The 57,671-nt window shown below is 68.4% G+C and carries 40 protein-coding genes and 3 pseudogenes (2 of these 43 running past the window's edge); 24 read left to right on the plus strand and 19 right to left on the minus strand.

The features are described 5' to 3' along the window. Together mnhG and AADR41_RS00435 are read left to right on the plus strand one after the other, a co-directional pair. Positions 1 to 290: the 3' portion of a monovalent cation/H(+) antiporter subunit G gene (gene mnhG, locus AADR41_RS00430; RefSeq protein ID WP_342279325.1), read on the plus strand. Its footprint begins 64 nt before the window's first position; the window shows 290 of its 354 coding nt (coding positions 65–354); the start codon falls outside the window, past its left edge; the stop codon is at positions 288 to 290. A gap of 91 nt (positions 291 to 381) precedes the next feature. Further along, positions 382 to 1,194 (plus strand): hypothetical protein, encoded by an 813-nt coding sequence (locus AADR41_RS00435; protein ID WP_342279326.1) that lies wholly within the window; start codon positions 382 to 384, stop codon positions 1,192 to 1,194. Positions 1,195 to 1,325: 131 nt separating this feature from the next. Here the strand turns inward: AADR41_RS00435 and AADR41_RS00440 are convergent, their stop codons facing one another. Continuing rightward, complete coding sequence (locus tag AADR41_RS00440) at positions 1,326 to 2,120, minus strand: AraC family transcriptional regulator (protein ID WP_342279327.1); 795 nt, start codon at positions 2,118 to 2,120, stop codon at positions 1,326 to 1,328. Between the two features lie 101 nt (positions 2,121 to 2,221). Between AADR41_RS00440 and AADR41_RS00445 the strand changes: the two genes are divergently transcribed. Then, a complete protein-coding gene (locus tag AADR41_RS00445; RefSeq protein ID WP_342279328.1) occupies positions 2,222 to 3,031 on the plus strand; it encodes a sulfite exporter TauE/SafE family protein in 810 nt (269 codons plus the stop codon). A gap of 39 nt (positions 3,032 to 3,070) precedes the next feature. On the opposite strand, the gene AADR41_RS00450 is transcribed toward AADR41_RS00445, so the two are convergent. The 9 genes and pseudogenes from AADR41_RS00450 to AADR41_RS42760 form a co-directional block, all read right to left on the minus strand. After that, positions 3,071 to 3,637 (minus strand): GNAT family N-acetyltransferase, encoded by a 567-nt coding sequence (locus tag AADR41_RS00450; RefSeq protein WP_342279329.1) that lies wholly within the window; start codon positions 3,635 to 3,637, stop codon positions 3,071 to 3,073. 645 nt (positions 3,638 to 4,282) lie between these two features. Then, positions 4,283 to 4,567, minus strand: coding sequence for a DUF7336 domain-containing protein (locus tag AADR41_RS00455; protein ID WP_342279330.1), 285 nt, complete (start codon positions 4,565 to 4,567; stop codon positions 4,283 to 4,285). A 315-nt stretch (positions 4,568 to 4,882) separates the two neighbouring features. After that, positions 4,883 to 5,332: pseudogene (locus tag AADR41_RS42755) on the minus strand (winged helix-turn-helix domain-containing protein); the annotation flags it as partial. Positions 5,333 to 5,449: 117 nt separating this feature from the next. After that, complete coding sequence (locus tag AADR41_RS00470) at positions 5,450 to 6,016, minus strand: polymorphic toxin type 28 domain-containing protein (protein ID WP_342279333.1); 567 nt, start codon at positions 6,014 to 6,016, stop codon at positions 5,450 to 5,452. Between the two features lie 189 nt (positions 6,017 to 6,205). Beyond that, entirely contained in the window at positions 6,206 to 6,592 is a 387-nt protein-coding gene (locus AADR41_RS00475) for a hypothetical protein (protein ID WP_342279334.1), read from the minus strand. A gap of 55 nt (positions 6,593 to 6,647) precedes the next feature. Further along, a complete protein-coding gene (locus tag AADR41_RS00480; RefSeq protein WP_342279373.1) occupies positions 6,648 to 13,085 on the minus strand; it encodes an RHS repeat-associated core domain-containing protein in 6,438 nt (2,145 codons plus the stop codon). Between the two features lie 251 nt (positions 13,086 to 13,336). Beyond that, complete coding sequence (locus AADR41_RS00485) at positions 13,337 to 16,867, minus strand: LamG domain-containing protein (RefSeq protein ID WP_342279335.1); 3,531 nt, start codon at positions 16,865 to 16,867, stop codon at positions 13,337 to 13,339. Positions 16,868 to 17,685: 818 nt separating this feature from the next. After that, a pseudogene (locus AADR41_RS00490) lies at positions 17,686 to 18,313 on the minus strand (IS5 family transposase); the annotation flags it as partial. Further along, positions 18,205 to 18,525: a type I restriction-modification system subunit M N-terminal domain-containing protein gene (locus tag AADR41_RS42760; protein ID WP_446750964.1), complete on the minus strand. Its 321-nt coding sequence runs from the start codon at positions 18,523 to 18,525 to the stop codon at positions 18,205 to 18,207. The gene AADR41_RS42760 and the pseudogene AADR41_RS00490, both read right to left, overlap by 109 nt. Here AADR41_RS42760 and AADR41_RS00500 point away from each other — a divergent pair. Beyond that, the gene (locus tag AADR41_RS00500) at positions 18,524 to 18,805 is read left to right on the plus strand and encodes a hypothetical protein (RefSeq protein WP_342279376.1); all 282 of its coding nucleotides are present in this window, start codon (positions 18,524 to 18,526) and stop codon (positions 18,803 to 18,805) included. The two genes, AADR41_RS42760 and AADR41_RS00500, sit on opposite strands and share 2 nt — an antisense overlap. Positions 18,806 to 19,031: 226 nt before the next feature. Here AADR41_RS00500 and AADR41_RS00505 read toward each other — a convergent pair whose 3' ends face one another. From AADR41_RS00505 to AADR41_RS00520, 4 genes are all read right to left on the minus strand, one after another. Continuing rightward, a complete protein-coding gene (locus tag AADR41_RS00505; protein ID WP_342279336.1) occupies positions 19,032 to 21,731 on the minus strand; it encodes an NACHT domain-containing protein in 2,700 nt (899 codons plus the stop codon). Positions 21,732 to 22,342: 611 nt separating this feature from the next. Next, on the minus strand, positions 22,343 to 23,872 hold the full coding sequence (locus AADR41_RS00510) for a helix-turn-helix domain-containing protein (protein ID WP_342279337.1): 1,530 nt from the start codon (positions 23,870 to 23,872) through the stop codon (positions 22,343 to 22,345). Between the two features lie 290 nt (positions 23,873 to 24,162). Then, on the minus strand, positions 24,163 to 24,867 hold the full coding sequence (locus AADR41_RS00515) for an RraA family protein (RefSeq protein ID WP_342279338.1): 705 nt from the start codon (positions 24,865 to 24,867) through the stop codon (positions 24,163 to 24,165). Between the two features lie 26 nt (positions 24,868 to 24,893). Beyond that, positions 24,894 to 25,412: a hypothetical protein gene (locus AADR41_RS00520; protein ID WP_342279339.1), complete on the minus strand. Its 519-nt coding sequence runs from the start codon at positions 25,410 to 25,412 to the stop codon at positions 24,894 to 24,896. Positions 25,413 to 25,517: 105 nt separating this feature from the next. Between AADR41_RS00520 and AADR41_RS00525 the strand changes: the two genes are divergently transcribed. The 5 genes from AADR41_RS00525 (at position 25,518) to acnA (ending at position 32,374) form a co-directional block, all read left to right on the plus strand. Then, on the plus strand, positions 25,518 to 26,444 hold the full coding sequence (locus AADR41_RS00525; RefSeq protein ID WP_342279340.1) for a hypothetical protein: 927 nt from the start codon (positions 25,518 to 25,520) through the stop codon (positions 26,442 to 26,444). 183 nt (positions 26,445 to 26,627) lie between these two features. Continuing rightward, positions 26,628 to 27,440 (plus strand): phytanoyl-CoA dioxygenase family protein, encoded by an 813-nt coding sequence (locus AADR41_RS00530; protein ID WP_342279341.1) that lies wholly within the window; start codon positions 26,628 to 26,630, stop codon positions 27,438 to 27,440. A 48-nt stretch (positions 27,441 to 27,488) separates the two neighbouring features. Next, positions 27,489 to 28,370 (plus strand): AraC family transcriptional regulator, encoded by an 882-nt coding sequence (locus tag AADR41_RS00535; protein ID WP_342279342.1) that lies wholly within the window; start codon positions 27,489 to 27,491, stop codon positions 28,368 to 28,370. A gap of 160 nt (positions 28,371 to 28,530) precedes the next feature. After that, entirely contained in the window at positions 28,531 to 29,421 is an 891-nt protein-coding gene (locus tag AADR41_RS00540; protein ID WP_342279343.1) for an aminoglycoside phosphotransferase family protein, read from the plus strand. A 238-nt stretch (positions 29,422 to 29,659) separates the two neighbouring features. Continuing rightward, positions 29,660 to 32,374 carry an aconitate hydratase AcnA gene (gene acnA / locus AADR41_RS00545; RefSeq protein WP_342279344.1) on the plus strand — a complete coding sequence of 905 codons (2,715 nt, stop codon included), beginning with the start codon at positions 29,660 to 29,662 and terminating at the stop codon, positions 32,372 to 32,374. 81 nt (positions 32,375 to 32,455) lie between these two features. On the opposite strand, the pseudogene AADR41_RS00550 reads toward acnA, so the two are convergent. The 3 genes and pseudogenes from AADR41_RS00550 to AADR41_RS00560 form a co-directional block, all read right to left on the minus strand. Beyond that, positions 32,456 to 32,557: pseudogene (locus AADR41_RS00550) on the minus strand (DUF397 domain-containing protein); the annotation flags it as partial. A gap of 124 nt (positions 32,558 to 32,681) precedes the next feature. Further along, positions 32,682 to 32,843: a Scr1 family TA system antitoxin-like transcriptional regulator gene (locus AADR41_RS00555; RefSeq protein WP_342279345.1), complete on the minus strand. Its 162-nt coding sequence runs from the start codon at positions 32,841 to 32,843 to the stop codon at positions 32,682 to 32,684. A 4-nt stretch (positions 32,844 to 32,847) separates the two neighbouring features. Further along, positions 32,848 to 33,114, minus strand: coding sequence for a helix-turn-helix domain-containing protein (locus AADR41_RS00560; protein ID WP_342279346.1), 267 nt, complete (start codon positions 33,112 to 33,114; stop codon positions 32,848 to 32,850). Positions 33,115 to 33,319: 205 nt separating this feature from the next. Between AADR41_RS00560 and AADR41_RS00565 the strand changes: the two genes are divergently transcribed. Continuing rightward, positions 33,320 to 33,964, plus strand: coding sequence for a histidine phosphatase family protein (locus AADR41_RS00565; protein ID WP_342279347.1), 645 nt, complete (start codon positions 33,320 to 33,322; stop codon positions 33,962 to 33,964). A gap of 106 nt (positions 33,965 to 34,070) precedes the next feature. Here the strand turns inward: AADR41_RS00565 and AADR41_RS00570 are convergent, their stop codons facing one another. Continuing rightward, positions 34,071 to 37,916 (minus strand): GH92 family glycosyl hydrolase, encoded by a 3,846-nt coding sequence (locus AADR41_RS00570; RefSeq protein ID WP_342279348.1) that lies wholly within the window; start codon positions 37,914 to 37,916, stop codon positions 34,071 to 34,073. A gap of 500 nt (positions 37,917 to 38,416) precedes the next feature. On the opposite strand from AADR41_RS00570, the gene ngcE reads away from it, so the two are divergent. The 9 genes from ngcE (at position 38,417) to AADR41_RS00615 (ending at position 50,737) form a co-directional block, all read left to right on the plus strand. After that, complete coding sequence (gene ngcE / locus AADR41_RS00575) at positions 38,417 to 39,865, plus strand: N-acetylglucosamine/diacetylchitobiose ABC transporter substrate-binding protein (RefSeq protein ID WP_342279349.1); 1,449 nt, start codon at positions 38,417 to 38,419, stop codon at positions 39,863 to 39,865. A gap of 50 nt (positions 39,866 to 39,915) precedes the next feature. Beyond that, positions 39,916 to 40,839: a carbohydrate ABC transporter permease gene (locus tag AADR41_RS00580; RefSeq protein ID WP_342279350.1), complete on the plus strand. Its 924-nt coding sequence runs from the start codon at positions 39,916 to 39,918 to the stop codon at positions 40,837 to 40,839. A 91-nt stretch (positions 40,840 to 40,930) separates the two neighbouring features. Continuing rightward, positions 40,931 to 41,848: a carbohydrate ABC transporter permease gene (locus AADR41_RS00585; protein WP_446750965.1), complete on the plus strand. Its 918-nt coding sequence runs from the start codon at positions 40,931 to 40,933 to the stop codon at positions 41,846 to 41,848. A gap of 195 nt (positions 41,849 to 42,043) precedes the next feature. After that, positions 42,044 to 43,243 carry an ROK family transcriptional regulator gene (locus AADR41_RS00590; RefSeq protein WP_342279351.1) on the plus strand — a complete coding sequence of 400 codons (1,200 nt, stop codon included), beginning with the start codon at positions 42,044 to 42,046 and terminating at the stop codon, positions 43,241 to 43,243. Positions 43,244 to 43,365: 122 nt separating this feature from the next. Continuing rightward, positions 43,366 to 44,463, plus strand: a complete 1,098-nt coding sequence (locus AADR41_RS00595) for a substrate-binding domain-containing protein (protein WP_342279352.1) — start codon at positions 43,366 to 43,368, stop codon at positions 44,461 to 44,463. 345 nt (positions 44,464 to 44,808) lie between these two features. Further along, the gene (locus AADR41_RS00600) at positions 44,809 to 45,603 is read left to right on the plus strand and encodes an ATP-binding cassette domain-containing protein (protein ID WP_342279375.1); all 795 of its coding nucleotides are present in this window, start codon (positions 44,809 to 44,811) and stop codon (positions 45,601 to 45,603) included. After that, positions 45,600 to 46,928: a sugar ABC transporter permease gene (locus tag AADR41_RS00605; RefSeq protein WP_342279353.1), complete on the plus strand. Its 1,329-nt coding sequence runs from the start codon at positions 45,600 to 45,602 to the stop codon at positions 46,926 to 46,928. Before AADR41_RS00600 ends, AADR41_RS00605 begins: the two co-directional genes overlap by 4 nt. Positions 46,929 to 47,148: 220 nt before the next feature. After that, positions 47,149 to 49,077 carry a 1-deoxy-D-xylulose-5-phosphate synthase gene (gene dxs, locus AADR41_RS00610; RefSeq protein WP_342279354.1) on the plus strand — a complete coding sequence of 643 codons (1,929 nt, stop codon included), beginning with the start codon at positions 47,149 to 47,151 and terminating at the stop codon, positions 49,075 to 49,077. Positions 49,078 to 49,222: 145 nt separating this feature from the next. Continuing rightward, complete coding sequence (locus AADR41_RS00615; protein ID WP_342279355.1) at positions 49,223 to 50,737, plus strand: amino acid permease; 1,515 nt, start codon at positions 49,223 to 49,225, stop codon at positions 50,735 to 50,737. Between the two features lie 49 nt (positions 50,738 to 50,786). Here the strand turns inward: AADR41_RS00615 and AADR41_RS00620 are convergent, their stop codons facing one another. Further along, positions 50,787 to 51,893 carry an LCP family protein gene (locus AADR41_RS00620; RefSeq protein ID WP_342279356.1) on the minus strand — a complete coding sequence of 369 codons (1,107 nt, stop codon included), beginning with the start codon at positions 51,891 to 51,893 and terminating at the stop codon, positions 50,787 to 50,789. Positions 51,894 to 52,073: 180 nt separating this feature from the next. On the opposite strand from AADR41_RS00620, the gene galE reads away from it, so the two are divergent. The 5 genes from galE to AADR41_RS00645 all read left to right on the plus strand — a co-directional run. Beyond that, positions 52,074 to 53,084 carry a UDP-glucose 4-epimerase GalE gene (gene galE / locus AADR41_RS00625; protein WP_342279357.1) on the plus strand — a complete coding sequence of 337 codons (1,011 nt, stop codon included), beginning with the start codon at positions 52,074 to 52,076 and terminating at the stop codon, positions 53,082 to 53,084. A gap of 83 nt (positions 53,085 to 53,167) precedes the next feature. Next, positions 53,168 to 54,274 carry a hypothetical protein gene (locus AADR41_RS00630; protein WP_342279358.1) on the plus strand — a complete coding sequence of 369 codons (1,107 nt, stop codon included), beginning with the start codon at positions 53,168 to 53,170 and terminating at the stop codon, positions 54,272 to 54,274. Continuing rightward, positions 54,271 to 55,806, plus strand: coding sequence for a hypothetical protein (locus tag AADR41_RS00635; protein ID WP_342279359.1), 1,536 nt, complete (start codon positions 54,271 to 54,273; stop codon positions 55,804 to 55,806). The genes AADR41_RS00630 and AADR41_RS00635 overlap by 4 nt, the downstream gene beginning before the upstream one ends. 181 nt (positions 55,807 to 55,987) lie before the next feature. Beyond that, positions 55,988 to 57,241 (plus strand): CDP-alcohol phosphatidyltransferase family protein, encoded by a 1,254-nt coding sequence (locus tag AADR41_RS00640; RefSeq protein WP_342279360.1) that lies wholly within the window; start codon positions 55,988 to 55,990, stop codon positions 57,239 to 57,241. Beyond that, positions 57,238 to 57,671, plus strand: partial view of a bifunctional glycosyltransferase/CDP-glycerol:glycerophosphate glycerophosphotransferase gene (locus AADR41_RS00645; protein WP_342279361.1) — the 5' portion only. The gene runs 4,120 nt beyond the window's last position; 434 of the gene's 4,554 nt are visible here — the first part of the coding sequence; the start codon lies at positions 57,238 to 57,240; its stop codon lies off the right edge, out of view. Before AADR41_RS00640 ends, AADR41_RS00645 begins: the two co-directional genes overlap by 4 nt.

Consider the following 57,671-nt stretch of genomic DNA (forward strand, 5'->3'; position numbering starts at 1 on the left):
TCTGCCTGCTCGGCGTGATCGGGATGCTGCGACTGCCGGACGTGCTCTCCCGCAGCCACGCCGCGACCAAACCGCAGACCCTCGGCATGCTCCTGGTCCTGGCCGGGGTCGCCCTGCGACTGCGCAGCGGCATGGACCTCGCCACCCTCGGACTGATCGGCTTCTTCCAGCTGATGACCGGCCCCGTCGCCGCCCACCTCGTGGCACGGTCCGCCTACCGGACCGGCCAGATCGACCACGGCGAGCTGCTCTTCGACGAACTGGACGAGCAGCTGACCGAGGAGAAGTGACGGCGACGGGGAAGGGCCGTGCGGGGCGGCCGTAAGAACGCCCCGGTCGGCTTCCCACTCACGGGCCGCTCCCGCGACTAGCCTCCGCACCATGCTGCGCATCGCCGACACCCGCACCGGTCACCTCGTGGAGATCCCCGCCGCACCGCGCCGCCTGCTGCGCAGCTGTGTCCACCTCCCGGCCCTCGGCGCCGGGACGGACGACGGCACCGGCATCGGCCCGCTGCACCTGCGCGTCCCGCTCATCGGTGACGTACTGGCCCGCACCGCGGAACTGAACGGCCTCCAGGTCGTCACCGTCCTCACCACCCCCGAGCTGACGCCCGACCGGGCCCGGGCACTGGACCGGGTCATGGCGGTGCTCGGCATCCATCCCCCGACCGTCATCGGCCCCCACCGCCCCGAAGCGGCCCTGGGCGGCCCCGCCGACGTCCACGTGACCACCGGGGACACCGATGCGGGCGACCTCGCGGACGGCGCCCGCATCGAAGTGGGCCGGGTCGACACGACCGTGCCGGAGCAGGACGCCCCCGCCCCCGCGGACGGCGTCCCCGACCCGCTGGCCGTGCGCCTGCTGCTGCTCGGCCGCCCCTACGGAACGCCGGTCACGGTCACCGGTGCCGCGCTCGCGGAGGCCCGGCGGACCCTGATCGAGTGGCGCCGCTCGGTCGCCGACTGGGCGCAGGAGGCGTCCAGGCCGATCCCCTCCGGCCTGCTGCGGCAGTCGCACGCGGCGCTCGCCGAGGACCTCGACGTGGCCGCCGTGCTGGAGCTGCTGGCCGAGGTGGCGGGACGGTCCGATGTGCCGGCCGGCGCCAAGTTCGAGACCTTCGCCCACCTGGACCGTGTCCTCGGCCTGGACCTCGCCCGCGACGTCGGCCACCAGCGCCCCACGGGCCCGTGAACCGGACGGCCGGGCGAACCGGACGGCCGGGCGAACCGGACGGCCGGGCGAACCGGACGGCCGGGCGAACCGGACGGCCGGGCGAACCGGACGGCCGGGCGAACCCGGTCCGCTGCGGGGCGGCCCGTCGCTCACCCCTCCCGGCCCCGGACGCCGGTGGCGTCGGGGCTCCGGTACGCCGTGGGCGGCCGGCCCAGGAGCTTCTTGAACGCGGCCGTGTAGGCGGCCGGGTTGTCGTAGCCGAGCCGGGTCGCGACGCGGGTGACGGGCGTGCCCGCCATGAGGTGCTGGAGGGAGTGCAGGACACAGGCGCGCTGACGCCACTGCGAGAAGGTCAGCCCGGTGCCGCGCAGGAACAGGCGGGCGAGGGTGCGTTCGCTGACGCTGAGGGCCGTGCACCAGCGCGCGGGCGGGTCGTGGATGTCCGGCTGCTGGAGGAACGCCTCGCACAGGCCACGCAGCCGGGGATCGGAGGGCAGCGGCACATCGAGGGGGAGCGGGGTGAGGTTCCTGAGCTCGTGGAGGATGAGCGCGGCGACCGCGGCGTCGCGGCTGTGCTCGGGGTAGCGCGGCGCCATCTCGACGGCCTCCAGGATCAGCTCCCGGAGCAGGGCGGAGACGTCGACGGCCTGGCAGCGGGACGGGAACCACGGCACGGCGGCGGGCTCGATGTAGAGGCTGCGGGTGCTGACGCCCGTCATCGCCACCTGGTGCCTGGTCATGGACGGGATCAGTACGGCGCGGGCGGTGGGGATCGTCCAGCTGCCGTCCGCCGTCTCGACCCGCATGATGCCGGTGGCCGCGTACAGGACCTGGGCGCGGCGGTGCTCGTGCCAGACGAGCAGGTGGTCAGGGGGGTAGTCGGTGCCGATGGCCAGCACCGCACGATCGAGCCCGTCCACCTCCGCGACCGGAATGTTCCGCATGCCGCGAGGCTACCCGGGACCAAGCGTCGTGTCTGCTGCGCGTAGACAGTGGGCAATTCATCGATTGCCCGCCAGGCCCGGCCGTCCCTAGTGTCGGACCAGTGCTCACCTCCTTCCTCACCCTCCTGTCCCTCGGCTGCCTGACCGGCATCACGACCGTGCTCTTCGGCTTCGGCGGCGGCTTCATCACGGTGCCCGTCGTCTACGGCGTACTGACCGTGACGGCCCGCCCCGGAGCGGACGCGGACGCCATGCACGTGGCCGTGGCGACCTCGGCGGCCGTCATGGTCGTCAACGCCTCGGCGGCGGCCCTGGCCCAGTGGCGCCAGGGCCGGCTGCGCCGCGAGTACGTCTGGCCGCTGGCGGCCTTCATCGCGGCGGGCGCCGTCGCCGGATCGTTCGCGACCACGCTGATCGGCGGCACGGCGCTGAGCCTGCTGTTCGCCGCCTATCTGCTGGTCACGATCGCCGACAGCCTGCTCAGGAAGGGCTTCCTCTCCGTGACGCAACGGACCAGCCCGCAGCCCCTGGAACGGCGAACCGTCACCTTCGGCGGCATCGGCATCGGCCTGGTGGCCGCCGGTCTGGGAGTGGGCGGCAGCGTCATGACCGTCCCGCTCCTGCGGCGCAGGGGCCTTCCGATGGCCGAGGCGACCGCGATGGCCAACCCCCTGAGCGTCCCGGTCGCCGTGGCCGGAACCCTTGTCTACGCTCTCGCCCCCGCGACCGCCGGCTCGGGCCGACTCGGCTACGTCGACCTCACCGCGGGCGCAGCCCTGCTCATCGGCTCGCTCCCCACCATCGCCGTGGCCAGACGTCTCGTCGGCCGCGTCCCGGACCGCGTCCACTCGATCGCGTACGTCGCGCTGCTCGTGATCGTGCTGATCGTGATGCTGGCGATAGGGCTCTGACGCTCCGTCATCGTCAAACCCGCCCAGGAACCGGGTGGTTCACGGCTCGGGATCGACAGATGCGGCAGGTGCGGCGGAATCGACGGGTGCGGTGTAGCAGTGCAGTGTCACCGTCTCCGTCTCCGTCGGGCTCCACCGGTGGTCGACGGTGGCCAGCAAGGTCCACCCCAGACGTCCGTACAGGGCCACGGCCGACGTGTCCGACGTCACGACGTCCAGGACCGGATGGCGCCCGCGCCGCCGGGCCTCACCCGTGGCCCGTTCCATCAGCAGGGCCCCGACCCCGTGGCCACGTGCTGCGGGGGAGACGAACAAACGGCTGACCACGGCCGCCTTCTCGACGGGCACACCCGCCCGGCGGGCCCACAGGGCCGGCGCCCGGTCTCCCGCCCCGCCCTCGGCCAGGCCGACATGACCGACGATCTGCCCGTCCACCTCGGCCACCCAGGCGGCGAACAGGGCGGGCGGGGCCAGCCAGTCACCGGGATGCTCGGGCCAGTTCCCCGGGTAGCCGTCCCGTTCGTGCACGTCGGCCAGCAGCTCCACACAGGCGTCGAGATCGGAATCCTCACGCCACCGGACGCGGCAGCCGGGAGTCTCTTCCACCGCAGGGTCCGCCTCTCGTTCCAGCGCAGCATGAAACCACGACCTGATCGCCCCCCCGCCCGGCACCACGGGACCGCGGCAGGCGACAGCCCTTCCGCTCGGGCACGAAGCCCCGAGGAAGCCCCGCAGACACCAACGCCCCCTCCGAAACCGGCGTTTCATCCGGTCACGGAGGGGGCGGCGGCATCCGTCGCTCAGATGTCCCGGAAGAAACCAGGCGGCCCCGTGACCTGCCGCGATGGGTGGTTGTGGGGTGCTGACCTGCGGGGATGGTATTTTGGCTGTTTCACGGTCATGCCCGTTGATGAGGCCGGAAGTCCCAGAAAAGTCCCAGGGAACTCCCGCTACCTTTGGTCATTCTTTCGACTCTGTACAGGGCGTGCGGGTGCGGTGTGGGCTGATGTTCGTGCATCGGCGATCTCTGCCTTGAGCGATCGGCAACGCGCATTTCTCGAACGGGTCGCCGCCGGTGAAGATCCCGCGGCCGGGATGCCGGGGAGAGGTGGTCGACCTATGCCCTGCGCGACCATGGCCTTCTGCATGTCAGGCGCGGTGGCGGGGGCACGCGGAGGCTACCGAGGCTGGCCGCACTGCGGTACCCGCGCCGACGGGTACCCCATGGATACGCCGCGTGTTCGAGATGGGCTACTCCCCGTGGGGGATGCGTGCGAAGCCGTCCTCCCAAGTGTCATCGTCCAGGAGGTAGGGGTCGATGATGAAGCACTTGAGCTCGTCCCGGAAGCCCGGTAGGAGGCGAGCGCGGACGATGCGTTCCTCGGCCTTCTCTTTCGCCGAGTAGATGCCCAGCAGCTTGACGTCGTCACTGTCCTGCTCATCGATGAAGACGCCGTCCTCGTCGATGTGTACGGTTACCCCGTCAGGCCCGGCTTCGTTCTGGCGGCCTACGTGCCACAGGGGATAGACGATCACGCGACCAGGCTAGCCAGAATGATCGGGTATCAGGCCCGCTCCGTCGACGCCAAGAGCTTGGAAGCGACGGCGCTTGGAAGGTCACGTCGCTGTTGACCTGCGCTATGTGACTTAGCGGCAGCCCGCGAAAGCGCGTTCGCACTGCTGTTGACTGTTGTTGTGCCCTTTTAAGGGCACGCTGTGGGCACGGCGCCGTCACGGAAGAGCAGGCAGCGGCGGGGTAGACCTCCAGGCCCGGGGTGCCGAGACCGAGCCGGCCGGGCCCGTAGCCCGACAGCCGGCACGCAACCAGCCGACCTCATCCAACCCCCCCCGCAACTCCACAGCTCCGTCGTCACGTTCGATCGCCCGGCGGGCCGGCTGCTGCCACGACCAGCCATGGCGCTTCAGCAGCCGCCATGTCCCCTCCGCCGTGTAGCCGACGTGGAACAGCCGTCCGATCAGAGTCTTCACCCGGGCCAGTGTCCACCGCTGGTCAGCCCAGCCATGAGCGAGAGGGCCGCGCTCCAACTCCCGCTCCAGTTAGGCAATTTGGTCAGCCGAAAGCCTCGGACGCCCTGGCGATCCCTTCGACCGGACACCCTCTTCACCCCGCTCACGCCACTGACGGCGCCAGCGCTCCACCGACCGCTCGCTTACCCGCAACGCGGCCGCGATCTCCCGGTTCTTCGCGCCGTTCTCGAAGCGACCGACCGCTTCCGGCCGGATCCGCTCTCTTGCAGCCCTCTTGGCATCGGTCAAACCGCCGCCCTGCGCGTATCTCACACCACACAGCTACCGACCCGACTCAGCCGATGTCAGGCGAACGGCCCGACATCGCCCAATCAAGTTCAGTATCATGCTCCACTCACTTGGTTCTGGGGACGAATTGCTCGGATAAATTCAGCATTCTGCTGGCGCGCCCAGGTCGGCGACGAAAAGGTTTCGCATGGCGGCATCCGTCCCAGGATGGGCAAGTTTCCTGTTGATGGCTGCGATTTGATTGAGTAGGAACCCCTGGGCGTTGTGAGCTTCGTCGACATGATCCCAGGGGACACCGCTCGCCTTCCGCTTAACTACCTCTCCCTTCAACTCCCGTGCCGCCCCAATGAGGTCCTTCATCGTCAAGCGCTCGGCGCAATTGTCGATCTTGGCGGAGAATGGCGAGGTGGGGATCTTGTTCGCGAGCTTGATTGCGTCGATTATGTTGTCGAGTTGCTTGGCCGCGTCGCCCGCGAGCGGAAGGCTGAGACAGAAACCGTCAAGTGTAGGCAGAGCGCAAAGAAAGAACCAACCTAGACCTGCGAAGGCCAGTGCCAGGATGACGGCAAGGATCCAGACGACAATTCCGATCCAGCCGTCGCGAGCGACTTGACGCCAGTCGGCCTTACATCCAGTGATGCCTCTATCTCGGAAGTAGCTCAGATATACGTGATCTAGCGTCCCGTATTTGGCTCTGTCTACGTTCACCGAAGCCTCATTTGATCACGGGGACACTTGGGTCTATCCCCTTATCTCCCTCGGTTAGTTCGTTGCAGCAGATTCGATATGCGTAGAGCCCCTTCCTCTCCGGGATTCACGCCAACCAAAAGTATGGCCCCTCCAAAATATTGGAGAGGCCATACTGTGCCTTACGGATTCCCGGTTACCGGAGATTCTCTATGGTGTCGTATTCGAGCGTGAATAGATCTCTTCTGATTTCGGGAATTCTACCGCCGGTGACAGGCGCAGTTCCCCGGAATCCTCGTAACAATAGAGACCGAATTCGCCCGGCCCAGAGAACCCGCACTGCCCGGCCGCGAAGTTGACGGAAACCCACTTGTCGCCCCCTGCAGGCACGGTGTCCATGCCCCAGGAGAACTCGCACACATCCTTGGTGTCGGCTTTCTCCATCAGTTCGCTCAGCTGAAGCTGCGCCCCTGCGGAGATGGTTCCCTTCCCGCCCTTCTTGAAGTTGATCCAGTCTCCTCCGGGGTTGCTCCAGGAGCCGACGACCTCACCTTCCTTCGGGACGGGATACCCTTCCTCCTTTTCGCAGGCGGACACGCCGGTGACGAGGACGGTGGAGACGACGGCGGCGAAGAGTGCCCGTCGGCTTCGCCTAGTACGGCACATAGACTTCCTCGATCCAGTTGATCCTCACAGTGATGTCCTTCTGGCCGTCGGGCCAGATCCGTTTGACGCCGTCAGAGCCTGCCTTCGCGATCGGGTTAGAGCTTCCGTTCTTGTACCCGTCGTCCGTCGGGTTGCGAAGAGCCGAGGCTACCGTCATGCGGTTGGACACCGATACCCGCACCTGGCCGACCCGTGCTCCGTGATCCCACTCCGAATCTGTCTTGGCCGGCTGGCAGGACACCCCGAGCAGTTCGTAGGAGAGGTTGTAGGAACCGAGCGCCATGCTCGCGGGGCTGCCGCCGTAGATTCCCTCGGTGAAAAACCCGGTAAAGTCCGTGAGCACCTCCCAGAGCTTCTCGCCGGTGGTCCGCTTCACGTGAGACTTGTCGAACCTCCCCTTTTGCGTGTAAACACCGTCTTTGATCAGGCCCCGAATCTTGCTGAGAAACGATCTGAAGTGGGTCTCCGTGCGAAGCTGCCTGACGAATTCGCCGTCCGGGGGAAGCGTGACCTCGGGCGGCCCGCCCATCGCCCAGAGCGTGACCAGTTCCTGGGCATTGAGGTCCAGGACCTTCTCCTTCCCCTCCTTGCGTTCCGGCTTGGGGTTTGGCCCCTTCTTGAAGGTGATCTTGGCCGTCGTGCTGTTCTGAGTCTGGGTGACTACCGCGGTGAAGGTGCCGCTTGAGCCCCCAGATGTGCCCTTGCTGGTGTAGGTCTGGGTGTAGCTCCAGTCCCAGCCCCCGTTGTCGTTGAGCGTCCAGGTTTCGGTGCCACCGCCGCAGGAGCTTGATGCGCCGCCACACGCTCCGTCTGGGCGGAGGCCGGTGGGGTCGGCCAGGGTGACGGGGGTGTTGTTGGCGTAGGCGTAGCCGTTGAGGGACTCATGGTCGTCGGGGGCAAGGACCGGGTCGACGGAGAGGAAACGTCCAGTGGCCGGGTCGTATTCGCGGGCGCCGACGTGGGTGAGTCCGGTGTCGGCGTCGGCGGGCTTGCCGAGGAATCCCTTGTCATCGGGCCAGGCCGACGGTGCGGTGCCACGGCTTTCGCCGAAGGGCTTGGTGTAGCGGCGGGTGACGGCCTGGGTGGTGGCGTCCACTGTCATCGAAGCGGTGCCGTGGTGGTCGTCGACCATCCAGGACAGGCTGGTCTCGGTGCGGACGGCGGTGGCATCACCGGCCGGGTAGTAACGCTGGGCGGTGAACTTCTTGGCGGCCGTGTCGTAGTGGAGTTCCTGACCTCCCAGATAGAGGACGGTCTTGACGGGGCCGCGGCGTATCAGGAGTTCGCCGTTGGCGTCGTAGAGGTAGTCGGTGCTCTTGGCGCCTTCGGTGAGTCGGGTGAGTTCTCCTTCGATGTCCCAGGTGAGACTCTGCGCGGTGCCAGTGGGGCCGTAGCGCTTTGTGGTGTTGCCCTGCTCGTCGTAGGTGTAGGTCTTGGCGGTGCCGCCGTTGACGGTGACGGAGGTCAGGGTGTGGGGCTGTCCGGTGCCGGAGGCGTTGACAGCGGGGTAGCCGTAGCCGGTATTGGTGTCGCCGGTGGCTTTGTGCTCGGTCTGGGTGTCGCGCAGGCCGCCGGGCTTGTAGGTCCAGCTGGTCCAGTACGGGGCCGGCCCGCCGAGGGCGGACGCCGCGCGGGCGGTGGTGCAGTCGTTGGAGGACGGCGTCCACGCTTCGGTCAGACGGCGGTAGCCGTCATAGGCGAAGCACTGGGTGTCCTTGCCGTTGGCGTTGTCGGTGATCGACTTGACGTTGCCAGAGGCGTCGTAGACGTAGTTGGCGTCGCTGGTGTAGCCGGTGTTGGTCTGGTCGACGGTGTGGGTGTTGGCCAGGCGGCGGGTGCCGTCCTCGTAGCGGTTGAGGATCTGGAGCTGCTTGGCATCGGTGGAGGTGCCCAGGCGGGTCTCCTCGATCTCGCCGTACGGGGAGTAGCCGATGTTCTGGACGTAGTCGGTCATGCCGTCGGTGCCGGTGAGCATGCCGAGGGCGTTGTAGCTGTTGGTCACGGTCTCGGCGGGAAGACCGGCTACCGCGGGGAGCGAGGTGGACTGGACGGTGCCGTCGATGTTGTAGGTGGTGGAGGTGGTGAACGTCTGTGGCGCGCCAGCAGTGTCCACCAGGGGGTCGGTGGCGGCGATGACGGTTTTGGTGCCCTTGGGGCGGCCGAGCGCGTCGTAGCCGGTTGCGACCTGGGAGTAGATCTTGCCGGTGGTGCCTCCGACGTAGCGGATCGACGCTGTCGGTTTGCCCTTGGCCAGGGAGTCGTAGGTGAACTTGGTCAGCTGGTGGGCGTTGTCCTTCACCCCGTCCCAGGTGCCGATCTTGCGGCCGAGCTCGTCGTAGTCGGTGATCAGGGTGCGGGGGACCTGGTTCAGGGTCGTGGTGGTGGTCACCGGCTGGTCGGCTTCGTTGTAGGTGGTGTAGACGGTGCCCTTGTCGGGGTCGGTGGAGGTGGTCTTGCGGCCGCGCAGGTCGTAGTCGTAGGACCAGACGGCGTTGTCCGGACCCGTCATCTTCGTCAGCCGGCTGGACGCGTCGTGCTCGAAGAGCGTGCGGGTGTAGTCGGTGCCGGTCGGGGCCGGGCCGCCGTACTCACGGCGCTCGATGAGCCGGCCGCGGGCGTCGGTGACATGCAGGGTGCCGGTGCCGCCCGCGGCGGCGGTGACGGCGGTGCGGTCGCCCTGGTACTCGGTCTTGGTGCGCCACTTCTCCTGGTCGTAGACCCGGAAGATCGATTCGGTGGCGCGGCCGGCGGCGTCGAAGACCGTCTCGGTGGAGGCCGGGGTGGAGCCGGGGTAGGTGTTGGCCAGGGTGCCTGAGGGGGCGTTGTTGTCGTGGATCTGGCTGTTGGAGATGTATGCCAGGCCGCGGTCGTCGTAGAGGGTTTCGGAAATCACCCGGCCGCCGTTGGGCGCGGGGACCTGCTTCTGGCGGGACCGCAGCAGGCTGTCGAGGATCTCGTAGGAGTTGTTGTAGGTCTTTCCGTCGGCCTTGAGGGCGTCGGTGCGGACCCAAGTCTCCTTGTCGTTGTTGATGCTGTAGGCGTAGACGATGCTGGCTGCGTCACCGAGCGCGTGGGAACGGTCCGGCTTCCAGACCGACCGCAGGCGGCCAAGCGCGTCGAAGGACCACTCGGTGACATTGAGGTTGGCGTCGGTGGTCTTGGTGGCCGTGCCCCAGGCCGGGTCCACCTCGGTGGTGGAGGTGTAGAGCTTGGGGTCGATGTCGGTCTTGGACGTCAGCGGGCCGTAACCGGTGTCATCGGGGACGTAGGTGGTTCTGACCGTGCGGTTGAGGGCGTTGGTCGCAGTGAGCGGGCGGCCCAGCTTGTCGTAGGTGGAGCCGGAGACCTGCTGGTAGACGGGCTTCTTGTCGACCGCACCGTAACTGGCCACGCGGTATGAGGCCGTGATCTCGCCCTTGGTGGGCGCCACACCGGCCGCCTGGTTGTCGTAGGCCGTGGTGACGTCGGAGATGACGTCCCCGGGGATCGCTGGAGTCTGCTCGCAGGAGGCGGAGTACACCTCGACGCGGCCGACAGCGGCCACCAGCCAGGCCGTCGTGTTGCGGGCGTAGTTGGTCCGCGTGCAAACCTCGTCGCCGGTCCTGGCGGTGTCGCCACTGTCCTCCACGGTAATCGGCATGCCGTACGTGGTGTCGTACGTGGTCTTCTGCTTGACCGTGCGGGTGCCGGTGGAGGTCTTGGTGCGGGTTGTGGTCTCGTCGGCCTGGACGATCCAGGAGTCGGTGGTGCCCCAGCTGTAGGCATGGCTGCCGGTCTTGTGGGACCAGGGGTTGTTGATGGTGCCGCTGACTTCTTCGGTGCCGTTGTAGGCGATGGTCTCGCGGACGAAGCCGGCGTACTGGCGGGAGTCGTCGATAGCGGTGCCGGTGGAGTCGGTGACCTTTTCCATGCGTGCGGTGCCGTCGAGTTTCTTCTCGCCGTTCAGGCCGCGCATGTAGAGCGTTACCTTCTTGCTGCGCGGGCCCTCGGAGTCGCCGGAGGTTTCCACGACCTTGCCATAGCCGCGCCACTGCGACCAGGTGCGGTTGGAGGCCTTCGTCAGGCCCTCGTCGTCGGCGTAGGCCCAGCCGGCGCCGCCCTGGTAGTCGTAGTACTTCTCGCCGGTGTCGCCGTGGCCGTATGGGTCGTCCCGGAAGACGGAGGTGACCACGTACTTGTGGAACCAGTCGGTGACCGGGGTTGCCCCGGACTGGGACCACTTGACCGGGAAGCAGCGGCGGATGTTCTTGTCGATGTCCGCTGGCATGCTCGAGCCCCAGATGCAGTCAGGGTCGGAGTAGTTGGCGGTGAGGGTGGAGCCGGTCTCGGACTTGATTTTGCGCACGCGCCATTTGATGTAGCGCAGGGTGTCCGGGCCGCTGCCCTCGACGTGGTTGGGCAGTTGCATGCCGTCGAAGGTGACCGGCGGCATGGCGGCTGCGGTGGTGTTGGCCTTGCCGGTGTTCTGGATGGACTTCAGCCACAGACTCGCCGAGGAGGCGTCGCCCGTGTCGGGAAAGTTTTGGTCCAGGTGCCAGGTGTCCACGTCCCGGCGGGTGGTGCCAGTGCCGGTCCACACGGAGGTGGTGATGTCGGTGAGGCGCTTGCGGGTGAAGAAGGCCGGGCCGATCTGGGTGGTGCACTTGGTGCCCGACGCGCAGATCATGTCAAATGGCACGTCGGGCCAGTTGGCCTTGGTGTCCGCCGTCAGGCTGGAGCAGCCACCCGAGGTGACGCAGCGTTCGGCGTAGGTGAAGCTGACCTGCTGGGCGGCGGGCTTGGAGTAGATCAGGTCGCTGCGCAGGCCGTAGTCGATGCGGTCGAGGTAGCCGCCTCGGGTGTAGCCGGTGCCGTTGACAGTGGTGTCGGCGTTCTTGGAGTAGTAGTTCGTCTCCTTGCTGTACCAGTAGGTGGAGGCGTTGTCGTGGGTGTCCACGACGTAGTCCAGGTTCCAGCGCCATGCCTGGTTGCAGGAGGAGTCGGCGAAGCCGGTGGACTTGTAGCAGGGCTCTCCGGAGTCGTCGCCGAAGACCGGGACGGTCCACACGGAGTTGGTGACGGGGTCGTCGTCGGTAGTGGCGGTGGTGCCCTTGTCGCTCCAGCCGGGCATCCGGTGCTTACCGAAGAAGTACTGGGTGCCGGACGCGTCCGTGACCTTCCAGTACTCGGTGTTGTCGTCGCCGTTACCGGTGGCGCCAGTCAGGTGCTCGACGCGGGTGCCGTCCTCGTTCTTCGCCTTCCAGGTGCCGCCGGACGCCTGGGACAGGGCTGCGGTGTCGCAGGACGCCTTGTCGGCGCAGGGGTTGACCAGTTCGACGGCCTTGCCGTTGAGGACCAGGGTGGCGTTGGCGTACTTCCAGCACAGGTCGCCCTTGCCAGCCTGGCCGTCGTCCTTGCAGGAGCCGTACTTGCGCTCAATGTAGGACTCGGTGATCGAGAAGCCCTCGCCGACCACCGAGGTCTGATTGTTCTCCCCGGCCGTGCGGCCGTCCACCGAGGCCGAGTTGTAAGAGATGGACAGGTTCGGGGACGGGCCGGCCGTCGCCGGGGGAACCCGCAGCGGGTAGTTCCAGGTGAAGTCACCCGTACTGCCACCGGCCTCCCAGGTCGCTGTCGGGGACAGCGGGGTGGAGGCGTAGTCGCCTCCGCCGCCCGAACTGTCTGCCGCCGCCGCCAGCAGCACCGGGGCGCCGACTGCGAGGGTGCGGGCGGAGACAGTGCCCGTCAGGGTCTGGGACTCTGCGTCGTTGTCCGCGTTTGCGACTGGGGTCTGGGTGCGGCAGGACTTCCTCTCCGGGGTGGTGAGCGCACACGCCGGGAGCTTCACCAGGCGTAGACGGGGGCCGTAGTTGCCGCCGTAGACGTCGTTGAAGATGGAGTAGTCCAGGGAGATCCGGAGATTGTCGGTGTCGCGGGCGGGGTCTCCGGATGCGGTTTCCGCCGGGTCGATGGTGAGCAGGACGCCGTTGACGCCCGCCTTCTTCGCGGCCGACTGGGAGTGGACGCTGAGCGCCACCTCGTCGGCCGGACCGGTGGCCTTCGCCTTCGTCTTGCTCTTCGCCAGTTTGGGTGCCGGGGCTGCGGGTTCCTGGGCCAGCTCCACGTCGAGCCCGCCGACGGTGACAGGGGCCTTGCCGGTCGCCTCGACCTCGGCAGTGGCTTTCCCGGCCTTCGGCCATGCGGTTTTCTTCAGCCGTTCACGGGTCTTGTCCGAGGCGGAGGCGGCCTTGTTCTTCGGGGCCTTGGACGCGCCGGGCTTGAACCTGCCTACCTTGTCGATCTTCGCCTTAGGCCGGTCCTCCAAATGCTTTCGGGCTGCCGCGGTCTGGGCCTGGGCGGCGAAGTCGTACCCCGAGGGAATCACAACTTGCGGAAGGACAGAGAGGGAGACGACGAGGGCACCGCGGCCGAGCCAGCGGCGTATGGCCGCCCCTGGCAAGCGCTTACGGAAGGGGGGCGAGGACACAGTTACTCTCCGTGTTCGATGATGGATGGGAAACGCTCCGGCAACGGCATCGGCCGCGAGCGCTGCCTTTGGCGCGCGCCCGTCAAGACGCGCGTGCTACGGGAGACTTGGAGAAGTACGAGACGGCCCGGGCGCCGGCATCAGCAGCACCCGGGCCTGAACAGGTCGGAGATCGCGCAGCAGCGCAAGCACTCCGACCGGCCTCGCTTCTACCGCTGCTCGATGTTGTGCCGGTTGGCGATGGTGTCGGTGGAGGTGGCTCCGGCCCAGACGCGGACGCTGTCGATCTTTCCGGGGAAGTAGCGCGCGGCGGCGCCGTTGATCTTCGCCCGGCCGATCTCGAACGTCCCGCCGCCTTGCCAGGAAGTGGAGTACGGCACGCCGTCCTCGTCGCCCATCAGGGCGCTGTCGACGTACAGCCTGAGCGCGCCGAGTTTGGAGGTGTCCTCGGGGTCGGCTGCCGCCTGGGCGTCGTAGACGACGCTCAGCATGACGGGCACTCCCAGCTGAGCGGTGGTGAATGCGGTGGATTCACTCTTGGTCCAGGCGGCTCCGGTGCCGTCCTTGTCGGGACGGCCGAACGTCCACCGTCCCTGGGTGCTGCCGGCCGGCTGTTCGTACCAGACACCCCAGGAGGACTGGCTCGTCCCCGACTGGCCGAATACCTGCACCGCGTAGGACTTGGTGGTGTCGGCGAGCTTGGCGGGGTCCAGCGTGACCCAGGCGGTTGCGGTGAACGAACCGGAGTCGTCGAGGAGTGGGCCGGTGGCGGTGGCGTAGGCGCTGGTGCCGTTCAGGGTCATCGACTGCGTGGTCGTGACCTCTTCGCCGATATCCGGGTCTCCGGTGGTGAACTGGGTGAGCGCGGCCCCGTTGAGTGTCAGGTTCCGGCCGAAGCCGCTGGTGTCCTTCACCGTGGTACCGGTGGCGTTGGCCATGTCGGTGGCGTCCCACTTGGCGACGAGTGCCGGGACCGGGTCGCCGGCGGTGCCGTCGCTGATGTCCTCGTCCTCCAGCCAGGCGTCATGGGCGACCTCGGTGTCCGCCAGCGTGCGAGACCAGACCTTGACCTCGTCGATGGTGCCGGCGAAGTTCTCCTTGCCACTCGCCGAGGCCCACAGGCGGCCGACCTGCAGTCCGCCGGACGCCTTCCACGGGGTCACCGTGAACGGCACCGGCTCGCCCTGCGGGACGCCGTTGACGTAGAGCTGGATCGTCTGCGACGCCGCGTTGTAGACACCGGCGAGATGGGTCCAGGCGTTCAGGACCGGAGGTTTCGCTCCGATTGAGCGAGTGATCTCCGGACCCGAGACGTCCGTCTGGTGCCGGTTGAAGACCCAGGCGTTGGCGGCCGTGGAGTAGTACAGCTGGAACCCGGAGGCGTTCGTTCCCGCCTGGGACAGAACGGTGTAGTTGACGTCCTTCTTCTCCAGGCGCGCCCAGGCCGAGACGGTGAAGGACTTGGTGGTGTCGAGCACCGCGCCGGAGGTGGAGAGGTAGGCGCTCGTGCCGTTGAGCTTCGCCGCGCCGGAGCCGCTGCGGGCCAGGGTGTCCCAGGTGGCCCCCGAGGAGGTCAGCGGGTGCTGGGTGGCGGTGGTGGAGTCGGTGAGGGCATTGTCCAGGTGCCAGATCCCCGAGGGCTTCTCGGCGCCCTTCACCAGGAAGCTGTAGTAGCCGGTGAGCGAGCTGTGCCCGGCCGCGTCGAAGCCCCAGACCTGGATGGTGTTCTCACCGGCCTGGTTCGGCGTGATCGTCTGAGTGGTGGCCGCGCCCTTGGCGACGGTGATCGGGGCGGAGACCACGCCGCTGTTCAGCTTCCACTTGTAGCTGACGACGTCCGACTGGATGCCGGGCGTGGTGGGGTTGGTGTCCGCGGGGGTGAAGGTGAACTTGCCGGACGTGCCTACCCCGCCGGCGGCCGGATCGGTCTCGGCCGGCTTGTAGACGCCGTCCGCGCTGGTCACCACCGGAGGTGGCGGCGAATCGGTGTCGACCCGGAAGTAGCACCAGGACGACCAGGTCGAGTCCAGGACACCGGTGGCTCCCCGGTCCGTCTTGTAGTACGCCTGCGTCTTGACCCGCATCCGGTAGTCCGTCTGTGCCGGCAGCGCGCTGGAGGTCGCGTCGCGGGGGGCGTTGTCGGCCACCCAGGCGCCGTCCGGCGAGGCCGCGTACCAGGCGCGGCTGGAGCCGTCGGCCTTCCATACCTCGAACAGGGCGCGCACCTGGGCGTTGGCGCCGTCCGCGGACTGCACCGTGGCCAGCATCTTCGGCGTGGTGTCGCTGGTGGCGAAGGGCAGCGTGGAGGCGTTGCAGGCCCGCCCGGTGGTGCCTTGCTGGACGCCGTACGAGGTCGGCTTGTCCGGGTAGGAGACGTAGGTCACCGACAGCTTCGCGTCGTTGCGGAACCGTGCCCAGGCGGCGGCGTCGGACTCGTCGTGTGCGGTCAGCGAGAAGGTGATCTGCGCCGACTTGTTGGCGGCGTGGGACGCGAGGGTCGTCGTCAGATTCTCGTTCGTCTCCTCGCCCACGTTGTCGCTGAAGCGTACCCAGTTCGCCGGCTGCGACGGATTGCACAGGCTGCCCCGGCCGTAGGCCACGTTCCGGTCGCCCATCAGGTCGTCCGCGGCAGGGCGGGTCGACCAGGTCGTGCTGGAGGAGATGCCCTTGTTGACGTGGCTCAGGTCGTACCAGTGCGGATCACAGGTGAACGTCCACAACTGATACACCTCCAGCGTCGCGTCCAGGATCTTCTTGCCGTGGATCGACGAGAGCGGGTACTCGAAGTACATGCGCTGGGTGTACGGGCTGCTGGAGCAGAGGTAGAGGGCGTAATTGGAGCAGCGCCCCACGCCCTTGTCCCCGTCGAACTCCCAGTACTTGGTGCCGTTGGAAGCCAGGGCCGTCCAGTCGCCCAGCGCGATGCCCTTGGTCGGCGGATCGATGTAGAGCGGGAAGACGGTGTCCTCGCCGCGGAGCAGGGCCGGATCAGGGGTGATCTCCAGAGTGGTGCCGACGACCTTGAGCGGGAGCTCGGCCGCCGCGTCACCGCTGCCGGGGCCCTCCGAAGGCCCAGGCTCACCCCCGGCGGCAGGCAATGGGCCTGCCTCCTTCGCCTGCGATTCGCCCTTGGGCTCTGCTGAAACGGTGCGGTCGAGTTGCGTGGTGATGCCCGCTGCCGGGGTGTCACCGGCCGAGTCCCACATCCGCCCTGCCGGGCTCTCGAAGACCGGGGAGCCATCGCCGTCGCGGGCGACGAAACCGCCATCGGCTGTCGGGGCGATGTCCAGACCAGTGCCGGAGACGCTCATCCTGATCGTCTCGAGCGCCGGATTCTTTGCAGCCTCCGCGGTCTTGACCACGAGCACCGAGGTGTAGCCGGAGCTCAGCGCAGTCAGTTTCAGATCGACGTCCGGGAGGACTCCGGCATACGTGACAGCGTCGCCGTCGAGTTGGGGCTCCGGGAGCGCAGTGGGCCAGCCGAGCCGCAGCTCGTGTCCCTTGTCCTTCAGCGTGGCCAGTCCATCCCCGCTGCCGCCGCCGGAGAAAGTGAGACCGGCTGTCGTGTTCTTCGCCCGCACAGAGCCGTTGGTCTCGCGAACGAGGGTGGTGTCGATGGGTGCCCAGGTACCGTCGTCCCTCCGGGCACGGACCGGAGCCGCGTTCATTTCCTGCGTGAAGGTGCCGTCCGGGTTGGCGAAGACCTGGGTCGATTCGGTAGTCGCCCCATCCACAGCCACTCGCTCACCGGTCTCCCCCGCGAGAACACTGGCCTTCGACTCAAGAGTCCCGTCGACCGCTGTCGGGGCCACTCCGTCATGGGCTGTTGCCGGAGTCGCTCCGACCCCGACCACCGGAATCGCACTCCCCAGAAGTGCAACGGCTACGGCCCAACTTCGCACCGCCTGACGCCAGCTGTGCCCCCGTTCCTGAGTAAACACGCCCCACCTATCCCCTTAGTTTTTCTTTAAAAGAAACTGTGTGGATCATGTGTTGATCAAGCGTGATGGTCAACTGTGCCGTGCATCACATTGATCTATTTCGGCCAGCAGGGGCCGCGATGAACTGGGCGAAACGTCCCCGGGCTTGGTGCGGGCAACGCGATCTGGGCCCTGACCCTGGCCTGGTGAGGCGTCTTGTGGCCGTATGCCGATTTCTTGAGCCGGTGCCGCTCGGCGGCGGTCAGGGTAACCGGGCGCGCAGCTATCGCAGGCATCAGGGTGGCGGCCGATCGCGATGAGTGGGTCACGGGCCATGACGGACCGTCAGTATCCCGTCGGGATCACACATTGTCGGCGCCCTGACGTCGAGGCAGCCGCTACGGAAGGGCGACGCGGACTACCGCGGTGGCCGGGGCCTGGACCGTGCAGTCGTGCAGGCTCCCGCTGCGGCGGTCTCAGGCGACGGTGATACCGCTGCGGGGGTGTATCGGGGCGTTGAGTGAGGGGTCGACCAGTACCGGTGCCTCGGCCCGGGACCTCGCCAGGACCTGCGGATCGAGATAGGCGGTGGCCAGACCGGGGTCGGCAGTGCCCGCGTTGACGAGTAAGACCGTGTCCTACATGGTCATTTTGAGGAGCCGTTTGTGGCAGCAGAGGGCGGCGGCAAGTCCGAGAAAGGCCAGGTAGTTTCCTGGTTTGCGCTCGTAGCGGTGGTTGAGGCGGTGGTATCCGGTCAGCCAGGACATGGTGCGTTCGATGACCCATCTGCGGCGACCGAGTCGTTCGCGGGATTCGATGCCCTTGCGGGCGATGCGGACGCCGATGCGTTTGCCCTAGAGCCATCGCCGCAGGTGGGGGACGTCGTACGCCTTGTCGGCGTGAAGGCGGCGAGGCTTGGATTCGGTCGCGTGGGATTCGTGTCCCATGTGGATATGGGACAGCATCGGCTTCAGGGCCTGGCTGTCGTGAGTGTTGGCGGCGGAGAGGTCAACGCGTAGGGGCAGTCCGTTCGCGTCGGACAGGATATGCATCTTGGAACCTGGCTTGCCCCAGTCCACGGGACTCGGACCTGCAAGTTCGCCCCCTTTTTTTAGCGCGGATGTGCGCGGAGTCCAGGACCGCCCGGGACAGGTCGATCAAGTCCTGTTCGTCCAGAAGCTGGAGAATCTTCTGATGCAGCTGGCCCCACACCCCGGCTCTCGACCAGATGACGAAGCGGCGGTGAACGGTCGACTTCGACAGTCCAGCCAGCGCAGCACCGTGAACGGCAGGATCACCCGCCCGTGCTCGGAAGATTTGAAGTCGCTGCGCAGCAGGTCGGCCACCGACCAGACGAGCTTGGACAGATGCCCGGTGCCGTCACTCAAGCTGTCCTCCGCAGACCGGTGCCCGCCATGGGCCTGATCATCCCATGGCGGTGGCCGGGCCGGCCCACGAGGAACACGGGACGCCGACATGCCGGTGACGGTACCTGCGGACCTGGGCGTCGCCACCGTCGTCGACTACGCGAAACGGCGCGGCCTGGAGCCAGCGGGCAAGCGCATCGAGAAGGTTCCGTGCGGTGGGCCGGGGCTGGAGCCGCTTCTTGCGGATGGCCCGCATCCCAACGCGTGTAGTCAACGGTCCAAAGGCAGCGAGGAGGTTCGAGGTGATCCCGTTCAGCAGGGAATCGAGGGCCTCGTGTTGGCGCCAGCCGTACGGGAAGGCGTCTCGCACTTGCTGGACAATGGTGGGTGACGATTGGCTAGCACACCCCAGGCGAACGAAGCGGGCTCATTACTCAGGACGACCGGAGCATCCGACTGGGTGCCGCGCCCGGTGGGGGCGCGAGCTGCCTCTTCACCCGAGGCGCGGGGGCCTTCTCTGTCCTGCTGTCGCAGCCATTCGCTTCGCGCTCATGTTCCCGTACCAACCGCCGTCGTGCCGGATGCCGAACGCACCCGCCGGGTAAGCGGTCGGGCGATTACTCTGCGTTGTGCCGCATACGAACAACCTCCATGTACGAGGGCAGAGAATCCATACCGGAGACCACGACTCCCCTCGGCAGCGTAATCGTACGAAGAGGCAGCACCAACGCCAGCGGTGCCACGTCCAGGTGGGGCAGTGAGGTCTCGATGGTCAGGGAGCGAAGGTGTGGAAATTCACGCAGCCACCTCCAGGAGTCACCGATGTCCGAGGTCAGCCACAGATGAGTGAGCTGCGCTTGGCGGCAGCCGTTGAGGAAGTCGACGGCAGTGAAATCACCGACGATCTTGATCCAGGCCCGCCCGCCGAAACTGCTGATCGCTTGCAGCTCGGCCGGGTTGGAGACCGGGAAGTATAGGCGCTCCTGGCCGAGATGGGCGATGACCTCCTGACCGTAGATGTTGGTGTCGAAGCGGTTCCAGGCTCGTACGAGTTCATTGCGCACCCGTAGGTCGTGGTAGCCGCGATAACGGGCGAGCACGTCGATCGCCGCATCGGTCGCGATACGGGTGGCAGCGAAGACCGTGAAGTACGCCTCGTCAGCAGCCCGCTGCTCTGCGGCCTTCTCCTCGTCCGACCGTTCGTCGACGATCCTCTCGTCGGTAGGCCACTTCTCCACCGGCGGAGCCTCCGGAGGATACGGAAGCAGGTCCAGGACCACCGGGCCGACCTCGATCAGTGCTCGGGCCTGATCCGCTGTGCGGGGCGGGATCAGGGCGCCTGCGCGCTGCTGCACTTCCGCCCGGACCTCGGGGTCGAGTTCCGTGGCGTGTTCCAGACACGCCGCCGCCAAGAGGTGCAGTCGGTTCAACCCGTGCGCCGTGACGTTGTCCCGCCGGATGATGCCGGTCAGAAGCCGGGTGCGCTCGGTCAGGCGGGAGTGGGCGACGGCCATCCTGATGACATCCTCCCACTGGTCCAGGTGCGCATTGGCGATGAGGAAGTCGAAGTCGAGCCCCTCCACGGCCGCCTTGGCCCCGAGGTAGTCCTGGAAGGTCCGGTGGATGAAGTCCATCGATTGAACGCTCGGTTCACGCAGCAGGCCACTACGGATAAGGAGGTGCCGGTAGATCTCCTCGGCCGTGCCCTGCTCCGCCACCTTCGGCATCGTGGGCAATGCCTGGGCAAGGAGGTTTATCGCGTCGGCACGGTCCATCTCCGAGCGGCCGTTGCGGATCATCCAGTAGGCCAGCTTCTGAATCAGCTGAATGTGGTGCGCCTCGCCGATGCGGATCGATCCCGGCTTGTACACACCGCGTTCGCGGTCGCGCCGGAAGAGAAGCATGGACAGCGCCGCGTCGTAGATCTCCTTGCGACCTTCGGGCAGATAGCCGTGGCGGTCCTCATGAAGTGCGCAGATCAGGCCACACATCAGAGGATTGGTGGCGAGTCTGCCGAGGTCCTGCTTGACGCGCACCGCGCGTAACAGCTCATGGGCGTACTGGTCGCTGATACCGGCTGCCTGGTGCCAGCGGATCACGAAATCGGCGATGTTGTCCCTACTCATGGGCGCGAGATCCGCCTCGACGAAGCCGTCTCCGCTCAGCCAGTGTTCCCGTACGGCGGAAGGCCGGGACGTGACGAGCCAGCGATTTACCGGATACGTGCTGATCAGTTCCTGGAGCCAGCGACGGGCGTCGTTGCGGTCGTCCTCCGGAATCTCATCGATTCCATCGATGAGGATCAGCCCGCGGCCCGCTCTCAGTACACGGTCGAACCAGCCCGCCGGCTGCAGCGCGGCGATCGGACAGTCCACCGCGGACAGAAACTCGTCGGGGGCCGGAAGCTTGGCCCCGCCCCTGGTGAGCGTGCGCAGCGGCAGCACGAACGGCACCAGGCCGAACAGGTCCAGCTGGTTCGGTCGGGTCGTGGAGACCGCCAGCCACTGTACGAGAGTGGTCTTGCCCGAGCCGGCCACGCCGCGCAGCAGGACCCGGTTGTGTGCGGCCAGTACCTGGTCGGCGGAGAGCCTGGTGGGAAGGACTCCGGTAGCGTCGCCCACCGCGTCGAGACTGAGATAGGCGACGTCCAGCAGCCAGTTCTCTGGGCCTTGGGACAGGTCGAGGCCGAAGATGCTCAGCTTTCCGTGCTTGTCGGTGATATAGCGCGCGTATCGCTTCTCGAAAGGGCCGTCGGCGGGGGACGGGGCCCTGGTGATGAGGGAGTCAATCTTGCGCGTCAGTTCCTCGAGGCTCCGGCTCTGTTCCACGAGGGTGCGCGGCACGAACGCCGATCGCTGGGTGAAGAAGTTCAGAATGTGCAGGCACGCGGTGTCCAGCACGCTCGAATGGAGTTCGACGGCATCGGCCGACAGTCCCAGCACGGCCGTGCGACTCATCGACCTCAGATGCCGGGCCAGACCCATGTGTCCGAGGTTCACCGCCTGTACGTCATCCATGTCGAGGGTGCCCATGACACGCAGAGACGAGGCGACCGCGTTGGTGACGGCTCGCACCTCGTAACTGGGTAATTGCTCCTCGCCTGTCGCCTGCACGGCGCGCGCGACCAGCTCCTCCGCTATTCTGCGCATCTCCTTGTCGGACAGGGTCCGCTGCTCGCCGCGGAAAGAGACGAGCCGGGACACGCGGACCGGCCTGTCGACAAGTCCCGCCCCGGGCACCCCGTTCAGAAAGAGCTTCCTGATCAGCGGGCTCACAACGCTGGACGCGAGGCGCGCCCCGATGACCGAGGGTTCCATCTGCTCTCCGAACGATGACGCGCGGCGCCATCGGCCGCCCTGGACAGCAGGATATGGCGATTCAGTGATCAGTAGTCGCGCTCTGTTAGATTTGGTCGTGGTATCCGGCGTGAACATCAGCGAGCCGGAGCGCACCCCGGTCGTCCACGGCCCCGGTGGTGCACCACCGGCTGCCACACCGAGGCACCCCCTCTGGGTGTGGACGGTACCCACACCCTCGCGCACGTTCAGCGCGCCGACCGCGGCGGCTGCAGGCTGACCCTCCCCAGCCTCGACGAAAACTGCCCCTCGTGTCGCACATCGCCAGGGGCGGCGCGCACGCGGTGACCTGGAATGCGTGGGAGGCCGTGACGCTCGTTTGACGCTCCAGGTACCCACGCGCAGGACGGCGAGCTGAGAAATGGCATCTGAACTGGTCTTTTCCGTGATGCGCTCAGGCCGACACCTTTCCGATGACTCAACATGTGAAGAGCGCGGTGCTCGGAAGCTCTCGCTCCTGGTTCAAAGTCCCAGAGAAGTCCCAGAGAAGTCCCAGAGACTGCGTCACGCCCCACCTCACCTCGTATTTGTGCAGGTCAGGAGGGGTGTGACGGTGTTTCTTCTGCAGGCTTTCAAATGTCGCGGAAGATCTCGATCTGCGCGCCCACCGAGTTGAGCCGCTCCGCCAGCTCCTCGTAACCGCGGTTGATGACATACACGTTGCGCAGGACCGACGTGCCCTCGGCCGCCATCATGGCGAGCAGTACCACCACGGCGGGCCGCAGGGCCGGCGGGCACATCATTTCGGCGGCGCGCCAGCGGGTCGGGCCCTCGACCAGTACCCGGTGCGGGTCCAGGAGTTGCAGCCGGCCGCCGAGGCGGTTCAGGTCGGTGAGGTAGATGGCCCGGTTGTCGTAGACCCAGTCGTGGATGAGGGTCTGGCCCTGGGCCGAGGCGGCGATCGCCGCGAAGAAGGGCACGTTGTCGATGTTGAGGCCCGGGAACGGCATGGGGTGGATCTTGTCGATCGGCGCCTCCAGCTTGGAGGGCCGGACCGTGAGGTCGACCAGGCGGGTACGGCCGTTGTCGGCGACGTACTCCGTCGTGCGGTCGCAGTCGACGCCCATCTCCTCCAGCACCGCGAGTTCGATCTCCAGGAACTCGATCGGCACCCGGCGGATCGTCAGTTCGGACTCCGTCACCACGGCGGCGGCGAGGAGGCTCATCGCCTCGACCGGGTCCTCGGACGGGGAGTAGTCGACGTCCACGTCTATGTGCGGGACGCCGTGCACGGTCAGTGTGGTCGTGCCGATGCCGTCCACGCGTATACCGAGCGCCTCCAGGAAGAAGCAGAGGTCCTGGACCATGTAGTTGGAGGAGGCGTTGCGGATGACGGTCGTGCCGTCGTGCCGGGCGGCGGCCAGCAGCGCGTTCTCGGTCACGGTGTCACCGCGCTCGGTCAGCACTATCGGGCGGGCGGGGGTCACCGAGTGGTCGACCTGGGCGTGGTAGATCCCCTCGGTCGCGGCGATCTCCAGGCCGAAGCGGCGCAGCGCGATCATGTGCGGCTCGATGGTCCGCGTTCCGAGGTCGCAGCCGCCGGCGTACGGGAGTTTGAACCGGTCCATGCGGTGCAGCAGCGGGCCGAGGAACATGATGATGGAGCGGGTCCGGCGGGCGGCGTCCGCGTCGATGGCGTCCATGTCGAGCCGGGCGGGCGGGACGATCTCCAGATCGGTTCCCTCGTTGATCCACCGGGTCCGCACACCGATGGAGTTCAGCACCTCCAGGAGGCGGTAGACCTCCTCGATCCGGGCCACCCGGCGCAGCACCGTACGGCCCTTGTTGAGCAGCGAGGCGCAGAGGAGTGCCACGCACGCGTTCTTGCTCGTCTTGACGTCGATGGAGCCCGAGAGCCGGCGACCGCCGACCACCCGCAGGTGCATGGGCCCGGCGTAGCCGAGCGACACGATCTCGCTGTCGAGTGCCTCACCGATGCGCGCGATCATCTCAAGGCTGATGTTTTGATTGCCGCGCTCGATGCGGTTCACGGCGCTCTGGCTGGTGGCGAGCGCCTCGGCGAGCTGACTCTGTGTCCAGCCCCGATGCTGACGGGCGTCACGGATGAGCTTGCCGATGCGTACGAGGTAATCGTCTGACATGGTGAAAGGTTATCTCAGATATGAGATGCGACCTGCGCCGGGGTGTGGCGTTCGGGTGACGCCCGGGCGTGTCGGCGCGGCAGTTGCAGGTCGGGAGCGTATGAGATGCGCCGTCCCGCCGCGCACCGTGCGTTCCATGGTCCGCCCGGATCGCCGCGACCGCCCGCGGTGTACGTCCGTACGGGGGACGGGCGATCCGGGCATGCGGAAGCCGGTGCCCGGGGTTCGGGAGGGCGGAGCCCGGCCGCCGGTTCCGGGGGCTCCGGAGACCGGCGGCCGTCCTGCGGAGGTCAGTCCTCGAAGCCGTTGTCGCGCAGGAGGCCGTCGATACGGGCGCGATGCGCGGCCTCCCAGGCGTCCAGGGATTCGCCCGCCTCCTTGGCCGCCTTCGCCCGCGCGTCGAGGAGTACCTGTTCGTGCCGGGCCCGCGGAACGACCACGACGCCTTCCTCGTCCGCCACCACGATGTCACCGGCGTCCACGTCCACACCGCCGCAGCGCACGGGGCCGTTGAGCGGCCCGACCGCCTTCTTGGTGCCGGGGATGGGGATCACGCCCCTGGCGAAGACGGGGAACCCCATCTCGCGCACCTCGGCGAGGTCACGGATCACGCCGTCGGTCACGAACGCGGCGATTCCCCGGCGTTGGGCGACCGCGCAGACGTTCCCGCCGGCCAGCGCGTGGTCCACGTCGCCCGACTCGACGACGATGACGGCGCCGGGCTCCGCGCGGTGGACGGCGGCGTGGAGCATGAGGTTGTCGCCCGGAGGGCACCGCACGGTGAACGCCGGTCCGGCGACCCGGGGGACCGAGGGCCACAGCGGGCGGACGCCGATGTCCATGACCTGCCCGCGCCCCAGGAGATCGGCCAGGGTGGTCGGGGAGATGCCCCCGAACCCCTCGGTCTCCCCGGACTCCTCGGTCTCACCGGACCCCCCGGGGCCACCGGACTTTCCGGGCTTCTCGAACTCCTCGGACTCACTGATGTCGTTCATGTTCCTCCGTCGTCCGGGCCCACGCGTCAGGTGTCGTACTGGCCGTCCCAGGGAGCGTAGAAGCCGAGCTGGTCGGGGTGGAGCTCGGCCCAGTCGTCCTCACCCTCGCCGTCCTCGCCGTCCTCCCCGTCCGCGCTCTCCCCGTCGTGGTGCTCGACGACCAGCCCGAAGAGCACGCCGTCGACCGTCAGCCGGAAGGGCCGGATCGCGATGTCTCCGTACTCGCGCTCGGGAAGACCGTCGAGGAGCGCCGCCAACCGCGCCTCCGCCCGCGCCATGACGGAGCCGTCGCCCGCGGGGTGTTGCTGCTGCTCGGCATACGTGCCCGCGTACCCGATGTCCGAATCGAGGTGCCGGCCCTCGTGGTCGAAGCGGTGCAGAACGGTGTAGAGGCGCTTGTGTTCCTCCCAGCCGTCGCCGATCGTGTACCCCTGCGGAAAGGCGTAGGTGACCGAGGCCAGGAACTGTCCGTCCGCGTACCGCCCGACGGTGTCGGTCCGGTATCCGGGCTCGTGGGCTATGGGGATGATCTCGGGAACTGCCATGACGGAACCATAGATCCGGCATCTGACATCGGCCCGCCCGGAGGGGCCGTCCGCTGAGTACGGGTACTCATGTGTGCCCGGAAGCCGGTTGACAGGCTCCGCGGTATGACGAGTGGCAGAGGGGCGCTCACGGCCCTGCATCTCTTTCTGGTCTGGGCGATCACGGCGACCGCGGTGCCGATGCTCGGCTTCGGTCTGGTGGCGGCGGCCTGGGGCGGCGGTGCCGGTGCGACGGTGCCGGTCCTGGCACTGGGCGCGCCGCTGATGGTGGGCCTGCTGGCCGTGGCGGGTCTGCCGGTGAAGGACGTGGTGCCGCTGTGCGGTTCCGTGCCGGGGCGGTTGGGCTGGGCGGTACTGGTCTTCGTGCTCGGCACACTCGGCGTCCTGTCGGGCCTGGCCGCCTACGGCGGGGACGTCGACCTGGGGAGCGCCGGTACCCGGATCGCGCTGACGGGGGTGCCGTACACCGTGGCCGCGGCGTTCTTCGTGCCGGGCCGGTGGGTGCGGTCGGGGGCGCTGGTGGTGCTGGCGGCCGGTGTGGTCTACGGGGGTTTCGTCGGCCCGGCGCAGTCGCAGCAACGTCGGCACGAGGCGGAGGTCGCGCGGTACCGGGAGAAGCCCGAGCTGCTGTACCTGGGCGACGCGCCGCCGGGCATGCACGTGTCCCGTGCGGAGCTGGGCCCCGCCACCTTCGTCGTCGACTACCGCCCCGTGCGGGAGGGTTACGAGACGGGGTACGCGGGCCTCGTCGTGCGCTCCTCGGACATGCCGGTACCCCCGTGCCCCGAGCCCGTGGACAAGTCCGTCACCTGCGCGGTGGACACGCACGGGGAGATGGTCGTGGTCCGCCGCTTTCCCGACGGCACCCGCGACGTCACCCTCGTCCGCCGGCACGGGAAGGCGGAGGTCTCGGTCGCCAGTCAGAGCGTCGGCGAATCCGGGCTGCGCCATCTCCTGGACACGCTGCACCCGTTGTCGGACACGGAGCTGGGGGAGCTGATGCGGGAGAAGAAGATCGACCACGGACCCTGAGTGCCGCCCACCGGGTGCCGCCGGCCCCGAGGCGACGCCGACCGGCTTCCCGCGGCCGTGCCGGCCCCTGCGGAGCACCGGGCGTTGCCGGGTCGCAGGAGCGGAAGGGCTCGGTGAACACCCGACAGAAGCGGTGCGGACAATGTCGGGTGGCCGGGGCCGGTGCCGCCGCACGATGGGCGCATGGACGACACGACCTTGATATCCCGCTTTCTCCGTGACGGCTTCGTGAAGCTGGAGGGCGCCGTCGCGCCACGTGTGGCCGCGGACTGCGCGCGTCTGCTGTGGCGGGAGACGGGCTGCGACCCGCAGGACCCGGCGACGTGGACGCAGCCCGTGCACTGGGTGCCCGGCATGGCGCAGGGACCGTTCGCCGCCGCACCCAACTCCCCGTTCCTGCACCACGCCTACGACCTTCTCGTCGGCGCCGGACGCTGGGAGCCGCGCTATTCGCTGGGCACGTTCCCGCTGCGCTTCCCGCACAAGGAGGAACCGGACGACGCGGGCTGGCACATCGAGGGGAGCTATCTGCCGGAGGGCGAGAGCTGGTACTTCACGAATCTGCGCTCCCGGGGGCGGGCGCTGCTGATGCTGTTCCTGTTCAGCGAGGTCGGTGATCAGGACGCCCCCACCCGGATCCGGGTCGGCTCGCACCTCGATGTGCCGAAGGTGCTGGAGAAGTACGGGGAGGACGGGGCGAGCGGGCTGGCCCTTGCCCCCGGTCTGGTCGCGGCGTCCGACCACCGGCCGCTCGCCCTCGCCACCGGGTCCCCGGGCGACGTCTTCCTGTGCCACCCGTTCCTGGTGCACGCGGCGCAACCGCACCACGGGACGCGGCCGCGCTTCATGGCCCAGCCGCCGCTGATGCCGGCCGCACCGTACGAACCGGAACGGGCCGACGGCGCGTACTCTCCCGTGGAGATCGCGATCCGTCGGGGCCTGGGACGTGACACGCCCGGTCCGGACGGGGACGGCACCGGCGGCAGCGCCGGGTAGCCATGGACGCTGCCGGGCGCCGTGGCCGCCAGAGGAGGGGGACCGGGCGTGCTGGAGCGGCTGAACCAGGCCATGGAGCACATCGAGCGCCATCTCGACGGGACTGTCGAGGTGGGGGAGCTGGCACGCATCGCGGCCACCTCGGAGTACCACCTGCGCCGGATGTTCTCCGCGCTCGCGGGCATGCCGCTGGCGGAGTACGTCCGGCGCCGTCGGCTCACCCTCGCCGGTGCCGAAGTGCTCGCGGGGCGCGACACGTTGCTGGAGATCGCGGTGCGTTACGGCTACGGATCCGGCGAGGCGTTCGCGCGGGCGTTCCGTGCCATGCACGGCATCGGACCGGGCGAGGCCCGGCGTACCGGTGCCGCGCTCAGCTCCCAGTCGCGGATGGCCTTCCGCCTCACCGTCGAGGGGAGCAGCAGTATGCGATACCGCCTCGTGGACAAGGCGGCCTTCACCGTCGTCGGCTTCAAGGCCCGGGTGCCGCTGGTGCATGCGGGGCCGAACCGGGCGATCATGGACTTCGTCCGCGGGATCGATCCGCGGGCCCTGGAGCGCGTGGCGAAACTGTCGGACCAGGAGCCGCACGGCATCGTCGCGGTCTGCGACGACCTGGACCCCAGCCGGGCCGAGGGTACCGATCTCGACTACCACCACGGCGTGGTCACCTCCGCGGCCGCTCCCGAAGGCACCACCGCGCTGTCCGTCCCGGCCGGCACCTGGGCGGTCTTCACCACCTCCGGGCCCGCGCCGCAGGCCGTCCAGGAGCTGTGGCGGGACGTGTTCACCGAGTGGTTCCCGTCGAACCCGTACCGCACCCGCACCGGCCCCGAGATCCTGCGTATCCGCCTGTCGCCGGAGAAGACCGGGGCCGACGCCGAACTGTGGCTCCCGGTGGAGCCCGAGCCGGACGCCCGGCCTTCGTCGTGAGACGGCACCGGTGTGCCGTCCGGCGGGCCGTGGCCCGCGATCACGTGCTGAACTGGGGCCGGACGGGTGTGGTGAGGCGGCCGTCCCGGACTGCTTCCGCCGATCCGGACCGCTTCCGTCGTTTCGAACCGGACCAGTGGAAGGGCCTGAGAGATTGACCATGCACGACGACCAGGTGGACGTGACCACCGAAACCGTTGCGACCCTGATCGAGGAACAGTTCCCCCAGTGGAGCGGCAGGGCGGTCCGACTCCTGTCGTCGACCGGGACGGTCAACGCCATCTTCCGCATCGGGGACACCCTCTCCGCGCGTTTCCCGCTGCGTCCGGCCGATCCCGCACAGGCGCTGGCGGTTCTGGAACGGGAAGCCCGGGCGAGCGCGGAGCTGGCGCGGGTGTCTCGGTTCCCCGTTCCGGAACCCGTCGCCCTGGGAAGGCCCGGAGCGGGTTACCCCATGCCGTGGTCGGTCCAGACATGGCTGCCGGGAACGGTCGCCTTCGATGCCGACCCGAGTGGGTCGGACGCTTTCGCCGAGGACCTCGCGGCCTTCATCGCAGCCCTGCGGGACGCCGGGACGCGGGGGCGGCGTTTCAGTGGCGAGAACCGCGGCGGCGTTCTCGCCCACCACGACGACTGGATGGCGAAATGCTTCGAGGAGAGCGAGGGGCTGCTCGACGTACCCCGGCTGCGCAAGGTGTGGAGCCGCCTGAGGGAGCTGCCGCGCACGGCTGCCGACGTGATGAGCCACGGTGACCTGATTCCCGGCAACGTACTGGTCACGGGGGACCGGCTCAGCGGCGTACTCGACACCGGCGGCTTCGGCCCGGCCGACCCCGCGCTGGATCTGGTCGGCGCCTGGCACCTGTTGCAGCCGGGCCCACGGGAAGTGCTCCGGCGGGCACTGGCCTGCGACGATCTGGAGTGGGAGCGCGGCAGGGCATGGGCCTTCGAACAGGCGATGGGTCTCGTCTGGTACTACGCCGAGAGCAATCCGGCGATGAGTGGAATGGGGCGCCGGACACTCGACCGCATTCTGGAGCCGACGAAGTGATGCCGCTTGCATGACAGCGGACACCGGCGCCCCCGCATGACCGTGCGACGGTGATGTACTAGAGTTATCTCGACATCGAGATATATGCCGAAGGCGCACCGCGGTCCGTCAGTCGGTAAGGGTTACCTAACTAAGCCTTACCTTAGCGGATGGTCGAGGAGCCGTAGGCGGCACCACGCGGCGCCCGCCGTAATGAGGCGCGGCGCGGAGTACGCGCACATTGATGAAGGAGACTGTCGTGTCGGCGAACAGCTTCGACGCCCGCAGCACGCTGCGCGTGGGCGACGAGTCGTACGAGATCTTCAAGCTGGACAAGGTCGAGGGCTCCGCGCGCCTCCCCTACAGCCTGAAGGTGCTGCTGGAGAACCTGCTCCGCACCGAGGACGGCGCGAACATCACCGCCGACCACATCCGGGCCCTCGGCGGCTGGGATTCCCAGGCTCAGCCCAGCCAGGAGATCCAGTTCACGCCGGCTCGCGTGATCATGCAGGACTTCACCGGTGTGCCGTGTGTCGTGGACCTCGCCACCATGCGTGAGGCCGTCAAGGAGCTGGGCGGCGACCCGGCCAAGATCAACCCGCTCGCCCCGGCCGAGCTGGTCATCGACCACTCCGTCATCGCCGACAAGTTCGGTACGAAGGACGCCTTCGGCCAGAACGTCGAGCTGGAGTACGGCCGCAACAAGGAGCGCTACCAGTTCCTGCGCTGGGGCCAGACCGCCTTCGACGAGTTCAAGGTCGTCCCCCCGGGCACCGGCATCGTCCACCAGGTCAACATCGAGCACCTGGCCCGTACGGTCATGGTCCGGGGTGGCCAGGCGTACCCCGACACCCTCGTCGGCACCGACTCGCACACCACCATGGTCAACGGCCTCGGCGTGCTGGGCTGGGGCGTCGGCGGCATCGAGGCCGAGGCCGCGATGCTCGGCCAGCCGGTCTCCATGCTCATCCCGCGCGTCGTCGGCTTCAAGCTGACCGGCGAGCTCCCGGCCGGCACCACCGCCACCGACCTGGTGCTGACCATCACCGAGATGCTCCGCAAGCACGGTGTCGTCGGCAAGTTCGTCGAGTTCTACGGTGAGGGCGTCGCCGCCACCTCGCTCGCCAACCGCGCCACCATCGGCAACATGTCGCCGGAGTTCGGCTCCACCGCCGCGATCTTCCCGATCGACGACGAGACGCTGAAGTACCTGCGTCTGACCGGCCGCGACGAGCAGCAGGTCGCGCTCGTCGAGGCGTACGCCAAGGAGCAGGGCCTCTGGCTCGACCCGGCCGCCGAGCCGGACTTCTCCGAGAAGCTGGAGCTGGACCTGTCGACGGTCGTCCCGTCGATCGCCGGCCCGAAGCGCCCGCAGGACCGCATCGTCCTCGCGAACGCCAAGGCCCAGTTCGCCCTGGACGTGCGCAACTACGTCGCGGACGACGAGGAGGCGGGCAAGGAGTCCTTCCCGGCCTCCGACTCCCCGGCCGCGCACAACGGCGTCCCGTCGAACCCGGTCACCGTGACCGCCCCCGACGGCACGACGTACGAGATCGACCACGGCGCCGTCACCGTCGCCGCGATCACCTCCTGCACCAACACCTCGAACCCGTACGTCATGGTCGCCGCGGCGCTCGTGGCGAAGAAGGCGGTCGAGAAGGGCCTGACCCGCAAGCCGTGGGTCAAGACCACCCTCGCCCCGGGCTCGAAGGTCGTCACCGACTACTTCGACAAGGCGGGCCTGACCCCGTACCTCGACAAGGTCGGCTTCAACCTCGTCGGCTACGGCTGCACCACCTGCATCGGCAACTCCGGCCCGCTGCCGGAGGAGGTCTCCAAGGCGGTCAACGAGCACGACCTGGCCGTGACCTCGGTGCTCTCCGGCAACCGTAACTTCGAGGGCCGGATCAACCCCGACGTCAAGATGAACTACCTGGCGTCCCCGCCGCTGGTCGTCGCGTACGCCATCGCCGGTTCGATGAAGGTGGACATCACCAAGGACGCCCTGGGCATCGACCAGGACGGCAAGCCGGTCTACCTCGCGGACATCTGGCCCTCCGAGGCCGAGGTGAACGACGTCGTCGCCAACTCCATCGGCGAGGACATGTTCAACAAGTCCTACCAGGACGTCTTCGCGGGCGACGCCCAGTGGCAGGCGCTGTCGATCCCCACCGGCAACACCTTCGAGTGGGACGCGCAGTCCACCTACGTGCGCAAGCCCCCGTACTTCGAGGGCATGACGATGGAGACGACCCCGGTCGCCGACATCACCGGCGCCCGCGTGCTCGCCAAGCTGGGCGACTCGGTCACCACCGACCACATCTCCCCGGCCGGTGCGATCAAGGCCGACACCCCGGCCGGCAAGTACCTGACGGAGCACGGCGTCGAGCGCCGCGACTTCAACTCGTACGGCTCGCGCCGCGGCAACCACGAGGTCATGATTCGCGGCACCTTCGCGAACATCCGCCTGCGCAACCAGATCGCCCCGGGCACCGAGGGTGGCTTCACCCGCGACTTCACCCAGGCCGACGCCCCCGTGTCGTTCATCTACGACGCCTCGCAGAACTACCAGGCCGCCGGCACCCCGCTGGTCATCCTGGCGGGCAAGGAGTACGGCTCCGGCTCGTCCCGCGACTGGGCCGCCAAGGGCACCGCGCTCCTCGGTGTCAAGGCCGTCATCGCCGAGTCCTACGAGCGCATCCACCGCTCGAACCTCATCGGCATGGGCGTCCTCCCGCTCCAGTTCCCGGAGGGCGCGACCGCCGAGGCCCTCGGCCTGACCGGCGAGGAGACCTTCTCCTTCACCGGCGTCGAGGAGCTCAACAACGGCACCACGCCGCGCACCGTCAAGGTGACCACCGACACCGGTGTGGAGTTCGACGCGGTCATCCGCATCGACACCCCCGGTGAGGCGGACTACTACCGCAACGGCGGCATCATGCAGTACGTGCTCCGCAGCCTGATCCGCAAGTAGTCGCGAGGCGGGCAGCAGAGCCGAAGGGCCGCACTCCGGGATTCCGGGGTGCGGCCCTTCGTGTGTTCTCCGCACCGATGGCTACTGCTTGATGCTCTGCACGAAGGCCGTCCGACATGCGGTGCGCAGGACCAGGACAGGGCTGTTGCTCAGCTTGGTGTCGCGTACCGGGACGACGCCGGGAACGTTGTCGGCGAACTCGACGCAGCTTCCGCCGTCTCCGTTGCTGTACGACGAGGTCCGTCAGGCGGCACGGCTGAGATCGGGTGTGCTGTTCATCAGTCGTAGTCCTTCGCCGCCGAGGCGATCAGTGCCAGGGACGCCTCCGGCGAAGCGCGACGGCCCTGGCCGGATCGTATGCCGATCGATACTGCTCCACCAGGGCTGCCTCTTCGATGAGTTGACCCGTGTAGGCGCTCTCGGTGTACACGACGGGCGGCGCATCGGCGAACTGCATCAGCGAGGACATGGTGTTACCCCGCCACCTTCGACTTCCGGGCAAGCCGGCACAGTCGCTGAAGGTGCTTGCCACTGCCCAGCAGTTCGTCGAAGGCGCGGGACATGTCCTGCTGCGGACTCCGTTCCGCCATCTCGAAGAGCCCGATGTACGTGCCCGAGCAGAACACCCGGTCGCCCAGCCCGGTCCGGGACATCTTGGCGGCCTCTCGCAGGCGGCGTGGTTCGGATCCGCAGAACGAACGGGCATCGGCGTACGGGTCGAGGTCCTTGGGCTGCGGCATGTGCCGCAATGCAGTGGCGCGTCGGCGTACCGCACCCGGAAAGCCGGAATGTGCCACTCGTAGGTGTCCGTGCCGTCCGGGCGCACGAGGGCGAGCCGCACCCCGCCGCCGGCCCGGTGGAATGCGATCGTGGGGCCGCAGGTTCACACAGCGACAGTGACAGCGCCGACGGCATCGGCATCGGCACGGAAAGAGCGGAATCATCATGGGCGAGCTGATCCTGATCCGGCACGGCGAGACGGAGTGGTCGCGGTCCGGGCAGCACACGAGCTACACCGATCTGCCCCTGACCGCCTTCGGGGAACGGCAGGCCCGGGCCCTGGCGCCGCTGCTCGCCGACCGGCGGGTCGCGCTCACCCTCGTCTCTCCCGCCGTACGCGCCCGGCGCACCGCCGAGCTCGCCGGGCTCGCCGCGCCCCGCATCACACCCGAACTGCGCGAATGGGACTACGGCGGCTACGAAGGGGTGACCACCGACGAGATCCGCCGTACCCGTCCCGACTGGAACCTCTGGACCGACGGCGTCGCTCCCGGCCCCGAGGCGCACCCCGGCGAGACCCCCGCGGAGATCGGGGCGCGCGCCGACCGGGTGCTGGCCGAAGCCGCCGAGGCGGCGAGCCGGGACACGGACGAGGACATCGCGCTCGTCGCCCACTCCCACTTCCTGCGTGTGCTCACCGCTCGCTATCTCGGTCTGACCCCGGCCGAGGGGACGCTGTTCCAGCTCGCCACGGGCGCCGTCTCCCGGCTCGGCACCGAGCACGGGAATCCGGTCATCACGGCGTGGAACGTGACACTGCCGGAGAGCCTGTTCCCCCGGGCAGTGCCGGAGAGTCCGGAGCGGGACTGACCAGGACTGAGCGGGACCGAGCGGGAACCGCGCCGGCCCGCACGCACCGGCGGCCGGTAACCCGCCTCGGGGTACCGGCCGCCGGCCGCGGTGAAGGGGCGTCGGATCAGGAGAACAACTCCAGCTCCGCGAGCGTGCCTTCACCGGCGAACACCAGGCGGTAGTGCGCGTACGAGCCCGGCTCGCGCACCGAGAACACCCGTGTCTGCCTGTCCCAGGCGAACGACTCGGCCGAGCGCTTGTCGAGGTCCTTCCACGTCGTGCCGTCCGACGAGCCCTGGAGGACCCAGCCGGACGGGGCCGCGGCCGCCTTGTCCGACGTCAGTGTGTACCGGACCGCGTCCGTGGCGGAGGAGACCGGCAGGTCCACCGAGGCGACCTTCGCCGAGGTGGCCGACGTGTCGTCGAACAGGGCGCCGTCGCCCTTCAGCACGTCCGTCCGCGGCGACGCCACCTTGTCGTCCGTGGTGATCGAGGCCGGCGCCGCGTCCTTGCCGGTGCCCCACGACGACGGCTTCGGGCCCATGTCGAAGTCCAGCACACCGCCCTTGGCCAGCAGGTCGTGCGGCAGTGCGGTGGAGGTCCACTTCTTGCCGTTGACCCGCAGACCCTGCACATAGATGTTCCGCGCGCTGTTTTTCGGTGCCCTGACGACCAGGTCGCGGCCGTTCTCCAGGTGGACGGTGGTCTTCCTGAAGAGCGGGGAGCCGATCGCGTACTCGCCGCTGCCCATGACCAGCGGGTAGAAGCCGAGCGAGGAGAAGAGGAACCAGGCCGACTGCTCGCCGTTGTCCTCGTCGCCGTGGTAGCCCTGCCCGATGTCGCTGCCCGTGTAGAGCCGGCCCAGGACCTCGCGGACCTTCTCCTGCGTCTTCCACGGCTGCGAGGCCGCGTCGTACATGTAGGTGACGTGGTGCGCGACCTGGTTGCTGTGGCCGTACTGGCCCATCCGCACGTCCCGCGCCTCGGTCATCTCGTGGATGACACCGCCGTACGAGCCGACGAACTCGGGGCCCGCCGTCTCGGGAGTCGAGAAGTACGTGTCGAGCTTCTCGGCCAGGCCGGCGCGGCCGCCGTACAGGTTCGCCAGGCCCCGGCTGTCCTGCGGGGCGGTGAAGGCGTAGCCCCAGCCGTTGGTCTCCGTGTAGTCGTAGCCCCAGACCCGGGGGTCGTACCGGTCCGAGGGGAGCCGCCAGCCGCCCCCGGCGTCCCTGCCCTGGAAGAAACCGGCCTTGTCGTCGAAGAGCCGGACGTAGTTGCGGGCGCGGTCGAGGAAGTACTCGGACTCCTCCTTGTAGCGCTGCTTCTTCGTCTTCCTGTAGAGAGCCTCGCCCATCCGCGCGATGCCGTAGTCGTTGAGGTAGCCCTCCAGCGACCAGGACAGGCCCTCATGGGTGTCGGTGTTCGCGTAACCGGTGAACGGTGACGTCACCATGCCCTTGCGGCCGACGCCGGAGGACGGCGGGACCACCGTGGCGTTCTTCAGCGCCGCGTCGTACGCCGCCTTTGCGTCGAACCTCACGCCCTTGACGTAGGCGTCCGCGAACGCGACGTCCGAGGAGGTGCCGGTCATCAGGTCGGAGTAGCCGGGGGAGGACCAGCGGGAGATCCAGCCCCCGTCCTTGTACTGCTGGACGAAGCCGTCCACCATCTCGCCGGCCCTGCCCGGGGTGAGCAGGGAGTACGCGGGCCACGTGGTGCGGTAGGTGTCCCAGAAGCCGTTGTTGACGTACACCTTGCCGTCGACGATCTTCGCCCCGGTGTGCGTCGGGGTGTCGGAGCCGACCTGCGGGGAGAAGGGGCTCGCGTACTTGTCCTTGCCGCCGACCTTCTCGAAGCCCGAGTTCGGGTACAGGTACAGCCGGTACAGGCTGGAGTAGAGGGTGGTCAGCTGATCGGCCGTGGCACCCTCGACCTCCACCTTGCCCAGGATGTCGTCCCAGGCCCGCTGCGCCTGGTCCTCGACCCGGCCGAAGGAGCGCGAGGCGGGGATCTCGGCGGCGAGGTTCTGCTTGGCCTGGTCGACGCCGATGAGCGAGGTCGCCAGGCGCAGCCCGACCGTGCGGTCCTTGCCCGCGTCGAAGCGGAGGTAGCCGGTGACATCGTCGCCCCCGCCGCCGGACAGCTTGCCGCTCGCGGTGACCGGCGCGTCGAAGACGCCGTACACGAAGAGCCGGGTGGCGCCGGTCGAGCCGCCGCTCTTCACGTCGGAGAAACCGGTGAAGGAGCTGGTGGCCGGGTCGAGGGTGAGTCCGCCGTCGTTGGAGACGTTGTCGAAGACGATGCTCGCGTCGTCACCGGGGTAGGTGAACCGCATCCGGGCCGCATGGTCCGACGGCGTCATCTCGGCCTTGAGACCGTTGTCGAATGTCACACCGTAGTAGTGCGGCCTGGCGGTCTCGTTCTCGTGGTGGAACGGCAGCGCGCGCGCCTTGCGGGAGGCGTCCGGGGTGCCGCCGGCCGCCGAGGGCATCAGCTGGAAGGTCTGCCGGTCGCCCATCCAGGGGCTCGGTTCGTGGCTGGCGCTGAACGCCTGGAGGGTGGGCAGGTTGTCGTCGTTGTTGCCCCGCGCGTAGTCGTACAGCCAGCTCGTCGAGCCGGCGTTGGTGACCGGCGTCCAGAAGTTGAAGCCGTTGGGGACCGCGGTGGCGGGGAAGTTGTTGCCCCGGGAGAAGGCGCCGCTGGAGTTGGTGCCGCGGACCGTCGACGCGTAGTCGGACAGATGCGCCCGGCGCTTCTCGGCGGGCTTCGGGGCGATCTCGATGTCGTCGATCCAGCCCTGGAACTTCGCCGTGCCCTTGGGGGAGTCGTACGCCACCAGGATCCGGTCGACGGTCCTGCCCGCCGCGACCGTGCCGATCGTCGACTCGACCTTGTTCCACTGGTTGACGTACAGCCGCTTGGCGTCGGCCTGGCCCTGCGGGGTGAGCAGCCCGCCGTTGCTGTCGGTGGCCCGCAGATCGCTCAGATACGTGCCGTCCGTGAACGCCAGGTCCACCGAGACATGGGTCGCCGGGTAGGAGAGGTCGGTCTCGCCCATCTGGGGATAGACCAGGTACGACAGTGAGGTGTCACGGGTGACAGCCGTGTTCACGTCGAAGACCTTGTTGTACGAGTACGCCCGGCCGTCCGCCTTGTGCGTACCGGCGTACCGCAGGGCCCGCTTTCCGGTGAAGCCCGCGCCTGCCTTGGCGGTGGGGGAGCCGGAGGGGCCGCGGTCGACCTGGCTGCGCATCTCGTCCGGGGCCGGGGTGGAGGTGTCGCCGTCGGAGAACTGGACGTCGGCGAGCTGGGTGGCGTCCGAGGCGCCGTTGTTCTTCGCGATCTGAAGACGGAAGTGCTGGTATGCGGTGTCAGAGGTGAAATCGTACGACTTCGTCTGGAACCGCTCGGTGAACGTCTGGCCGGTCCGGGAGTCGAGGTCCTGCCAGTCCTTGCCGTCGGCGGAGCCCTGGAGGGTCCAGTCCTTCGGGTCGCGTTCGGCGTGGTCATTGGCCGAAGTCAGAGCGTATGTCACGACCTTGACCGGTTCGTCCAGGTCGAATTCGACCCAGCCGGTGGGTTCGAAGGCCAGCCACTTGGTGCCGGATTCCCCGTCGATCAGGTTTTCCTTGACCTCTCCGCCGCCGGTGTTCTCGCCACTGGCGCGGACATCTGTCACCTTGTCGGTCACATTGCCCGGTATTCCTGTGGAGAAGCCGCCATCGACACCCGATGACCGCTTCTTTCCGTCCGGACCCTCTTCTACGGTGTTGCGCCAGTCCGGCTGCTTTTCGTCCGCTTCGAACGACGAGCTGAATGTCCGGTCTCCCGAAGGTGGCCGGCCCTTTTCGTGTGTGCCGGCCGACTGCGCGGCGGCGACGGAGGGGGCGGTCACGACCAGAACGAGTGAAGCCGCGATCAGCGCGGCCGTACGGCTTTGTCTCGTGCGAGAACCATGTCGGGGCTGCATGCCGAGCCATTCCTCCCGAGGAGTGCATCCGGACAACGTTGTCAGAGAGATGCGCAAGGTCCAGTAGGGAGCCAAGTGCCGCGATGTGTCAAGGGTGTTGGGTGGGAAGCGCAAGCCGAATCGACCGGAATGCGGAAATCGTTACACCCGGGCCAAGAGCGTGCGGGGGCCATGTATCCGCGAGGTCTCAACTCGGGAAAGACTGCTGCTCAAACTCGCATTCGATCTTGCTCAGTCGACCGGAAGTGGACTATACCTGTCGGCGTCCGCACAGCTTTTCCGGCGACGCGGACAAGGGGGACCCGGGGGAAGGGCCGAGGACAGCACGACGGGTGCGTCCGATGCCCGGTCTCCCCAATCCCCCCACTGCACATGGCTAGCCTGAAATCAGCACCACCCAAGCGCAACTGACCGCGGTGGCGGGGCCCTTCGCCTGAGGCGAATTTCTACGGGCGACCGGTACACACCGCCTGAGTCCTGGAGAAGGCGAGGACTTGAGCATGGGATCCACCTCCGCCCACAAGAATGAGGGCCTTGGCCGTCGCGATGTGATCAAGCGATCGGCCGCACTCGGCCTGATCAGCGTTCCGGCGATGGGCTTCCTGTCGGCGTGCGCCAGCGGCGACAGCAGCAGCGACAAGAAGGTCGACAAGGGCAAGGTCACCAAGGCCAACCCGCTCGGCGTGAACGAGACGGCCCCGCTCGAGGTGGTCATCTTCGACGGCGGCTTCGGCCAGCAGTACGCGATCGACGCGGAGAAGAAGTACAGCGCGGCGTTCCCGAAGGCCCCGAAGGTCAAGCACGTCGCGACCCAGAAGATCCAGTCGCAGCTGCAGCCCCGCTTCAACGGCGGCACCCCGCCGGACCTGATCGACAACTCCGGCGCCGAGCAGATGGACATGGGTGTCCTGGTCGGCAAGAAGCAGCTGCTCGACCTGACGCCGCTGATGGACGCCCCGTCCATCGACGACCCGAGCAAGAAGGTCCGCGACACGCTGCGCCCCGGTGTCCTGGAGATGGGTCAGTTCGACGGCGACCCGGTCTGGATCATGTACTACGCGTACACCGTGTACGGCGTCTGGTACTCGCAGACCGCGCTGGAGAAGCTCGACGCGGAGTACCCGGAGGACTGGGACGCCATGCTCGCGCTCTGCGCGAAGGCGAAGAAGCAGGGCATCGCGGGCTGGACGTACGCCGGTAAGTACCCGTACTACCTGCCGTTCTCGCTCTACCCGTTCATCGGCAAGATCGGTGGCCGGGAGGTTCTCGACAAGATCGACAACCTGGAGCCGAACGCCTGGAAGGACCCCGCGGTCAAGGCGGCCTTCGAGGCGTACTACGAGCTGTACAAGAAGGGGTACATCCTCAAGGGCACCCCCGGTCTGACCCACATCCAGTCGCAGACCGAGTGGACCAAGGGCAAGGCGCTCTTCCTCCCGAACGGTTCGTGGGTGGAGAACGAGGCCGCGCCCACCACGCCCAAGGACTTCAAGATGATGGTCGCGGCGCCGTCCAGCCTGGACTCGTCCGACAAGATGCCGTTCGGCACCATCTGGGCCTCCGGCGGCGAGCCCTTCATCGTCCCGGCCAACGCGAAGAACCCGCAGGGCGGCATGGAGCAGCTGCGCATCATGCTCTCCGAGGAGTCCTCGAAGAACTTCACCAAGCAGGTCAAGTCGCTCAGCGCGTTCAACGGCGGCACCGACGGTCTGACCCTGTCGACCGCCATGCAGTCCGGCGTCGACTCGCTGAAGAAGGCCGGCGACAACGTGGTGAACCCGCGTCTGCAGGACTGGTACGTGAAGCTCCAGAAGGAGCAGATCGGTGTCGCCGGTATCGGCGAGATGATGGCCGGCCGCGCGACCCCGGCGGAAGCCATCAAGAAGATCCAGGCCTTCGCGGACGCGGCGGCCAAGGACCAGTCCATCAAGCACTACAAGCACCAGTGAGCAACCGTCACCAGCGGCGGCACCCGCAGAAAGATCGGGGTCGGTAAACGATGCAGCACGGCAAGTACCGTTTCATCGTGGGATTCCTGGTAGTCCCACTCGCGTTGTACGCGGTCTTCGTCATCTGGCCGTTCATCCAGTCCATCTACTACTCGTTCACGGACTGGACCGGCCTGAGCCCGGACTTCAAGATGGTCGGGTTCGACAACTACACGAGGATGCTGAAGGACGACATCTTCTGGAAGTCGTTGCAGCACAGCGTGTTGCTCGTGCTGCTGCTGCCGCTGGTGACGCTGGGTCTGGCGCTCTTCTTCGCCTTCATGCTCAATGTCGGGGGCCGGCGGCGCAAGAACGCCGCGGTCTCCGGCGTGCGCGGCTCAAGTTTCTACAAGATCGCCTATTTCTTCCCGCAGGTGCTCTCGATCGTCATCGTGGCCCTGCTCTTCCAGTTCGCATTCAACCCCACGAGCGGGATGCTGAATTCGACACTGAAGGCGATCGGACTGGGTTCCATCCAGCCGGACTGGCTGGGCGACCCGTCTCTCGCGCTGGTCTGCGTCATGTCGGTGCTGATCTGGTCGACGGTCGGATTCTTCGTCGTTCTGTTCTCGGCCGGAATGGCTTCCATCCCGAAGGACTTCTACGAGGCGGCGCTGCTCGACGGCGCCAACCGCTTCACCACGTTCTTCAAGATCACCCTTCCGCTGCTCTGGGACACGGTGCAGTCGGGCTGGGTCTACATGGGAATTCTGGCCCTCGGCGTCGAGGCGTTCACCGCCGTGCAGGTCATGACCGTGGGCCCCGGTGGCCCCGACTACTCGACCACCGTCCTGCCGCTGTACGTGTACCAGACGGCCTTCCGCGACGGGCAGGCCGGCTACGCGACGACGATCGGTGTCGGACTGCTCATCGTCACCATGGCCTTCGCCGCCATCGTGATGCGACTGGGCCGGCGTGATCGGCTGGAGTTCTGATGCTGCGATTCCCGGGAGACGGTTCCCGGACCCCCAGCAGGCACCACAGGTCGGCCTCCGTGTCCGGCTCGACAGTACGAGGTGAGTACACGTGAAGACGACTGACACTCCCCCCGCGGCCCCGGCCGCGGACCCGGCTCCGGTGGCCAAGGCGCCCGCACCCGCCGCCAAGGAGAAGAGCAGTGAGGGCCAGGTCCTCAACGTCTTCTCGCACGGTGTGCTGATCATCTGGGCGATCCTGGTCGTCCTGCCGCTGCTCTGGGCGGTGATGGCGTCGTTCAAGACGGACGACTCGATCCTGTCGACGCCGTGGGCGCTGCCCGACAAGCTGCACTTCGAGAACTGGTCGCGTGCCTGGAGCCAGGCGCACATGAGCGACTACTTCTTCAACACCATCGTGGTGGTGGGCTGTTCGCTCGTCGGCACCCTGCTGCTCGGCTCGATGGCGGCGTATGTACTGGCGCGGTTCGACTTCCCCGGCAACCGCTTCATCTACTTCCTGTTCATCGGCGGGATGAGCTTCCCGATCATCCTGGCGCTGGTCCCGCTGTTCTTCGTCATGAACAACATGGCCCTGCTGAACACGCGGCACGGACTGATCATGGTCTACATCGCGTACTCGCTGCCGTTCACCGTCTTCTTCCTCACCTCGTTCTTCCGTACCCTGCCGAGCTCGGTGGCGGAGGCGGCGATGCTCGACGGTGCCTCGCACACCCGGACGTTCTTCCAGGTGATGCTGCCGATGGCGAAGCCCGGCCTGATCAGCGTCGGTATCTTCAACTTCCTCGGTCAGTGGAACCAGTACATGCTGCCGACGGTGCTCAACACCGAACCGAAATACCGGGTGCTCTCCCAGGGGCTGGTCGAACTGGCCACCAGCCAGGGGTACAAGGGCGACTGGTCCGGGCTCTTCGCCGGTCTGGTGATGGCGATGCTGCCGGTCCTCGCGGCCTACATCATCTTCCAGCGCCAGGTCGTCGCCGGCCTCACCGCGGGCGCGGTGAAGTAGCCGCCCGGCACCACCCCGCCCCCGTACCCACGAACCGCCCGTCGGCCACGCGCCGGCGGGCGGTTCGCGCGTCCGCGGGGCCGTCCCGCGGTGCTCATCGGAGGCTTCGCTTGCTCAAGGTCTTGACGGGGGGTGCCGCAAAACGCTCAGCTTAGAGTTCACATGTTAGAGAAAACGGTAGGAGTGAGAGAGTCGATGGAGACTCCGGGGTCGCAGACATCTCTGCATCGCGCCAACCTTGAGCGGGTCGTGCGTGCGGTACGCATGGCCGGTTCGCTCACCCAGGCGGAGATCGCACGGAGCACCGGCCTGTCAGCGGCCACCGTCTCCAACATCGTTCGTGAACTGAAGGACGGGGGCACGGTCGAGGTGACCCCCACCTCGGCGGGCGGCCGCCGGGCCCGCAGCGTCTCGCTCAGCGGTGACGCGGGCATCGTGATCGGCGTCGACTTCGGCCATACGCACCTGCGGGTGGCGGTCGGCAACCTGGCCCACCAGGTGCTGGCCGAGGAGGCCGAGCCGCTGGACGTCGACGCCTCGTCCGCGCAGGGGTTCGGGCGGGCGGAGCAGCTGGTCAGGAGGCTGATCGAGACCACCGGGATCAGCGCGGACAAGGTGATCGGGGTGGGCCTCGGTGTACCCGGCCCGATCGACGTGGAGTCCGGCACGCTGGGCTCCACGTCGATCCTGCCGGGCTGGACGGGGATCAACCCCAGCAAGGAGCTGGCGGGCCGGCTCGGCGTGCCGGTGTACGTCGACAACGACGCCAACCTCGGGGCGCTCGGCGAGCTGGTGTGGGGGAGCGGCCGGGGCGTCAAGGACCTCGCGTACATCAAGGTGGCCAGCGGGGTCGGCGCCGGTCTGGTGATCGACGGGCGCATCTACCGGGGTCCGGGCGGCACGGCCGGCGAGATCGGGCACATCACGCTCGACGAGTCGGGCCCGGTCTGCCGCTGCGGCAACCGCGGCTGCCTGGAGACCTTCACGGCCGCCCGGTACGTCCTGCCGCTGCTCCAGCCCAGCCACGGCCCCGACCTCACCATGGAACGCGTGGTCCAGCTGGCCCGCGAGGGCGATCCGGGCTGCCGCCGGGTGATCGGCGACGTCGGGCGGCACATCGGCAGCGGAGTGGCCAACCTCTGCAATCTGCTCAACCCCAGCCGGGTGGTGCTCGGCGGATCGCTCGCCGAGGCGGGCGAGTTGGTGCTCGGGCCGATCCGCGACTCGGTCTCCCGCTACGCCATTCCGAGCGCCGCCCGGCAGCTCTCGGTGCTGCCCGGCGCACTGGGCGGTCGGGCCGAAGTGCTGGGCGCACTGGCCCTGGTGCTCAGCGAGATGGGTGATTCAACCCTTTTGGAGAGCACCCTGCCGAAAGCCACTCCTGCCTTCACTTAGATAACGAATGGCACCGTTGTCATCTCGTTAAGGATTTACTCCTTGACGCTGACGTTGCAGCCGAGTTGACTGCCAGCCACCTCGGCCGCAACGTTGCGGCCTCGTCAGGGAGGCAACCCGTAATGAACGCAACGACGCGACGCATCGTCATAGGCACGGCCGCACTCTCCATGGCCGTCTCCCTCGCGGCGTGTGGCAAGGCCGGTGACGACAAGGACTCCGGCAGCGGCGGCGACGGCAAGACGATCGGCCTGCTCCTGCCGGAGAACAAGACCACGCGTTACGAGACGTTCGACCGCCCCATCATGGAGGCGAAGATCGAGGCGCTGTGCTCCGACTGCAAGGTCAAGTACAACAACGCCGCGCAGGACAGCGAGACCCAGAAGAAGCAGTTCGACGCGCTCGTCACGCAGGGTGTGAAGGTCATCATCCTGGACACCGTCGACTACAAGGCCGCGAAGTCCTGGGTCCAGCAGGCCGCGAAGAAGGACGTCAAGGTCGTCGCGTACGACCGTCTCGCCGAGGGCCCGATCTCCGCCTATGTCTCGTACGACAACGAGAAGATCGGCCAGCTCCAGGGCGAGGCGCTGGTCAAGGCGATGGGCGCCAAGGCCAAGGACAGCAACGTTGTCATGATCAACGGCTCGCCGACCGACCCGAACGCCCCCTTCTTCAAGAAGGGCGCGCACAGCGTCCTCGACAAGCAGGTCAAGAAGGTCGTCTATGAGCAGGACATCCCGGACTGGTCGGCGGACGAGGCCAACAAGAAGATGGGAGCGGCCATCGACTCCCTGGGCAAGAACGGCTTCCAGGGCGTCTACTCCGCCAACGACGGCATGGCCGGCGGCATCATCACGGCCCTGAAGAAGCAGGGCGTGAAGATCCCGGTCGGCGGTCAGGACTCCGAGCTCGCCGGTCTGCAGCGCATCCTCGCGGGAGAGCAGGCCTTCTCGATCTACAAGCAGATCAAGCCGGAGGCCGAGACCACCGCCGAGATCGCCGTCCGGCTGCTCAAGGGGAAGAAGATCGACGACCTGGCCCCGGTCAAGGTCGACAGCCTCTCGGGCGAGTTCAAGGGCACCCCGTCGAAGCTGTACGACGCCTCGGTCGTGACCAAGGAGAACATCGCCTCCACGATCGTGGCCGACAAGGTCTACAAGGTCGAGGAGATCTGCACCGCCCAGTACAAGGCGGCCTGTGACGCCGCCGGCATCAAGTAAGCCGCCGCCGGCAAGCGTCACCCCCGGTCCGGTCCGGCACCCGCCCCGTCCAATGCCCCGCAAGCAGGGGCGGGCGCCGGACTTCTCCCCGATCGCGGACCTCCTGCCGTCCCGGGCCGCTCACAGGCCCCGGGGCGCCCGGTGGTCCCGACCCCATGCCGGTTCCGGACCGATCACCGGCCCCGGACTTCCCACCGGCTCCGGTTCTCGGTGCGCCCTCGTCCCCCGGCGACGGCGCTCACCAGGACAGCCCCCCGGAGACCTCCCGGCCACCCCGGTGGTCCGGCGACCGGCACTGCCCCTGTGCTCAGCAGCACCATCCCCGCCGGTCAGGCGGCGAAGGAGATGATTCACGTGTCCGCTACGCCCGTGCTGGCGTTGCGCGGAATCTCCAAGCGGTTCGGCGCCGTCCAGGCGCTCACCGATGTGGACCTGGAGATTCGCTCCGGCGAAGTGGTCGCCCTGGTCGGCGACAACGGCGCCGGCAAGTCGACCCTCGTCAAGACCATTTCGGGTGTCCACCCGATCGACGAAGGCGCCATCGAGTGGGAGGGCGCACCGGTCCGCATCAACCGGCCGAACGACGCCCAGGAGCTCGGAGTCGCCACCGTCTACCAGGACTTGGCGCTCTGCGACAACCTCGATGTGGTCGCCAACCTCTTCCTCGGCAGCGAACTGCGCAAGGCCTCCGTCCTCGACGAGATCGGGATGGAGAAGCGCGCCAAGGAACTGCTCGACACGCTGTCCATCCGGATACCCAGCGTCCGCATCCCGGTCGCCTCGCTCTCCGGCGGTCAGCGCCAGGTCGTGGCCATCGCCCGCGCCCTGATCGGTGACCCCAAGGTCGTCATCCTCGACGAGCCGACCGCCGCACTCGGCGTCGAGCAGACCGCCCAGGTCCTCGACCTCGTCGAGCGGCTGCGCGAGCGCGGCCACGGCGTCATCCTCATCAGTCACAACATGGCCGACGTGCGCGCCGTCGCCGACCGGGTGGCGGTGCTGCGGCTGGGCCGCAACAACGGGGTCTTCGACGTGGCGACCACGTCCCACGAGGAGATCATCTCCGCGATCACCGGTGCCACCGACAATGCCGTCACGCGCCGCCAGGCACGCACAGCCACGAAGGAGGACGCGAAGTGAGCGACCTCGCCAAGACCCCCAAAACCCCCACCGAGAAGCCCGCCGCCGAGGAGTCCGCCGCGGCGGCACCGCAGGCCGAGCCGTCGGCGGCCCCCGCCCCCGCGGTCGACCCGCGCCTGCTCGTCCGCGAGGAGGGCTTCAAGGGCTACTGGTCCGAGTTCACCCGCAAGGTGCGCGGCGGCGAGCTCGGCTCGCTGCCGGTCCTGGTCGGCCTGATCGTCATCGCGGTCGTCTTCCAGTTCCAGAACAGCAACTTCCTCTCCGCCAGCTCCATCGCCAACGTCGCCGTCTACAGCTCCGGCCTCGGCATCATGGCGGTCGGCATCGTCTTCGTGCTGCTGCTCGGTGAGATCGACCTGTCCGTCGGCTCGGTCGCGGGTGTCGGTGCGGCCGTCTGGGCCGTGCTCAGCGTCAACCACGGCTGGAACGACTGGTCGGCGGTGCTCGTCGCGGTGCTCTCCGGCATGGTGCTCGGCGCGCTGCACGGCTTCTTCTTCGCCAAGATCGGTGTGCCGGCCTTCGTCGTCACCCTGGCCGGTTTCCTCGGCTGGAGCGGGCTGCAGGAGTGGATGATGGGCGGTGAGGGCTCCATCAACACCCCGTCCGGCAGCATCGTCGAGAACCTCACCAACTACTTCTTCGAGGACAAGGCCGTCGCCTACGGTGTCGCCCTGGTCGCCGTCCTCGCCTACGCCGCCTCGCTCCTGATGGACAGCCGGCGCCGCGGGGCCGCGGGCCTGCCCGCCCGCCCCACCACCGAGGTCCTGCTCCGCACGGGCATCGTCGCGGTCCTCTGCTTCGCCGTCGCGTACGTCCTGAACGAGCCCTCCGGCGCCCGCGGCCTGCCGCTGGCCCTGGTGATCTTCCTCGCCGTGCTCATCGTCGCGGACTTCGTGGCCCGCCGGACCACCTTCGGCCGCCAGGTCTTCGCGGTCGGTGGCAACCCGGAGGCGGCACGCCGCGCCGGTATCGACGTCGACCGGATCCGGATCATCGTCTTCGCGCTCTCCGGAATGCTGGGCGCCTTCGGCGGCCTGTTCATCGCCAGCCTCTCCGGCGGTGCCACCAAGAGCGTCGGCGGCGGCAACACCCTGATGCTGGTCATCGCGGCCGCCGTCATCGGCGGCACCAGCCTCTTCGGCGGCCGGGGCAAGGTCTGGTCGGCGCTGCTCGGCATGATCGTGATCCAGTCGATCCAGCAGGGCCTGAACATGATCGGGATGGCCAACGCCATCCAGTACATGATCACCGGCGCGGTGCTGCTGGCCGCCGTGGTCATCGACTCGGTCTCCCGCCGCACGCAGAAGACCGCGGGCCGCGCGTAGCAAGCCCCGCGCGAAACCCCGTACATCACACTGCAATATCACACCTGCACGGTCCAGTGCCCGGCGCCCCCGACGCGGTGCCGGGCACCGGCCGGTGCGGAGCACGGGGTGTGACAGCACTCTCCCCGTACTGTCCCCGCCCGATGCCCGCGACGGCGGACGGAACATTAGACTCATCGGATCGGCATGCTCGACCAGCTCAATACGCAAGGAGGCACGGGTGGCTCTGCTGACCCGCATCGGTGGACCGCGTGACCTGGACCGGCTCACTCCCGAGCAGCTGGACCAGCTCGCCGAAGAGATCCGGACCTTCCTGGTCGACGCCGTATCGAAGACCGGTGGCCACCTCGGCCCCAACCTGGGTGTGGTCGAGCTGACCATCGCCCTGCACCGGGTCTTCGAGTCGCCGAAGGACAAGGTGCTGTTCGACACCGGCCACCAGAGCTATGTGCACAAGCTCCTCACCGGCCGGCAGGACTTCTCGAAGCTCAAGAGCAAGGGCGGCCTCTCCGGCTACCCCTCCCGTGCCGAGTCCGAGCACGACGTCATCGAGAACTCGCACGCCTCCACGGTCCTCGGCTGGGCCGACGGCCTCGCCAAGGCCAACGAGGTGCTGGGCAAGGACGACCACGTCGTCGCGGTCATCGGTGACGGCGCACTCACCGGCGGCATGGCCTGGGAGGCGCTGAACAACATCGCCGCCGCCAAGGACCGCCCGCTCGTCATCGTCGTCAACGACAACGAGCGCTCCTACGCGCCGACCATCGGCGGTCTCGCCAACCACCTCGCGACGCTGCGCACCACCGACGGCTACGAGCGTTTCCTGGCCCGCGGCAAGGACCTCCTGGAGCGCACCCCCGTCGTCGGGAAGCCGCTGTACGAGACACTGCACGGCGCCAAGAAGGGGCTGAAGGACTTCATCGCCCCGCAGGGCATGTTCGAGGACCTCGGCCTGAAGTACGTCGGCCCGATCGACGGCCACGACATCGAGGCCCTGGAGTCCGCGCTCCAGCGCGCCAAGCGCTTCGGCGGACCCGTCATCGTGCACTGCCTCACCGAGAAGGGCCGCGGCTACACCCCCGCCCTGCTCGACGAGGCGGACCGCTTCCACGCCGTCGGCAAGATCCACCCCGACACCGGCCTCCCGGTCGCCACCTCCGGCCTCGACTGGACCTCCGTCTTCGGCGAGGAGATGGTCAAGCTCGGCAAGGAGCGCGAGGACATCGTCGCGATCACCGCGGCCATGCTCCAGCCGGTCGGCCTGACCAAGTTCGAGAAGGCCTTCCCGGACCGGATCTACGACGTCGGCATCGCCGAGCAGCACGGCGCGGTCTCCGCGGCCGGCCTCGCCACCGGCGGACTGCACCCCGTCTTCGCGGTGTACGCCACCTTCCTCAACCGCGCCTTCGACCAGGTCCTGATGGACGTCGCGCTGCACAAGTGCGGTGTGACCTTCGTCCTGGACCGGGCCGGAGTCACCGGTACCGACGGCGCCTCGCACAACGGCATGTGGGACATGTCGATCCTGCAGTGCGTGCCCACCCTGCGGATCGCCGCCCCGCGCGACGCCGACCAGGTCCGCGCCCAGCTCCGCGAGGCCGTCGAGGTCGACGACGCACCGACCGTGGTCCGCTTCTCCAAGGGCGCGGTAGGCCCGGCGGTCAAGGCCGTCGGCAGGGTCGGCGGCATGGACGTGCTGCGCGAGCCCGGCACCACCCGTCCGGACGTACTGCTGGTCTCCGTCGGCGCACTCGCCCCGATGTGCCTGGAGATCGCCGAGCTGCTGGAGGCCCAGGGCATCTCGACGACCGTCGTCGACCCCCGCTGGGTCAAGCCCGTCGACGAGGCCATGGCCCCGCTCGCCGAGCGGCACCGGGTCGTCGTCACCGTCGAGGACAACAGCCGGGCCGGCGGCGTCGGCTCCGCCGTGGCCCAGGCCCTGCGCGACGCCGGGGTCGACGTGCCGCTGCGCGACTTCGGCATCCCGCCCCGCTTCCTCGACCACGCCTCCCGCAAGGAGGTCATGGCCGAGATCGGGCTGACCGCGCCGGACATCGCCCGCCAGGTCACCGGCCTGGTCGCCAAGCTGGACGGCCGCTTCGAGAGCGGCGCCGACAGCCGCTCCGTGATCGAGCCCGCCCGCGACTGACACCGGTACGGCCGATGGGCCGGTCGGGTCACCCTGTACGGGTGGTCCGACCGGCCCATTCGCGTGAAGTCGCCCGGTGCGCAGCGGTGTGCCGCCGGTGCGGTCCCAATCATGGCGTACACGACGAGTGCGTGGAGGTACGCCGGTGACTGCCCAGCAGGACACACCACCCAGCAGCGACGGACTGTTCCGGACCAAGACGGTCGAGCAGTCCATCCGCGACACCGAGGAGCCGGAGCACGCGCTGCGCAAGTCCCTCTCCGCCCTGGACCTCACGGTCTTCGGAGTGGGCGTCATCATCGGCACCGGCATCTTCGTCCTCACCGGCAAGGTGGCCAAGGAAACGGCGGGCCCCGCCACCGCACTCGCCTTCGTCGTCGCCGGTGTCGTCTGCGCGCTGGCGGCGCTCTGCTACGCCGAGTTCGCCTCCACCGTCCCGGTCGCCGGCTCCGCCTACACGTTCTCCTACGCCTCGCTCGGCGAACTGGTCGCCTGGATCATCGGCTGGGACCTGGTGCTGGAATTCGCGCTGGGCACGGCGGTGGTGGCGGTCGGCTGGTCCGGCTACGTCCGCTCACTGATGGACAACTTCGGCTGGCACATGCCCGACGTGCTCTCCGGAACGGATGTGGCGAAAGGATTCGGCTTCGACATCCTGGCCTTCGCCCTGGTGCTGGTCCTGACCGTGGTGCTGGTGCTCGGCATGAAGCTGTCCGCCCGGGTCACCACCGTCGTCGTCGCCATCAAGATCGCGGTGGTCCTGATCGTGATCGTCGCGGGGCTGTTCTTCGTGAAGGCCGCGAACTACTCGCCGTTCATCCCGGAGGCACAGCCGCAGACCTCGGGTTCCGGGCTGACCGCACCGCTGGTCCAGCTGATGTTCGGTTACGCCCCCACCAACTTCGGCGTCATGGGCATCTTCACCGCCGCCTCCGTCGTCTTCTTCGCCTTCATCGGCTTCGACGTGGTGGCCACCGCCGCCGAGGAGACCAAGCTTCCGCAACGTGACATGCCACGCGGCATCCTGGCCTCGCTCTTCATCTGCACCGTGCTCTACGTCGCCGTGTCCCTGGTGGTCACGGGCATGGAGCACTACACCGAACTGTCGGTGGAGGCCCCGCTGGCGGACGCCTTCAAGGCCGTCGGCCATCCCGTCTACGCCGGGCTGATCAGCTTCGGTGCCGCGATCGGTCTCACCACGGTCTGTCTGATCCTGCTGCTGGGACAGACCCGGGTCTTCTTCGCGATGAGCCGCGACGGGCTGCTCCCGAGGTTCTTCTCCAAGACCCACCCGAAGTTCGGCACCCCGTACCGCCCGACCATCCTGCTCGGCGTGATCATCGCGATCGTCGCGGGATTCACCAGCATCAACGAGCTGGCGACGCTGGTGAACATCGGCACGCTCTTCGCCTTCGTCGTCGTGGCCCTGGGCGTCATGGTGCTGCGCCGCACCCGCCCCGACCTCCACCGCGCCTTCCGTACCCCGTGGGTACCGCTGATCCCCGTCCTCTCGGTGATCGCGTCGGTGTGGCTGATGCTCAATCTGCCCGCGGAGACCTGGCTGCGGTTCGGCATCTGGATGGTCGTCGGCGTGGTCGTCTACTTCGCCTACGGACGCGGCCACAGCCGGATCAACGACCCCGTCGGCCGCCGCTCCTAGACGGGCCGGTGCGCGACGGGGTGCCGGGCGCACCGGCCGTCGGCCGTCGTCAGCCGCCGGTGGCGGGGGACTTCTTCGCGGACTCCGGGATCGTGCCGTCCTGGCGGATCGCCTTCCAGAGTTCGCCGGCCTGCGGCTCGGCCGCCACCACCCGGTTGCGGTCCTGCTTGTCGTACGCCACCGGAAGCATGATCGTTTCCATGTTGCCCGGGTCCACGCCGTTCATCGAACGCCCGAACTCCGCGAGGGACTTGAGCGAGGCGAGCCCCGCGTCGGTGGTCAGCGACCTGGTCGCCGAGCTGGCGATCCGGTACGACCTGGCCGGACTGCCCAGCAGGTCCTGCGACTTGACCTCGCTCAGCAGGGCGAGCAGGAACTGCTGCTGGAGCCCGATCCGGCCGAGGTCGCTGCCGTCCCCGATGCCGTGGCGCGTACGGACGTAGGCGAGGGACTCGGTGCCGTCGAGCTTGTGCGTGCCCTTGGTGAGGTCGAGGCCGGAGGACTTGTCGTGGATGTCCTGCGGGACATCGACGGTGACGCCCCCGATGGCGTCCACCAGATCCTTGAACCCGGCGAAGTTGATCTCCAGGTAGTGGTCGATCCGGACCTCGGACATCTTCTCGACGGTCTTGACCACACAGGCCGGACCGACCTGGGAGTAGACGGAGTTGAACATCACGCGGTTCGCCGACGGCACCGTCGAGCCGTCCGCCTTGGTGCACTCGGGCCGGGTGACCAGGGTGTCGCGGGGTATGGAGACGGCGACCGCCCTGGAGCGGCCCTCGGGAATGTGCACCACCATCGCGGTGTCGGACCGGGCACCGCTGACGTCACCGCCGCCGCCCAGCTCCTTGTTCTCGGCACCGGCCCGCGAATCGGAGCCGAGCACCAGCAGGTTCTGGCCGCTGGTCGGCAGCTTCTCGGGACGGTCCTCACCGAGCGCCTTGTCGATGTCCACGCCCTGGATGTTCCCGTCGAGGCGGCTGTAGAGCCAGTAGACGGTGCCACCGGCGGCGAGCAGCAGGACGAGCAGGACGCCGAGGGTGATCTTGAGGCCGCGGCGGCGCCTGCGAGGGCCTCCCCGCTGTTTCCGTCCGCCGCCGCGGGAGGCCGAACGCCCCTCACGGGTGCCCTGTGACATGCCGTCGTGGCTCATCGTGTGGAGTCCTCAAATCTCGTGGCCCGAGACGGACCGTGGAGTGCGTGGGACTCGGGTGGGGGGTGCGGCCGGTCCGTGCGTGCATGGCTGAGCGTGCACTATAGAACAGAGGATCGTGCGAATGGGTGTTTTGGCCCCCGGAATCATGATCTGTGCAGCCCGAACTACTATTCGTTCATGACTTGGTTGATCACGGGTGGGGCGGGCTTCATCGGAGCGCACGTCGTCCGCGCCATGCACGAGGCCGGCGAATCGGTCGCCGTGTACGACGACCTCTCCACGGGCGACCGCTCGCGCCTGCCCGCGGACGTCCCGTTCATCCGGGGCTCCACCCTCGACGCGGACCGCCTGCGGCACGCCTTCGCCGAGTTCCCGGTGCGCGGGGTGGTCCACCTCGCCGCGAAGAAGCAGGTGGCGGAGTCCGTCGAGCGCCCGCTGTTCTACTACCGGGAGAACGTGCAGGGCCTGCGGACCCTGCTGGAGGCCGCCGCGGACAACGCGGTGCGGGCGTTCCTCTTCTCGTCGTCGGCGGCCGTCTACGGCATGCCCGACGTGCCGCTCGTCACGGAATCGACCCCGTGCGCCCCGATCAACCCGTACGGCGAGACCAAGCTGACGGGCGAGTGGATGGTGCGTGCCGCCGGGAAGGCGCATGGCATCGCGACCGCCTCGATGCGGTACTTCAACGTGGCCGGGGCGGCCACCCCCGCCCTCGCCGACACAGGTGTCCACAACCTGGTGCCCATGGTCTTCGAGAGGCTGACGCAGGGGGCGGCCCCGGTGGTCTTCGGCGACGACTACGACACCGCGGACGGCACCTGCGTACGCGACTACATCCACGTCGACGACATCGCCTCGGCGCACCTCGCCGCGGCGCGGGCCCTCCTCGGCCGGGAGCCGGGCACCGACCTGACCGTCAACATCGGCCGGGGCGAGGGCGTCTCGGTGCGCGAGATGATCGAACTGATCGGTGAGGTGACGGGGTACGGCGCCGAGGCGGCCCCGGTCTCGGCGCCGCGCAGGGCGGGAGACCCGGCCAGTGTGGTCGCCTCGGCCGACCGGATCCGTGCCGAGCTGGGCTGGTCCGCCCGGCACGACGTCCGCGAGATGGTCGCCTCCGCGTGGGAGGGCTGGTGCCTCGGGCATCCCGCGGCGCGCCGCCCGGCTGGTGCCGACGGCCCGGCCTGAGCATGCCGTGGCTTGTTTATGATGTCTCGATCCAGCGCCCGTGACCTGCACGGGCCTGCTCACAGGGAGGGTGACGAACAGCGATGCGCAACACCTCCCCGCGTGAGGCGAAGCAGCGCGACGAGCCCGTGGCGGAGGCTTCCGCACGGCTCGACCGAGCCCTCGGCGGCCCCTGGCTGCTGATCGGACACGACGGCAGACTGACCGCGTACGTCCACGTCGAGGGCGCCGTGCTGCGCTGGACCGAGTCCGCTCCCGGCGGCCCGCGGTGGACGGGGCCGGACGTCCTGCCCGCGAAGGACATCGACCGGCTCACCGTGGTGCAGGGGAAGAATCGTTACGCCCATCTGCTGGGGCGCCGGGTCCGGCCGCGCGCCGACGGCTGGACGAACGTGGACGTCATGTACGCCACGCAGTACCAGACGGGCCGCCCGATGACGCAGTGGCGCTCGCTGGGCAACCCGTTCAAGGAGATCGACCAGGCGGTCGCGACCGGTGCCCCGGCCGCCGCCGTCGCCCGCGACGGAGCGCTGCACGTCTGCGTACCCACCGGAGCGGGCGGCGTCGCCCTGCGCCGTGAGGACAAGCGCGGCCGGTGGGAGGCCTGGACGCAGCTCCAGGTCTCCGGCGGCACCGACGGGCCGGTGCCCGCGGCGACCTCCTCGGGCCTGGTGGAGGTCCTCGTCCCCACCCGCACCGCCGCGCTGCGGCTCCGGCAGCCGGAGCCGGGCGGCGCCCTGGAGCGCGCACACGACGTGCCCGTGCCCCCGCTGCCCGGATCGGTGACCGCGCTGGAGACCGCGCCGGGCAGGCTGACGTACTACCTCACCGATGCGTGGGGGACCGGTGTCGTCGCGGTCCGGGAGGGCGGCCGGCCCGTACCGCTGGGGGGCAACCCCGCCGACGGCCGCATCGCCGCCGTCCGGACGACGGTCGACGGCTTCGACTGCACGGTGCTCGCGGTCCGCGGGGCCGACGGGACGGTCGGCCTCGGGGTCTGCGCGACCGAGGGCGAGCAGGCCGGCTTCTGGTGGACCGGCACGGGAAGGAGCTGCGCCGGCGACCCGGCACTGGCCGCCGACGGCCACGGAAGGACGGTCCTCGCGGCCCTCGGCGCCGACGGCGTGCTGGTCGTCGCACGCCAGGAGGACGGCCAGGGACTGACCCTCGGCGACTGGAGCCGGGTGTGAACACCCCGGGTCCGGCCCGGCGGGTGACGATCGTCGCCGCACGCCATCGCGAGGCGGTGGCACTCGTCGCGGCGGAGGGGCCCGGCGCTGAGCTGAGCGTTCTCTGCGTCGAGGAGGACGGCAGGGACGGCCGGGCGGCACTGGATCGCGCGCTCGCCGACGCGGAACGGCGCGGCTGCCGGGTCACCGGCGCACCCCGGACCGCCGGCGCGCCGGACGGCGGCGGCCACGCCGCGCTGCTCCGGGAGCTGCGCACGCTGAACCCGCAGCGGGTACGCCTGGCGGATCCCGATCCGGCGCATGTGTCGTACGACGAGGAGCGCGAACTCCCCGTCCACGACGAGCCGGCCGAGAACGCCGCCGCCGCGCTCACCGCGCTGGCCGCGGTCCGCGAGCTCCAGCTGGAATCGGGCACCCCGGTCTTCGTCGACTGTCACCGGGCCGGCGCGGACGAACGGTCCGGCGCCGCTTCGCAGCCGCGCTACCCGCACCCTGCGCACTGGCTGACCGAGGGATTCGACGGCAGGCTCTCCGCCTTCCTGCCCTCCGCCGCGGGCGTCGTGCGCTGGACGCAGCGCGAACCGGGCGGCACGGCCTGGCAGGGTCCGGAACTCCTCCCCGGCCCGCGGCTGATGCCCGGCCTCCGGGTGGTCCGGGACATGCACGGCTTCCCGCACCTGTTCGCACTCCGCAGGATCCCGCTCAAGGACGGCGGCGACGACGTCGCGGTGGTGCGGGCCACCCAGTACCGCACCGGGCACCCGCTCACCCCGTGGCACTCCCTGGGCAGCCCCAACTCCGGCAACCGGCACCGCAGCCGGGAGGTCGGCTTCCCGGCGGCCGCCTTCGACGGCACGGGCGGCCTCTTCGTCTTCGTACGCAACTTCGGGCACAGCGTGAGCTACCGGCACCAGGGGGCCGACGGCACCTGGACCCCCTGGCAGCATCTGCGCGGCGTCCGCGTGGCCGATGAGCTCGTCACCGTGACCACGGCCGGGGGAGAGACCGAACTCTTCGCCCGCGCCAGGGACTCCGCCGCCGTGCTGCGCTGGTACCGCTCGGGGCCCGACGGCGCCTGGACCGAGGACCGGACGGTGCCGTTCTCGCCGCGCCCGGGATCGTTGGCGCCCGGGCCCGAGCCCGGGACGGTTCTCTTCCGAGACCTGTGGACCAACGAGCCCTGCGTGTGGTGGCCCGGTGCGACGGGCCCGGTGCCGCTCGGCGGCGCCGACGAGGGCGCGGGGCCCGTCACCGGGGTCCGGGGCGTCGAGGCGGCCGGCCGGCCGTACTCCCTGCTGGTCCGGTCGGGCCCCGGCGGCTCCTGCGCCATGGGGGTGCACGCAGAGGGCCGGGCGGACGCCGGCGTCTGGTGGAACGCCCTTCCGGTGGATTCGGCCGTGCTGCCCGCAGCTGTCCGGGATCGTGCGGGTGTGGTCACCCTGGCGACGCTCACAGCCGGATCACAGTTGGGACTCGCTCACCGGGAGTCACTGTCGGACGGGTTCGAATGCGGTCGCTGGTACACAGTGTGACGATTTATCGCCCCTGATGATCTTTTTAGCCACTGGGTTGGCCGAAACCTGTTTAGTTTTTGATAAAGTCCGCGAATCCTTCATGTGAAGGGTTCGGGGGAGTCTCGTGAACATCCGGTTGCCCCCGGCTGTGTATGGATGGACGGGGGCCTGTCGCTGTCGTTCTCGTGACTGAGGGGTTATGGCCAAGCTGTCCTTGCGTGCTGTCCAGAAGCTCACCTGCAAGAAGCGTGACGCCTGGTGGACGGTGATCCTGGTCGATCCCGTGGCCACCCGCATGCTCATCGTGATGGCGCGGTTCAACTTCATCACGCCCAACCGCGTGACCTGGGCGGCACTGTTCGTCGGACTCGGTTCCGCCGGGTTCTTCCTCAAGGGCGACCCGCAGTCCCTGATCGTCGGGGCGGCGCTCTACCACCTGAGCTTCATCCTCGACTGCATCGACGGGAAGCTCGCGAGGCTCAAGGGCAACGGCACCGTCTTCGGCGGCTGGCTGGATTACGTCTTCGACCGCATCAGGGTGCTCTTCTGCGCCCTCGCCCTGATGGGCGGGCAGTACCTGCGCAACGGTGACGAAAGGTTTCTGCTCGCCGCGCTGCTGGTCGTCTTCCTCGACATGCTCCGCTACGTCGACGCCCTGCAGATCTACAAGATGCGCATGTCGATGCGGACGAGGATCGAGAAGGTCACCCGGGAACGCCAGGAGGCCGAACGCGCCGGGGACGACGGCCCGGCGGAGCCCGAGGCGCAGCAGATCCGCTTCATGGAGGACCTGCTGCGGGAGAACCCCGAGGCGGAGGCGGACGTGCTCAAGGAGCAGGCGGGCACCGGGCACGTAGTCGACCTGCACGCACAGTTCCGCCACCGCTTCCCCTGGTACCTGAGGGTGCGGCAGGCACTGCTGCGCAGCCGGATCAGGCCGCACCTCGTCAGCGGCATCGAGTTCCAGATGTTCGTCTTCATCGTCGGACCGCTGATCGGCCGGATCCTCCTGACCACGGTCGTCTCCGCGATCCTGCTGGGGATCTTCGAGCTGATCATCATGTACAAGTTCTGGCTCTCCACCCGCGACTTCACCCAGGTGATGGCCGAGCTGGCGCAGCCGCCGTCCGGCGCCGGCTCCATCGCCCCCCACCTCCACCGGGGCAGGCACCGCCGGGGCGGGCCGGGCGACCCGCTCGCCGCCCCGGAGTTCCAGGCACCGCCCGGCCACGAGGACCCCGGATTCCAGCCGTACCCCGGGCCCCGCCCCGCGTACGGGGCCCCGGACCAGCAGCCGACGCAGACGTTCCAGCCGCTGCCGACCCCCGCGTACCAGCAGATGACGCAGGCGTACCAGCAGGTGCGGGCGCAGGGCTACGACCGGCCGGTGCACGGAGCTCCCGGTGCCGTACCGCCCCACGGCTGCCCGGCAGACCGGGAGGGCGTCGGATGAACCACGAACAGGACACCCCCGACGTCTGGGTCACCGTCGTCATCCCCGCGTACAACGCGGCCACGACGATCGGCAAGGCGCTCCAGTCCGCCGTCAACCAGACCTACGAGCTGGTCGAGGTCGTCGTCGTGGACGACGCCTCCACGGACGGCACCCTCGACGTCGTGAAGAACTTCGCCGGGAACAACAACCGCGTCCGCGTGCTCCGCCGGCCCGTGAACAGCGGCGGCGTCGGCGCGCCCCGCAACCTGGGCATCGCACAGGCCGCGGGCCGGTACGTGATGTTCCTCGACGCCGACGACGAACTGCCGCCCCGCGCCTGCGAGCTGCTGCTGGCCGGTGCGCTGGAGAGCGGCAGCGACATCACCGCGGGCAGGGCCGTCCGGGTCAACCGGGCCACCGGCGAGAGCGAGGGCTGGGCCCCCGAGGT

It is taken from the genome of Streptomyces sp. CLV115 (genome assembly GCF_038448545.1).
Taxonomy (GTDB): Bacteria; Actinomycetota; Actinomycetes; order Streptomycetales; family Streptomycetaceae; genus Streptomyces; species Streptomyces sanglieri.

Excerpts from the sequence above, each read along its gene's own strand:
- AADR41_RS00515 (WP_342279338.1), bottom strand. The coding sequence starts at position 24,867 with ATGAACGACATCAGTGAGTCCGAGGAGTTCGAGAAGCCCGGAAAGTCC.
- AADR41_RS42760 (WP_446750964.1), bottom strand. The coding sequence starts at position 18,525 with ATGTCGGCGTCCCGTGTTCCTCGTGGGCCGGCCCGGCCACCGCCATGG.
- AADR41_RS00520 (WP_342279339.1), bottom strand. The coding sequence starts at position 25,412 with ATGGCAGTTCCCGAGATCATCCCCATAGCCCACGAGCCCGGATACCGG.
- AADR41_RS00435 (WP_342279326.1), top strand. The coding sequence starts at position 382 with ATGCTGCGCATCGCCGACACCCGCACCGGTCACCTCGTGGAGATCCCC.
- AADR41_RS00630 (WP_342279358.1), top strand. The coding sequence starts at position 53,168 with ATGCGCAACACCTCCCCGCGTGAGGCGAAGCAGCGCGACGAGCCCGTG.
- AADR41_RS00555 (WP_342279345.1), bottom strand. The coding sequence starts at position 32,843 with ATGTCCTCGCTGATGCAGTTCGCCGATGCGCCGCCCGTCGTGTACACC.
- AADR41_RS00590 (WP_342279351.1), top strand. The coding sequence starts at position 42,044 with ATGGAGACTCCGGGGTCGCAGACATCTCTGCATCGCGCCAACCTTGAG.
- galE (WP_342279357.1), top strand. The coding sequence starts at position 52,074 with ATGACTTGGTTGATCACGGGTGGGGCGGGCTTCATCGGAGCGCACGTC.
- AADR41_RS00440 (WP_342279327.1), bottom strand. The coding sequence starts at position 2,120 with ATGCGGAACATTCCGGTCGCGGAGGTGGACGGGCTCGATCGTGCGGTG.
- AADR41_RS00540 (WP_342279343.1), top strand. The coding sequence starts at position 28,531 with ATGCACGACGACCAGGTGGACGTGACCACCGAAACCGTTGCGACCCTG.
- AADR41_RS00600 (WP_342279375.1), top strand. The coding sequence starts at position 44,809 with ATGATTCACGTGTCCGCTACGCCCGTGCTGGCGTTGCGCGGAATCTCC.
- AADR41_RS00505 (WP_342279336.1), bottom strand. The coding sequence starts at position 21,731 with ATGGAACCCTCGGTCATCGGGGCGCGCCTCGCGTCCAGCGTTGTGAGC.
- ngcE (WP_342279349.1), top strand. The coding sequence starts at position 38,417 with ATGGGATCCACCTCCGCCCACAAGAATGAGGGCCTTGGCCGTCGCGAT.
- AADR41_RS00570 (WP_342279348.1), bottom strand. The coding sequence starts at position 37,916 with ATGCAGCCCCGACATGGTTCTCGCACGAGACAAAGCCGTACGGCCGCG.
- AADR41_RS00560 (WP_342279346.1), bottom strand. The coding sequence starts at position 33,114 with ATGCCGCAGCCCAAGGACCTCGACCCGTACGCCGATGCCCGTTCGTTC.
- AADR41_RS00595 (WP_342279352.1), top strand. The coding sequence starts at position 43,366 with ATGAACGCAACGACGCGACGCATCGTCATAGGCACGGCCGCACTCTCC.
- AADR41_RS00525 (WP_342279340.1), top strand. The coding sequence starts at position 25,518 with ATGACGAGTGGCAGAGGGGCGCTCACGGCCCTGCATCTCTTTCTGGTC.
- AADR41_RS00500 (WP_342279376.1), top strand. The coding sequence starts at position 18,524 with ATGCCGGTGACGGTACCTGCGGACCTGGGCGTCGCCACCGTCGTCGAC.
- AADR41_RS00580 (WP_342279350.1), top strand. The coding sequence starts at position 39,916 with ATGCAGCACGGCAAGTACCGTTTCATCGTGGGATTCCTGGTAGTCCCA.
- AADR41_RS00565 (WP_342279347.1), top strand. The coding sequence starts at position 33,320 with ATGGGCGAGCTGATCCTGATCCGGCACGGCGAGACGGAGTGGTCGCGG.
- AADR41_RS00640 (WP_342279360.1), top strand. The coding sequence starts at position 55,988 with ATGGCCAAGCTGTCCTTGCGTGCTGTCCAGAAGCTCACCTGCAAGAAG.
- AADR41_RS00530 (WP_342279341.1), top strand. The coding sequence starts at position 26,628 with ATGGACGACACGACCTTGATATCCCGCTTTCTCCGTGACGGCTTCGTG.
- AADR41_RS00620 (WP_342279356.1), bottom strand. The coding sequence starts at position 51,893 with ATGAGCCACGACGGCATGTCACAGGGCACCCGTGAGGGGCGTTCGGCC.
- AADR41_RS00510 (WP_342279337.1), bottom strand. The coding sequence starts at position 23,872 with ATGTCAGACGATTACCTCGTACGCATCGGCAAGCTCATCCGTGACGCC.